This window comes from Desulfocucumis palustris, assembly GCF_002933875.1.
GTDB classification, from domain to species: Bacteria; Bacillota; Desulfotomaculia; order Desulfotomaculales; family Desulfocucumaceae; genus Desulfocucumis; species Desulfocucumis palustris.
Genome location: NZ_BFAV01000045.1, coordinates 1 through 57,671, shown reverse-complemented (window position 1 = coordinate 57,671; position 57,671 = coordinate 1). Strand labels below are relative to the sequence as shown.

Below are 57,671 nucleotides of genomic sequence, written 5' to 3'. Positions count from 1 at the left end.
ATTTGCCAGTTGGGATGCGCCAGAGCCATTTCAACCGTGACCCCGGACAGGTCCTCCGGCTCCCGGCGAAAGGGCCCGCCGGAAGCCGTAAGTATTATATTGCCCACTTCCCGGCTGCAAATACCCGTTAACCCGCCGGCATCGCCGCCGCTTTGCCCGGTGGCGCGGCGGGCCAGGGAAACAGGAATCCTGCCCGACAGGCATTGCCAGATGGCCGAATGCTCGCTGTCCACCGGAAGAATATTAACCCCTTTGTCAAAGGCAAGCTTTGTAACCGGTTCGCCGGCAGCCACCAGTGTTTCTTTATTGGCCAGGGCTATGTCCTTTCCCGCCTTTATAGCCGCCACAGTAGGCAAAAGTCCGGCGGTCCCCGTTACGGCAGTCAGCACCACGCCGGCTCCGGCGCAGGCAGCCACGGCCATCAGCCCTTCCTCTCCCCAGTGTATTTCCGGCTTATATCCTTCAGGCAGGCTATCCTCCAGCAAACGGGCGTCTTTCTCAGCTGCCACCGATACCAGTTCGGGCCTGAAACGGGCTGCCTGCTCCGAAAGCAGCCGCCAATTTTTTCCGGCTGCCAGAGCCGTAACAAAAAACCGTTCCGGGTAACGGGAAACAACGTCCAGCGCCTGGCATCCTATTGAGCCTGTGCTCCCCAAAATAGAAACCCCTTTAATAACTACCACCCCGCCCAAAAAATTATGCACAAATATATGTGAGCCTTGGGTTCGAAAGGGATTATTTCCCTACCGAACATTCGTTGGATAATCAGCTTTTCGGCCATCCCTGGGCTTTTATGGCCGCCTGGACTGCTATTAACAATATCGGGCCACCGATAAGCCCTGCTATTCCGATAAGTTTTAATCCTATGTACATGGCCGCCAGCACCGCCAGTGGATGCAATCCCAGGTTTGCCGCCACCACCCTGGCTTCCAGGGTTTGTCTCACCACCCAGATTAAAAGATAAAGCACCACCAGTTTGACGCCGAAGGCAATATTTCCGCTTATGAAGGCCCACACCGCCCACGGCATAATAATAGTCGCCGGACCCAGAACAGGCATAACGTCAAATAGACCTATCAGCAACCCCATGGTCAGGGCATATTCCGCGCCTATGATATAAAGGCCGATTATAGCCTGCAGTGTGGTAAGGGAAATCAATACCGCCTGGGCCCTTACATAACTTAAGAACGCCCCGGCCACCGCCCTGGAAATCTCAAGAACCCGCCCTCCCCAGGGGGAAGGCATTATTTTCAGCCACAATTTTACCATCAGATGGCGGTCTTTTATAAAAAAGTATGTGGCAATAAACGTAACTATAATCCCCAGCACAGCCCCGGGAACACCGGTGGCAAAACCAAGCAGGAAGTTGGCCACCGCTCCCGCCATGCCGGAAGCCTTTTCAGTGATTGCGCCCAGATTGTCCCTTATATTGCCGGCCAGTTCCGGATACTGAAAAAAGTAAAACTTGCCCTGCTCCACGGCACCGGTTATAAACTCCTGAACCGGTTTTATATAACGGGGCAGCGAAACCGAAAGGTCTATCAGCTCCGCCACCAGCCTGGTGGTTAACAAAGTCAGTAGTAAAATAATGCCTCCAAAAACCATCAGCATACTGGCCCCGGCGGCGGCAGCCCTGCTCATCTTCAGCCTGCCGGCTAACACGCCCACCAGCGGCTCCAGAAAAAGAGCCAAAAGTATGGCCACTATGAAAGGGGACAGCAACCTGATGGTGGCAAAGGTTATGATTATAAACTCCGGAACCAGATATTCAGCCGCCAGGTAAAGAATAAACAGCAAGACGGTAATACCCAGTCCAATGGGTATAAACCTGGACAACTGGTCTCACCTCAACTTATTTTGAATAGTGCCAAATAATAGTATACAAAAGGAGCGGTAAAAAACATGCTGTCGAAACGGTCCAATACTCCGCCGTGACCGGGAATTATGTTTCCGGTATCCTTTATACTGGCGGTTCTCTTCATGACTGATTCCCATAAGTCACCCAGTTGGGCAACAATTCCGAGCATAAACCCCATGGCGACCAGATGCAGCGCCGGCAGGAAAGGATAAATAAAGTAGAAAACAACCCCTGCGCCCAGGCTTGCGGCAACTCCCCCCACAGCTCCGGCAACGGTCTTCCCGGGGCTTAAGAGTGGCGCCAGCTTGCGCCTGCCTATTTTTTTCCCCACAAAATAAGCCGCCGTATCGCAGGCCCAGGTGGCCACCAGCATGAAGAAAAGCCATATCCACCCCTCGGATACCGTTCTCAGCAAATAAAAATATATAAAGAGTCCTGTATAAAGGATCCCCAGCAGGCCCGCAGCACCGTCCAGCAGACTGTACGCAGGAAACCGTATTACCACCATAATCAAAACCACTGCAATTGCCAGGGTGTTGGCCCAGATTAAACCCTTTTCCCCGTATAAACAGGCTCCGGTCAGCAGCATGAGAATTCCTGCCAGCATAGCCGCTACCGGGGGATTGAGCTGCATTTTCCGGATCATGGTTGTGAATTCAAATATACCGGCAAACATTATCGCCCCGGTCATGGCCAGCAGCAACCACCCGCCGAACCAGACGGATAACAATATTAAAGGTATGCCAAACATGGAACTAATAACTCTGTACCGCAGCAATCAATTCACCAGCCTACTTCTTTAATCCGCCAAATCTGCGGTCTCTCTTCTGAAAATCAACCATGGCCTGGAGCATGTGAACCCGCCTGAAATCCGGCCACATTACCGTTGTCAGCCAAAACTCGGTATAAGCCAGCTGCCAGAGCAGAAAGTTACTAACCCTGTAGTCGCCCGCAGGCCGGATAAGTATATCCGGGTCGGGCTGGCCGGCTGTATATAAATTGTCCGAAATAACCTTCTCGTTTATATTCTCCGGGTCCAGCACCCCCCCGGCAACGCTAAAACCAATGGATTTCACGGCCTCCACCAGTTCCGTCCTGCCACCATAGTTTAACGCTATATTAAGGGTCAGGCCTGTATTGTTGTCGCTCTTCCGGGCGGCGATATCAAGAGCTTCCCTGGCCGACCGGGGCAAATCCCCTATTTTTCCGATGGCCCGCACCCTGATGTTGTTGCCGCATAGCTCATCTATTTCTTTATGCAGGTACTCCACCAATAAGTCCATCAGTATATCGACTTCTTCCTGGGGGCGTTTCCAATTTTCCGTGGAAAAGGCATACACCGTGAGAACCTGCAGTCCCAGTTCGGCGGAAACCCTGACCACTTCACGAAGCGACTCCACCCCGGCCCTGTGACCGTAAGCCCTGGGCATACCCCTGCGCAGCGCCCACCTGCCGTTACCGTCCATTATTATGGCCACGTGGCGGGGAAGCCTGGAAAGATCCAACTGCTCCATCAGGGATTTTTCATCCTGATAAACATTTTTATCTCCCCGCCATAAATTTATCAGGTTTCTAATAATTGGACCCCACCCCTTTGCGCATGACACGGAAAGCGCCATACAATCAACTATATATTAAACAACCCCCTCCGGAAACGAGGGGGCGTAAATTACATTATTCCTCAATAATAGCTCCGGTTGGACACGCATCAATGCAGGTTCCGCAGCTTTCACATTTATCGGTGTCAATCTTGTAAATATCACCTTCAGAAATCGCCTCGCTGGGGCAAGACTCCATGCATGTCCCGCAGGCCAGACACTCATCCGTAATGCGGTAAGCCAAAAATCACACCTCCTCTCCTTCAACCTCCCGGGAAACAGTCAATTCGCCTTTTCCCGGGGTCAATAATATGAACCGGACTACCCTGTTCCGCCCCGAAGGGTTCCCTCCGGGCGGCCGGGTATAACGAACTTCAACATCAATTCCGGCTTTCCGGCATATTTCCATGGCTTCATTCATTTCCAGGGCAAGCAGCTGTTTTTGCAAATCATCAGGAGGCATTAAACGTTCATAATCTCCTGTTCTTTGCTTGATACCAGGCCGTCAATCTCTTTAATGTATTTGTCGGTAAGCTTCTGCACGTCATCCTGGACCCTGCGCAGTTCGTCCTCGGATATTTCGGCCTTTTTTTCCTTGGCCTTGACGGCATCGTTTGCATCCCTGCGAAGGTTGCGGACAGCCACCCGGCCCTCCTCGGCCTTCTTTTTAACCACTTTTACCAGTTCCGCCCGCCTTTCCCGGGTTAACTGGGGAATGGCCAGACGGATCACGGTTCCGTCACTGCTGGGGTTAATCCCCAGGTCGGATTTCAAAATGGCTTTCTCAATTTCAGGTATTATTGTTTTTTCCCAGGGCTGAATCACCAATAGCCTGGCTTCCGGAACGGAAATATTGGCCAGCTGATTTAACGGTGTCGGCGTACCGTAATAATTGACACTGATCTTATCCAGCAAGGCGGGCGTGGCCCTGCCCGCCCTCAGGGAAGAAAACTCCTTTTTAACAACTTCCACGGTCTTTTGCATATTGTTTTCTGTTTCAGCAATAATTTCCTTAGCCAACCATATCACCCCCGATATATGTACCGACGGATTCACCCAGTACTGCTTTCATTATATTGCCTTTTTCATTTAAATTGAAAACAACCAGTGGAATGCAATTATCCATGCACAGGGAAGTAGCGGTGGTATCCATCACCGCCAGCCCCCTGTTTATAAGATCTATATAGGTGAGCCGGTCAAATTTCCGGGCATTTTCATTTTTCATGGGATCGGAATCATAAACACCGTTTACCATTTTAGCCATTAATATCACTTCGGCTTCTATTTCAGCCGCCCTGAGGGCCGCCGTGGTGTCGGTTGAAAAATAGGGATTGCCTGTACCTGCGGCGAATATTACCACCCGGCCCTTTTCCAGGTGCCTGATAGCCCTGCGCCTGATGTACGGCTCGGCTACCTCCCTCATCTCAATGGCTGTTTGAACCCGGGAATCCACATCCTGCTTGGCCAAGCCGTCCTGTAAGGCCAGGGAATTAATAATCGTGGCAAGCATACCCATGTAATCCGCAGTGGCACGGTCCATTCCCTTGGTGCTCCCGGCTACGCCCCGCCAGATGTTGCCGCCTCCTACAACCACCGCCACCTGGACGTTATGACTGACTATCTCCTTAATCTGAGCCGATATGGAAGCCACAACCTCCGGGTCAATACCATAACCCTTATTACCCGCCAGCGCCTCTCCGCTGAGTTTTAAAATAACCCTGCGATATTTGGGTAATGCCATCGGGATCAAACCTCCCGTCCAGTATGTAATTCTACAGCTCCCCGGAAATTCCTCTACCCCTTTGATATATTTGGATACTTAACAATTCTTTGTCATTCCGGCCACTTCGGCGGCAAAATCATCCTGCCGCTTCTGCAGGCCCTCGCCCAGTTCATACCTGACAAACCTGCGCACGGAGATATTCTCCCCTATCTTGGCGATTTTCTCGGTAATCAGCTGCTGTACGGTGATATCCGGATCTTTAATAAAGGGCTGTTCCAGCAGGCAAACTTCCTTGTAATATTTCTCTATCCTGCCCTCAACCATTTTCTGTATTATTTTTTCCGGCTTGCCCTCGTTGGCGGCCTGGGCGGCGAGTATTTCCTTTTCCTTGGCGATTATTTCCCCGGGTACTTCCTCACGGCGCACAAATTCAGGCTTTGAGGCAGCCACCTGCATGGCGATATCCCGGGCCAGGGCTTTAAAATCCTCGGTTTTAGCCACAAAGTCGGTTTCACAGTTTATTTCAAGCAAAACACCGATGCGCCCCGCTCCGTGTATGTACGATTCCACCAGACCTTCCGCCGCTATCCTGCCGGCCTTTTTGGCTGCGGCGGCAAGACCCTTTTCCCTCAAGTAATCCACAGCCTTGTCAATGTCACCATTTACTTCAGCAAGGGCTTTTTTGCAGTCCATCATTCCCGCCCCTGTACGCTCCCTGAGTTCCTTAACCAATGCCGCAGAAATTTCCGCCATGATAATCCTCCTTTAATTGATATCCATTATTTACCGATTTATTAACATATTATTTCCCGATGTTTTTTGTTTCAATCTATAATCTTGTTTGGAGCTGAGACAGATTTTGCACAAACCACAAAAAAGGCAGGGCTCACCCGTAAATTCCGTACGGGGTCCCCACCTTTATTAAACGGTTATTGTGCGGCAGCCGCTTCTAACTGCTCACCCTGTTTACCTTCCAGCACGGCATCGGCCATTTTGCCGGTCAAAAGCCGCACTGCCCGGATAGCGTCGTCATTACCCGGAATAACATAATCAATTTCATCGGGATCACAGTTTGTGTCAACAATAGCTACAATGGGGATACCCAGTTTCCGGGCCTCTGCCACGGCAATACGCTCTTTACGCGGATCAATGATAAAAAGAGCTCCAGGCAGCTTTCTCATATCCTTGATGCCGCCCAGGAACTTGTTCAGACGCTCCTTCTCGTGCATCAACTCGGCGATTTCCTTTTTGGGCAACAGGTTTATCCGGCCGTCGGCCTCCATTTTTTCCAGTTCATGCAGGCGGTCAATCCTGCGGCGGATAGTTTGGAAGTTAGTCAGCATTCCCCCCAGCCAGCGCTGGTTAACGAAAAACATGCTGCATTTTTCAGCTTCTTCCCTTACCGATTCCTGCGCCTGTTTTTTGGTGCCGACAAAGAGAATGCTTTCTCCCTCGGCAGCCAGACTTTTTACAAAATTGTAGGCCTCCTCCACCTTGCGAACGGTCTTTTGCAAATCAATGATATAAATTCCGTTCCTATCGGTGAAAATATAAGGGGCCATCTTGGGATTCCACCTGCGGGTCTGGTGGCCGAAATGGACGCCAGCCTCCAGCAGTTGCTTCATTGAAATAACAGCCACTTAAAAAACACACCTCCTCCGGTTTTTTCCTCCGCCGCAATCATTTCCTGCCAAAATCCCTCAACAGGTAACACCGATGCCAGGATCAGGCGGCGTGTGTATTTAACACCAGCATGTATTTTAACATAAAAAGTCATATCATTGCAAGTTATATGAAAAAATTATTGGGGTCAGATTTTACTTGTTACTTTCCATAGAAAGCAACAAGTAAAATCTGACCCCAATTCATAAACGCTTTGGTTAATGTTGTTTCATTCTGTCCAGCTCTTCCAGCAGCCTGTCGTTCAGCACCCTGATGTAGGTGCCCTTCATGCCCAGGGATTTGGATTCTATCACCCCGGCGCTTTCAAACTTTCTCAGGGCGTTTACAATCACCGACCTGGTTATACCCACCCGATCCGCAATTTTGCTGGCCACCAGAAGTCCCTCGTCACCGTCCAGCTGTCTGAATATATGCTGCACGGCATCCAGCTCCGAGTAGGAAAGAGTGCCCAGGGCTATCTGTACGGCTGCCCGTTTTCTGGCTTCCTCTTCCATCCTTCCGGCTCTGGCCCTTAATATTTCCATGCCCACCACTGTGGCCCCATATTCTGCCAAAATCAGGTCTTCATCGGTGAAATGATGATCAAACTTGGCCAAAACCAGGGTTCCCAGGCGGGAACCGGCGCCCACGATGGGAACCACCGTGGTGATCTTGTTATTGAATTTACATTTTTTATCATGGCTAAATACGCAGGAATTCACGGTCTGGCAAAAATTGGCATGGGTTTCGGTCAAACGCAGCAGGCTTTCATTATAATCCGCCGGAAATCCTTCCGGGGACTCAACGATATCCCTCATTATCTCACAGGTAAATCCCTTTAGATAGTTGTATCCCAGGGTCTTGCCCCGCCTGTCGATGACATATACGCTGCCGCCTATATTTTCACTTAGTATGGCCGCGATTTCTTTAAAATCAACCGGATAACCCGCTGATTTCTGTAACAGCTTGTTTATGGCCCGGGTCTTCTCCAGCAAGTTCCTCATCATAATCTAATAATTCACTCCTTTAAAGAATATAACGACTTAAATCTTCGTCCTTTGCTACCTCGTTGAGCTTATTAGATACGTAAGCGCGATCGATATTAATTGTCTGGCCTTTCAAATCCGGACCTTCAAAAGATAAATCTTCCAATAGTTTTTCCATGATTGTGTGCAGGCGCCTTGCCCCAATATTCTCCGTTTGCTCATTAACAGTATAAGCTATTTTAGCTATTTCGACAAGCGAATTTTGTGAAAATAGTATCTCAAGGCCCTCTGTGGCCAATAAAGCGGTATATTGTTTAATTAATGCATTGCGGGGTTCTGTCAATATTTGCAAAAAATCCTGTTCAGTAAGACTGTCCAGTTCCACCCTGATGGGAAACCTGCCCTGCAGTTCGGGTATCAAATCCGACGGTTTGCTCATATGAAAGGCCCCGGCGGCAATAAAAAGTATATGGTCGGTTTTCACAGGACCGTATTTGGTTATTACCGTGGACCCCTCCACTATGGGAAGTATATCCCTCTGCACGCCGCCCCTGGATACATCCGGACCGCTGCCGCCGTCCCGCACCGCGATTTTATCTATTTCATCCAGAAAGACTATTCCATGCTCCTCGGCCCTGGCAACGGCCTGGGTGGTAACTTCATCCATATCAATAAGTTTTTGGGCCTCCTGCTGGGTAAGAATCTTTCTGGCCTCGGACACAGTCAGCCTGCGCTTGCGCTTTTTCTTGGGAAAAATATTTCCCAGCATGTCGCCTATATTTATGCCCATTTCCTCTACGCCGGAACCGGTAAAAACCTCCATCATGGGAGGGGAATTGTCTTCAACCTCTATCTCCAGGTACTCCCTCTCCAGTTCCCCCTTTTTTAACTTCTCCCGCAGGGTCTCTCTCTCAAATTCAATCCGCCGGGCAAGCTGCTGCTGCTCCCTGTCCGCGTCGGGCTCCTGCTTGGTTCCGCCGAAAATCAGCTCAAAGGGGTTTTTGGGTTTTACATCCTGCCTGGGCAGGGGGGCCAGCAGTTCAACTATTCTTTCATCGGCCATGACCCTGGCCTTTTCCTCCACCCCGAACATTTTCTCGCTTTTAACCATCCGAATGGATGTTTCCACCAGTTCCCGGATCATGCTCTCCACGTCCCGGCCCACATACCCTACTTCGGTAAATTTAGTGGCTTCCACTTTTACAAAGGGGGCCTTGACCAGTTTAGCCAGGCGGCGGGCGATTTCGGTCTTGCCCACCCCGGTGGGGCCGATCATTAAAATATTTTTGGGCACCACTTCATCCATTAATTCCCGGGGCAGCATGGTTCTGCGGTAACGGTTTCTCAGGGCTATGGACACAGCTTTTTTAGCCTTTTGCTGGCCCACTATATATTTATCCAACTCCGCCACAATCGCTCTGGGAGTAAGAGCTTCCATAAATATAAACCTCCATAATATATAAGATCATCCTGCCGCGCCGGCAAAGGCCGGCAATAATTTTTACAATTCCTCAACCGTTATCTGATCGTTGGTAAAAACGCAAATTTCCGCCGCTATGGATAACGACTCCCTGGCTACCCGGGCGGGGGGGAAATCGGTGTTCCGGACCAGCGCCCTGGCCGCGGCCAGGGCGTACGATCCCCCGGACCCAATGGCCATCACCCCGTCGTCCGGCTCAATGACCTCGCCGCTGCCCGACACCACCAGCAAGTGCTCCTTGTCGGCAACCACCAGCAGTGCCTCCAGCCGTCTCAGCATCCTGTCGGTGCGCCAGTCCTTGGCCAACTCCACCGCCGCCCTCTGGAGGTTGCCCCGGTAAGCTTCCAATTTACCCTCAAATTTTTCAAACAGGGTGAAAGCGTCGGCCACTGAACCCGCGAACCCTGCCAGCACTTTGTTGTTGTACAGGCGGCGAAGCTTTCTGGCGCTGTGTTTTAAAATGGTATTCTGACCGAAGGTAACCTGCCCGTCGCCGGCCAGAGCCACCTTATCCTCTTTTTTAACCGCAACGATGGTTGTGGCATGAAACATTCCAATACCTCTTTTTCGTTAAATTGGGGACGTTCCCAACCCCAAAGCCAGACTCCGGCAAAGTTGCGTCCCTAACCTATTTATCTTTTAAAATATATTGCTATTAAAAAAATAAATGATAACACAAAATTTAAAAAAAGTGAACCGGCCGATACCGCATTAAAATATATGCCTGCCGCCCGTACTTTATTGACATTCTCTTTTAGGCCCTGGGATGGGCTTTTTGATAAACCTCTTTTAATTTCTGTCTGGTAAGGTGAGTATATATCTGGGTGGTGGACAGCCTTGAATGCCCCAGCAATTCTTGTACGGCGCGCAGATCCGCGCCCCTGTCCAAAAGGTGGGTGGCAAAGGTGTGCCTCAGTGTGTGCGGACTCACGCCTTTTTCCAGGCTCAACAGGGTCACGTATTTATTTAATATTGTCCTTACTCCCCTGTCGGTCAAACGGCCTCCCCGGGCGTTAAGAAAAACCGCTTCACCGGAATTAGCCGCGGCAAGCCGCGGCCTGCCGTTATTCAGATAATCAAGAAGAGCTTTAACGGCGTAAGAGCCCAGGGGCACCACCCTTTCCTTGGAACCCTTGCCGTATACTTTTAAATCACCGTCACGCACATCCATATTGCCCTTGTCCAGTCCCACCAACTCGCTAACTCTCAGCCCCGCGGCGTATAAAACCTCCATCAGGGCTCTGTCCCTCAAACCCAATGGATTGTCCCGGGCCGGCAATTCCAGCAACCTGAAGCAATCGTCCTGGTATAAAAATTTTGGCAGTTTTCTGTCCGGCTTCAAAGGGGAAAGCCCCCTAATGGGGTTTTTCTCTATAATCCCCTCCCTGCCCAGATACCGGAAAAAGGAGCGCCAGGCGGCTATTTTTCTGGAAACCGAGGATTTAGCCAGACCCTTTAACCGCAAATCCGCCAGAAACATTCTTATCAATCCCAGGCTAATATCGGCCGGGGTTATCTCCATATCCTTTTTGCCGGTCTCAACAGAGAAAAAATCCAGCCCCTGCATGATATCCCTGTGATAATTCTCCAGGGTGTGGGCAGAAGCGTTTTTTTCCGTCTCCATGTAAGCCATAAAGCTATCAATGTAGTTATACATAATATTCACCAGTCTTAATAAGGTAAGGGGACACACCTCTAATTTGGGGCCCGGCTTTTTGGGTGAGGAATGTCCCCAACGTATGTAAGGTGACACACCTCTGATTTGGGGCCCGGCTTTCGGGCGAGGAATGTCCCCAACGTATGTATGGGGACACGCCTCTAATTCAGGGTCCGGGTTTAGGAGGAGGAATGTCCCCAAGGTTTGTAAGGGGACATTCCTCCATATTAAAGGCCTGACTATAGGAAGAGGAATATCCCAATCAATGTAAGTTTGCCGTAATAAACCGCTCAAGGGTGTCAAGAGACCTCTGGGCTATCAATGAATTGCGCTTTTTCCTGTCCTTTATCACCTGTTCCAGAGGCGGCAGCAGACCCATTGTTATATTCATGGGCTGAAAGTTTTTGGGGTCGGCGCCCGTGATATAGGCTGCCAGGGCACCGTGGGCCGTTTCCCGGGGAAAAATCAGCAAGGGTTTGCCGCTGTATTTCAGACCGGCGTTAATTCCGGCCATTAAGCCGGCTGCCGCCGACTCCACATATCCCTCGACCCCGGTTATCTGCCCCGCGAAAAACAGCCCGTCCCTGAGACGGCACTCAAAAGTGGGGTTTAAGACCACCGGCGAATTTATGTAAGTATTCCGGTGCATTACGCCGTACCTTACAAACTCGGCGTTTTCCAGCCCGGGTATGAGCCTGAAAACCCTTTGCTGTTCGCTCCACTGCAAATGGGTCTGAAAGCCCACCAGATTGTAGAGGGTTCCCGCGGCATTGTCCTGCCTTAGCTGGATCACCGCATAGGGTCTCCTGCCGGTGTTGGGATCCGTCAGTCCCACCGGCTTTAGCGGGCCGTAGCGCATGGTGTCCGGACCCCGTCCGGCCAATACTTCAATTGGCATACAGCCTTCAAAATTTATTTCCTTTTCAAATTCCTTCCTGGGGGCCCGCCCGGCATTGGCAAGTTCCTCACGAAACCTCAGATACTGGTCTTTGTCCATGGGACAGTTGATGTAGCTGGCCTCCCCCTTGTCGTAACGGGAGGAAATAAACGCCTTTTGCATATTGATGGATTCCCTGGTCACTATGGGAGCCACCGCGTCATAAAAGTAAAGATATTCCTGCCCCGTCAGGGCTTGAATGTTCCCGGCCAGTTCCTCCGAGGTGAGGGGACCGCCGGCCAGCACCACAACTCCGCCGGACGGGATTGTGGTCACTTCCCGCCTGACAATCTCCACATTGGGGTGTTCCGTAAGCCTGGCGGTAACCATACCCGCAAAGGAATCACGGTCCACGGCCAGCGCGCCCCCCGCCGGCACCCTGGTGGCGTCGGCGCACTCCATGATTAATGAATTCAGGCGGCGCATTTCCTCTTTAAGCAGCCCAACGGCATTTTCCATGGCGGCAGCCCTTAATGAGTTGCTGCACACCAGTTCGGCAAACAATCCGGTGTGATGGGCGGGAGTGGACTTTTGGGGCCTCATCTCATAAAGTTTGACCTTATATCCCCTGCCGGCCAGCTGCCAGGCAGCCTCCGAACCGGCCAATCCCGCCCCCACAACAGTTATATATTGCAATAGTTCCGGTCCCAGCCACATCCTGGCACGGACCAAAACCCCCCTTCAATTTTCACAAAGCAACCTTTGCTTTAACAGTCTTTTTTGTTTTGGCGGCTTTACCGGTTCCCGAAGCGGCTTTGGAAGATTTTTTAGCCGCCGGGCCCGCGGCCTTACCGGCGCGTTTCTTCTGCTTGGCCGCCTCTTTATCCCGGGTTTCGCTTTTAGAGGCCGCTGCGGCGGTTTTTTCTCCGGACCCCCGGGCTTTCACTCCGGCGGGACAGTTTGCGTCCACGCACCTGTGCTCTTCCTTGCCGCGCACCTTTTTAACCACTGTAATGCCGCCGCACTGGGGGCATTTTTCGTTGCTGGGCCGGTCCCATACTACAAAATCGCAGTCCGGGTAATTGCTGCAGCCATAAAAAGCTCGACCTTTCTTGCTCCGGCGCAGCACCAGTTCGCCGCTGCAGCGGGGGCAACTCACACCGGTCGGTTCCAGCAGGGGCTTGGTGTTCCTGCAATCCGGAAAACCGGGGCAGGCAAGGAACTTGCCGTAACGCCCCATCTTTATAACCATGTTGCGGCCGCACTGCTCGCATATTTCTTCGGTAACCTGGTCGGCTATGTCCACCCTGCCAATTTCTTCCTCCGCCCTGTTCAGGGTTGTGTCAAAGGGGCGGTAGAAATCATCCAGAAGCCTTACCCAATCCTGCTCCCCATCCTCCACGTCATCAAGCTTTTCTTCCATTTCCGCCGTGAATTCCACGTCAATAATGTCCCGGAAATGGTCTTTAAGCAGTTTGACCACAATCATACCCAGCTCCGTGGGATAGAACTGTTTGCTTTCCCTAACCACGTAGCCGCGCTTTAGTATTGTTTCCACAATGGGCGCATAGGTACTGGGCCTTCCTATACCCTTTTCCTCCAGCGCCTTTACCAGGGTAGCGTCGGTGTAACGCGGGGGCGGCTGGGTAAAGTGTTGTTTGGGCGTCAGTTTTCTGGCTTCCAGAAGATCGCCCTCCGCAAGCTCGGGCAAAATGTTGTCTTTTTCCTTCTCGCCGTCGTCGGTGGATTCGATATATACCTGCATGAAGCCGTTGAATTTCACAATGGAACCCGTGGCCCGGAAAGTATAATCCTTTGCCAGTATATCCACGCTGGTGGTATCGATAACCGCGGGGCTCATCTGGCTGGCTACGAACCTTGACCAGATCAGTTTGTATAATTTGTACTGCTCCGCCGTCAAAAAACCCTTGATGGCCTCGGGTTCCCTGGAAACAGCAGTGGGCCTGATGGCCTCGTGGGCATCCTGGGCCTTTTTCCTGGCCGTCAGCCGCCTGGGGGTGGCCGGCAGGTAGCTATTTCCGAATTTGCCTCCGATGTAATCCCTTACCTCGGCAATGGCCGTTTCCGACACCCTTACGGAGTCGGTGCGTATATATGTCACAAGACCCGCAGGGCCTTCCTTGCCCAGTTCAATGCCCTCGTACAGCTGCTGGGCCACCATCATGGTCTTCCGGGCGGTAAAATTCAATTTACGGTAAGCTTCCTGCTGCAGGCTGCTGGTAATGAAAGGCGGTGACGGCTGGCGGTTCTTTTCCCGCCTGGTTATTTTATCAACCCTGTAGGAAGCACCTTTTAAGTCCGCTATAATGCCGTCCATTTTTTCCTGGCTGGGGACTTCCGCTTTGTTTTTGCCTATCCGGTGCAACTTTGCCTCGAAGGGATTTTGTCCCTTTTTGGTCAGCCTGGCGGTGAGCGTCCAGTACTCCTCGGGGACAAAGGCGTCAATTTCCTCTTCCCGGTCACATATCAACCGTACCGCCACCGACTGGACCCGGCCCGCGCTAAGGCCTTTCCTCACCTTGCGCCAGAGCAGCGGGCTTAGCTTATATCCCACCAGCCGGTCCAGAATACGCCTGGCCTGCTGGGCGTCAACCCGTTTTTCATCAATGGGCCTTGGTCTTTTTACGGCGTTTTGTATGGACTGTTTGGTAATTTCATTAAACTCAATCCTGCAGGGCTCACTTTCATCTATATCAAGCAGCTTAAGCAAATGCCAGGCGATAGCCTCACCCTCCCGATCAGGGTCGGAGGCCAGCAAAACCTTATCCGCCTTTTTTACGGCGGATTTCAGTTCCTTTATGGTGTCTCCCTTGCCCCTGATGGTAATGTATTTGGGTTTATAGCTTTGCTCCACGTCAACTCCCAGCTGACTTTTGGGCAAATCCCTGACATGCCCCATGGAAGCCAGGACCTTATATTTATTTCCCAGAAATTTACCAATACTTCTTGCCTTGGCCGGGGATTCCACTATTACCAGGGTTTTGCTCAAAGTAAACCACCTCTGCTCCTAAAAACGGGTTGTTCTGTTCGGCTTAAAAGGTATTATTAACACAACAATACTTTTTTAAAAAATTTAATCCGGACGGGATTTACAGGCTGCCGGCAAGATAATATTTACCCGGAAGCTGTCTGGCCAGGCCTTTTAATTCCAGAAACACCAGTGCCGCCAATACTTGCTGGGCAGCCAGACCGGACCCTTCCACCAGCTTATCCAGGGCGACCGGCTCAAGGTTTAGCATTTTCAAGACAGCCTCCTCCTCTACAGTCAGACTGGGGAGACTCCTTTTTTGTTCCCGGCTGCCGCCAAAAAGCCGGTTAACCCCCAGTTCTTCCAAAATATCCTCCGGGCCGTCCACAAGCCTGGCCCCCTGCTTTATTAAACGGTTGGCACCCACGCTTAATGGAGACGACACATTTCCGGGCACCGCCATTACATCCCGCCCCTGCTCCAGGGCTATATCCGCGGTTATCAGGGCACCGCTCCGGGCGGCGGCTTCGACAACCACCACGGACCTGGAAAGACCGCTGATAATCCGGTTGCGCACGGGAAAATGCCAGGGCACCGGCTGCGCTCCCAGGGGGAATTCACTGATCACGGCTCCCCTGGCGGCGATTTTATTCTTTAAATCTTTATTCTCCCGGGGATATATCACGTCAATACCGCACCCCAGCACCGCGATGGTGCGGCCGCCGGTTGCCAGGGCGCCCCTGTGGGCCGCCGTGTCCACGCCCCTGGCCAGTCCCGATACCACAGTAACCCCCGCCGGGGCAATCCCCGCGGCCAGCCGCTCCGCCACAGCCAGACCGTAGGGGGTTGCCTTGCGTGAACCCACAATGGCCACGGAAAGCGAATCCGACTTTTCAAAACTTCCCTGAATGAAAATACCCGGAGGTGGGTCAAAAATATTTTTCAGCATTTCCGGGTATACGGGGTCACCAATATCTATAAATCTTATATCTAGCTTCTCCAGTTTGCGAAATTCCAGCAACGGGTTAATTTTCTTGCGCAGCATGACTATCTCCCCGGCCTGCTCCCGGGTAAAACCGCCGGTTGAAACCAGCTGCTCCTCGGTTGCCCGCCAGGCTCCGGCCGCCGACCCGAAGCGTTCCATCAAGTGCCATACCCTTTTGGCCGAGCCGGGAAGCAATATCTGCCAGCCAAGAGCGCATTCCCTTTCGCTCACCCTACCACCCCCGGCAGCTACTTCCACATTTACCCTATACATTTTATGCACATTCGGGAATAAAAGAAAGATTTCCTGCACGGCGGCAAAAAAAATGTTGGCTGGTACAAAACAACGAAACGGCGAAATACAATCGCCGTTTTCAACCTGGCATAAAAACTGCCCCGAGTATATGTTTAACCGGCATCAGGCTTTTGCATATTCATCAGCAGGAAGTGAATGGACTCCATGTCGGTGTGCAGGGATTTTGCCCCGGTCTTCAGGTTGTTCAGGGTTGTGGATACCTTCTCCACAAAATCCTTTGCTGTTCCCAGTTTCCTATCACAATCCGGATCCATGCCCAGAATCAGCAGTATTAGTATGAGAAACAGGGAATAGGGGTTGGCTCCGCCCATTTCTGATAAACCTCCTTCCGCAGGTCTTTATAATTTTCTATATACTATGCCGGGGCTTAATTAACGGTGCTTTGGCTGATTTTCCGCCGGAATTTTGCTGTCCGTGGTACCGGCCGCCCGTGGAATGGCCTCATAAATTAACATTTTTAACCATACATTAAAAAGGGAGCAAAATAATGGCATGGAGATGTGGGTCAATGGATACTTCCTCCTATATACTTGTGGCGTTACTGATAATTGGTATTATAGGACGCTCCAATCTGGTGGCCATGTCCGCCTGTGTGCTGCTGATTATTAAATTTTCCGGCCTGGAACAGCTTCTTCTGCCATTTCTGGAGAACAAGGGACTTAAACTGGGACTGCTGATATTGATGATATATATATTGCTGCCCATGGCCAAGGGGCAGGTTCAGTTAAAGGAACTAAAATATAATTTTACTTCCGTCTCGGGTATCATAGCCCTGGTGGGAGGCGCCCTGGCCACTCATTTAAACAACGAGGGTTTAAAATTAATGAAGCTCATGCCGGAAATAATATTCGGCATGACCCTGGGAACCATACTGGGAACAGTATTTTTGAAGGGTGTGCCCTGCGGCCCGGTGATGACTGCCGCGGTTACCGCCATACTGCTGCAAATCTGCAGCTGGCTGGGAAGCCTTTGAGCCGCTTTACGGATAGCCTGGATATTAAGGGCTATGTGATAGTTTTCCCTTGAAAATATGGTATAATGTTACCCTGATTAATAATTTATCCCACAAATAAATAAGATAGCCCGGGATAATATTAATCACGACAATATATCCGGGGAGTATGGATTTTGAAATATTTAAATTTGCTGCTGCTGTTAATACCCGCCGTTATTGTGATGGAGTTTACCCACGCCAACGAGGCCTATATATTTGCAGCCTCCTTGCTGTCCATTGTGCCGCTGGCGGCTATAATAGGCAAGGCCACCGAGGAACTGTCCATCCACACCGGACCCAGAATAGGCGGTTTGCTTAACGCCACCCTGGGCAACGCGGCGGAACTGATAATAACCATATTTGCTTTAAAGGCAGGTCTGATATCCATAGTTAAAGCCAGCATCGCCGGGAGTATTCTGGGCAACATACTGCTGGTGCTGGGTCTCTCCGCCTTTATCGGCGGCCTGAAATATGAGCGGCTGCAGTTCAATTGTTACGTTTCAAATCTGAATACCTCGCTGCTGCTGATGATCATCATATCCCTCTCGGTGCCGGCCATTTTTTCCATTTCAGGACACATCGAACCGGACAGGCTGCAGACACTGAGCCTATGGACCGCGGTGGGTCTTTTGCTGATCTACGTGGCCAGTATGCTTTTTTCTTTTAAAACCCATAAACACCTGTTTCATGTGGAGCACGAGGGGCAGAATTTTGAGTGGGGATTGAAAAAGAGTGTCACGGTATTGTTTTTCTCCGTGGCGGCGGTGGTGGTAATGAGCGAAATACTGGTGGAAACCATTGAGCCCGCCACCAAGGCGCTGGGACTTTCGGAGCTGTTTGTGGGTTTGATACTCATACCCATAGTGGGCAACGCCGCGGAACACAGCGCAGCCATTATAATGGCGCTTAAAAATAAAATGAACATAGCCCTGGAAATAGCCGTGGGCTCCTCGGTGCAAATCGCCCTTTTCGTGGCCCCGGTGCTGGTATTCCTGGGCTATGCCTTCGGCCACCCCATGAACCTGCTATTCAACCCCCTGGAAATAGCCTGTATAATACTGGCCATCGTGGTGGTCAACAACATTGTCAGGGACAGCGAAACGGATTACCTGGAAGGTCTCATCCTTTTTGTCACCTATATACTTATTTCCATCGGTTTTTTCCTTATATAAAGGATATTTCCACCACATCCCCGTCCTTTAGAGGGTCGGTGTACCCGGCCTGACTGCCGTTCAGCGCCAGTTTAACCCTGCTTCCGGAGCCTATTTGCGCAAGGTCAATGTCAATATGATTAAATATGTCCACAAATAAATAACTGCTCTTTCCCACTAAAACAATATCCCTTCCGTTAACAGACACCCTGATCCCGTCACTTAAGCCGGAGGCCTGAAATCCGTCCCCTTTTGTCACCTCAGAAAGATCTTTTTTTTTAAATTCCAGTCTGTCTCCGTCTTTTAACAGGTATTCAGAGTTGGCCGGCGAGTTGTTAACATATATGTCATGGCTAAAAACATCAATGTTTTTCAACCTGGCCAGTTGTCCCGCCGTTTCAACGGCCTGGATGCTAATTTCGTCGCCATTTTTCAACTCCGTTTCCGGGGTGCCCGGCATACCGTTGATGATTATTTCCGGCTCCAGGGTCTCCACCTGGTCTTCACAATATATTGATATGCTGCCGTGCCCCTCCGTAAACACCCCGGCCCGGGCCGTGGCGTCAACCCCGTTCTCAGCCCTGGTTATTTCAATGCTGTCCCCGTTTTTCAGCACGGTCTTGATACTGGCCTGGCGGCCGTTGACCATTATTTCCGCGGGACGGCGAAGACCGCCGTAAATAACCCTTTTTTCCCCGTTAACAATCACCGTCAAATCACTGCCGTTTTTGCCCACCAGGTCCATGGCGCTGTATTCAATAAGGCCCATGGCGTCGTAAACGGTTATCTCCCTGGAGTATAGCAACCGGTTTTCCCTGCCGTTCACGGTTATGGTGATAAAGTCGTGCCCCACCCTTTCCATGGCCACCCTGGCGATACCTGCCACCGTCACTCCGTCGGGACCGTTTATTTCATCGTTTTCCACCAGCAGCCCGGAAACCGAGTCTCTTCCCCTGAGCCTCACCCTTTGCTTTTCCAGGCCCAGCTTTTCGGCAATTTTATCGGTAAAGCCCGGAACCTGGCCTCCGCCTCCCACGCAAAAAACAGATTTAGGGGAGACGCCGCCGTTCAGCCTGATTATCTCCTGGGCCACTCTGCCGGTAATCTCCTCCAGCACCGGTTCTATCTGCTCCAGGATACTATCCCGGGATACGGAAGTTTCAATACCGACCACGTCTGTATAAACAATATCGCCGCCGGACATCAGCTGTCTTTTAATTTTCTCCGCGGTATTGAAATCCGCCAGGCAGCATTCCGCCACGGCCTCGGTTATTTCATCCCCGGCCAGGGGCACCATACCGTAGGCCACAATGGCTCCATCCCGGGAAATGGCAATATCGGAAGTGCCCGCTCCGGTGTCAATCAGCGCCAGGTTCAACAGCCTGAAGCTGTCCGGAATCACCGCCGCGGCGGCTGCTATGGGCTCCAGGGTGAGGCTGACCGGCTGCAGCCCCGCCCGGGCTAATACGGAATACAGGCTGTTCACCACCGAGACCGGCAGAAAGGTGGCCAGTACTTCCACAGCTATTTTGCTTCCCCGGTGCCCTTCCAAATTAGCCATGGAATATCCGTTAAGAAAGTAGCTCACCACGGAATAGCCAACGCAATAAAAATCTCCCGCCTCTTCCCCCATTTCGTTTTTCAGCTCGCTGTGGGCCTTTTTAATTCCGTCGTTTTCCAGCGCCCGGCAGAGCAGGTGGTCTATCTCCAGGCCGGAGTCTATATCCTGCTCCACTCTCACCATTTTTGTCCTGAGGGAACGCCCGGCGGCAGCTATGGCCACCCCGGTGAGTTTAACCCCCAGCTTGTTTTCCAGGGCTGATTTTACCCTGGACACAGCCTCGACGACTTTACCGATGTGATGTATCTGGCCGTCGTAAACAGCCCTGCTTTCGTGCTCGGTTATATGCTGGGCCAGTACCTCAAGACCATCCCCGTTCTGTTTCGCCAGGATCCCGATAACCGACCTGGTGCCGATATCCAGGGCAAAAACAGTGTCATTATCAATTAGCTCACTTTTTCCCGGTTCCAACAACACTGCCGACAAATTTATCCACTCCCTTGGTCCGTTTAAACCATACGGAATGTATGCTTTAAAGATAAGGGGACACACCTTCCGTGTTGCCTTGAATTCCTTACCTTTTACTAATTATGTAAAGTAATCCTCCCGTTTCATAAAAAATTCGTCAACAAATGTCATTTTACCTTTTCCTCAACATTACAAAATGCGTCCATTATATTGACTTGAACAGTCCACCACCACATTACGGCAACGGTTGATAATAATATTTCAAAAAAATTGCGGCATCAGGAAAAGTTGCGATTTCTCCCAATCCGCCACATCAATTTGCAGGCGCCTGCCCGCCGGAATTTCACCACGACAAAAAAACCATGCCCCCGGGACATGGTTTTTTTGTCGAACCTTTTGTTATTGCTGATAACCCTTGACAACGCTAAGCGCTAATGAATTTTACAGGAACTTTTTGCTGCTTTTTTCTCCGTTATAAGAAAACAAAACCTTTTTATTGTCCAGCACGGTTTCCATATGAACAGTTCGCCCCCATATTTTGTAAACCTGGGGCAGGGTTTTTTCCGCATAATACACATCAAGCTCCAGGCCATCAAACTGATGTTTCAGGTACAATTCGCCGCGCTTGTTGAAATCTCCGTCTTCCACCACAAGGTACGGGAAACCGCTGTTGGTCATGCTGGCCACTATACCGTCCCTTACGGTTTCCCACTCCTTGTCGGTGACCTTCCATTCATATCCAGCCTTTTTGTACAGATAAAGGTCCATGTCCTCAATCAGTTCCTTAGTCAGGTAATTTCGCAAAAAAGATACGTCGCATTCCGTTTCCCTTACCTCAAATATCTTCTTTCTGCCTTCACCGCCCGGCCGGTTATATTTTTTCCTCTCCTCCTCACCGGGATTATCCCATCTTTTTTCTATGTCCTCGAAAATTTTCAGCCCCAGCAGATATGGATTGATTCGCATGGGAGACGACTGGATTACCCCTGCATTCATTTTAGAAAATTCAATAGCCTCGTCTTCGGTCAAATCCATCTCTCTGATTATCCGCAAATGCCAGTAACTGGCCCAGCCCTCGTTCATTATTTTGGTTTGTATCTGGGGCCAGAAATAAAGCATTTCCTGCCTGATGACGGATATTATATCCCTTTGCCAGTCCTTTAGCTCCCTGGCGTTCTCCATCATGAACAACAGCAGGTCTTTAGTGGGCCTCTCCGGAAATTTTACCGGCTTTTCATCATCTTCTTCAACTTTATCTTTTTCGTCCAGGTCCCATAAATCATCGTACGGGGTTGCCTGCTTTTTGTCATGCCGGTGCTTTCCGTCGCAGCTTTGTTTTTTCCCTCCGTCGGCCCCGCAGCAACCTGATCCGCAGCCGGAGCCGCAACCCGATTCGCAACCGGACTTGGCGCCGGAACCACATTGGCAGTCTTGCTCTTTAACGTTTCCCTCCGGCTGTTTGATGCGGCTATGGGGGTCAATGTGCTCCTGGATTGAAATGACGGCGTCAATAAAGCGCTCAACCTTTTGTTTGCCGTATTTGAATTCGTACTCCCTGAACCTGTCCGCCGACGCGGACATAGATTCCACCATTTTCCTGGAGGTGTGCTGGAAATAGGCGTTATTCTTAAAGAAGTCGCAGTGGGCCAGAACGTGGGCGACAACCAGTTTATTCTGAATGAGGGTATTGCCTTCCAGCAAAAAGGCATAGCAGGGATTGCTGTTGATTACCAGTTCGTAAATGCGGCTCAGGTTGTAGTCGTACTGGGTCTTCATTTTCTGGTATGATTTGCCGAACGACCAGTGACTGAAACGGGTAGGCATGCCGTAGGCGCCGAAGGTATAAATGATATCCGCCGGGCATATTTCAAAATACATGTCGTAGAAATCCAGGTCAAATTCCCTGGCTTTGGCAGTTATCTTTTCAATGGCTTCTTCAAGCATTTTCATTTCTTCCTGCGGGTTCATAACAATATCCCTCCCTGTATATACACTATGCCCGGAAGGGATTCAAATTGACAGGTTTTGCTTCAGTAATAATATTTAATAACTGCCGGCCCCAAAGCCGGCGGGTTAAATGTCCTTTAAACCGCCGGGCGGCTCCAGTCCGTATTTCTCAATCTTCCTGTATATGGTGGCCCTGCTGATGCCCAGAGCCCCGGCGGCCCTGCGTTTGCCCTCGTCCGTCCAGCCGTATTTTTTAAGAGAGTTCAACACCGCCTCCCTTTCCAGTGTTTCCAGTGGAACAATGTCCGCTCCGGCGGAAACCTTTATGCCGTTTTGCATATTTTTATCCCGCAATCTGCGGGGCAGGCTGTCAGGGGTTATATAATCACCCTCCTCCAGGTTTACCGAATATTCCACCACGTTGATAAGTTCCCTGATATTGCCCGGCCAATTGTAGTTCCGGCAGAAATGCAGCGCCTCCCCGCTTAAACCCTTGATATCCTTGTTCAGCAGCCCTGAAAAACGTTTTATGTAATGGTCCAGCAAAACAGGTATGTCCCCTTCCCTTTCCCTCAGGGCGGGCAGCACAATGGGAATCACGCTTACCCGATAATACAGGTCTTCCCTGAAAAGTCCCTTTTCCACCATGGACATGAGGTCATTGTTGGTGGCGGCGATTATTCGAACCTCCACGGATATCAACTGGGTTCCACCCACCCGCTCTATCTGTTTTTCCTGCAAAACCCGGAGCAATTTGGCCTGCAGGTATAAAGACATATTCCCAATTTCGTCAAGAAAGATTGTTCCGCCGTTGGCCAGCTCAAATTTGCCCGGCTTTCCTCCCCGCCTGGCTCCTGTAAAAGCTCCCTCGTCGTAGCCGAAAAGTTCGCTCTCCAGCAGGCTCTCCGGTATGGCGCCGCAGTTTAAAGCCACAAAGGGCTTGTCGGCAAAGGGACTGGCGGCATGTATGGCCCGGGCGAAAATTTCCTTGCCGGTGCCGGTCTCACCCAGTATCAGCACGGTGGAATTGCTGGCGGCAACCTTCCGGGCCTGGTTTTTGACCTCCATAATAAGCTTGCTTTCACCGATAATATCGTCAAAGGTTATCTCCCGCTGGGAGCTGATGTACTGGTAGGCAATTTTTTGCGTCTCGCTGAAATCCCTGAAGGAAGCCACCACCCCCAGGGAAGCTCCGCCCTCGCCCTTGATAATCCTGGCGGTGGCCAGAAGATGCAGCCTCTTGCTGCCGCATTTCACAAACACCTCCCGGGAATTGAAAGCCTTATCCCCTTCCAGCACTTCTTCCAGATTAATTCCGGACAGAACGAATTGAATATGCCTGCCTATGGCGCCTTCCTTGGTCAGCCGGAACAACCTCTCCGCCGAACGGTTGAAATGGGTAACCACACCAGCGCGGTCAATGGCCACCAGGGCCTCGTAGGCCGCGTCGACCACCGCCTCCAGGCGGCCGGCCATCAGCATTTTCTCCGAAATAATCTCTCTTTCCAGAGCTTTGCTGCCGATCAGATCCGCCATTCTGCCTATAAACTCCATCAGGGAATTTTCATTGCGCTTTAAATTTTCCTTCTGCTGCGCATCAAAGGCGATCAGGCTGATGGTGCCGATAACGGCGGTTTCCGCGTGAATGGGGTAAACAATGGAGGACCGGTAAAAACAGTTTCCGGTGAGGGGACAGCGGACGCAAATGTCGTGATAGCCAGGCTCATTTATGGAAACCGGCTGCCCCGTGCCCAGCACATGCTTGTTGACAAACCCCCTGCGCAGCCGGAAGCCCACGTCGTTACGGACGCTTCCGGTGCCGGCCACCCTTACCAGCTCGTTGTCTATAATTTCCACTTCCACCTTCAGCACGCTGGCCACAGCCTCCGCAACCTTCTGGCAGATTTCCTGAACACCGGCTAATATCGACATTTAAAGTAACTCCATTTCATAAATATGTATAAATTTATCAAATTAACGGTGAACATTTTAATATTATTTCTTATCACCGATTAATCCACGATATTTTTCATTTCCCCCGAAACATTATTTTTGGTATCACCATTTTTTATTTTTTAATACTGGCTTAAAACTTATTTAAAGCTGCTGCATTATAATGCTTTATGATGGTATCTGTCCCAATAAATACCTTTAAGAAAGCACTTATGTTAGAATTATAACGAAAAGGATAACTAAAATAATGTCCGGCCGGCGGACCCGACAGCGGGAGGTCGAAGCCATTGCGGCTTTGCCCTCCCTTTTATTATTTTCATAAATTAAAATATGCGGAGTGGTGGCAATGATATTGTTGTCTGGCAATATTTTTAAGCGCATTCAATATGCGTTTATTATTTCTGCGCTGTTGCTATTATTATTGCGGCCGGAAACAGTTTCCGGCAGTATTCCAACCCTTTCCCTCAGTCCAATTATCGCCCCCCCGGGAACACCGGTTACCATAACCGGAACAGGATTTCCGGCTAATAAATCCGGAGAAGCCTGGTTTGACACCAACATGGACGGCATACAAAATGCCTCTGAGCCCTATGTGTCTGCCGGCACCGACGGAAACGGCGTGTTAACAGCCACGGGAGAACTGACCGTCCCCGGCGCGCCTCCGGGGTACTACCCTGTCAGGGTTAGACTGTCCGTGGAAAGCGGGCACCTGGAGACTTACAATCTGTTTAATATCAGCCGGCCGAATATTGCCATAGGTCTTAGCAGCGGCCCGCCGGGGACCGCTATAATTATCAGCGGCTCTGACTTTGCTCCCAATGAATCCGGCTGGGCCTGGTTTGACACTAATAAGAATTATACAAAAGACGTGGATGAACCTGCCATGTGGGTAACTCCCGACGAAAATGGTGAATTTAAGGCCACCTTAACCATACCCAATGTGGCGCCGGATTCTTACCCCGTATTGGTTGATCTCCCTAATGACGGCAATAATGACAGTTGGACAACTTTTAATGTTGTTTCGCAATTCATTGTTACCCCGGCTGGCGGTATCCCGGGCACGGTGATATCCGTTGCCGGTCTGGGTCTTGGTTTAGGAACCGCATGGTTTGATTCGGACAATGACGATTTAGTTGATGCTAATGAACCTAGTGTAACGGTTAACGAGGTAAATGGCAGAATAACGGCCTCCCTGGTTATACCCAACGTGCCCCAGGGAACCTACCCTGTAAAATTAAGTATAAATAATACTGTTCAGTGTACGGTAAATTTTACGGTTAAAGGTCCTTCCTTGTACTTAAATACCAGCAAGGGCCTGCCGGGACAGTCCTTGGTCGTCAACGGCAGGCTTTTTCCGCCGAATACCACCGGCAGGATATGGTTCGACTCCAACAGGAACTCCGTCAAGGATGCCGACGAATTGGACAAGAAGGTAAGCACAGGCAATTCAGGGGATTTTACAACAAGCATTTACATACCCGGCGTCCAGGCCGGAGTATATGCCCTAAGGGCTGAAATACCGGAGGGCGCGGCGTCTAAACCGGCGGTTTCGGTTACCGTAATGCCCGCCGCCACCCTGACCCTAAGCCTGAACAGCGCCCCGGCCGGCACCATTGTGGTGGTCAACGGCAAGGATTTTAATGCCCGCACTGCGGGGATTGTATGGTTTGACACCAACGGAAACGGCAAAAAGGACAATAGTGAAACATCGGTAAAAGCGGTGACCGAGGAGCGCGGGAGCTTCAGGGCCGTATTAACGGTGCCCCTTACGGCAAAACCCGGAGCCTACTGTATATATGCGGACATACCGGCCTGGGGCAAACCCGAGGCCTGGACAGACTTCTTCGTTAACGGCGTTAACCCCGCCTACCCTGGTGAATTGGATGTCAGCAGTGTTACACCGTTCGACGGAGCGGTATATGTTCACCGCCTCCCCACCATAAAGCTGATGTTCAACACCATAGCCGTTAAGGGACCGGACTTCGGCTCCATAGGCCTTTCGGACGAAGACGGCAATTCGGTGAAGGTGAACGTTACCATGTCCGGGAAGACCGTAAGCATCCGCCCGGTGGGATTGCTAAAAGGGGGAAAAACCTACGTGCTGCTGGTTCCCGCCCTGTCCGCGCTGGATACCAAGGGTTCAGGCATGGCGGAGGACTTTATAATAACATTTAAAACCAGGCTATAGTTATAGTTTTTAAGCTGGGGACATTACTTCCCGGCAAAGTATACCCCGACCTTAAAAGGAGGAAATAAAGGGTGCAGGAAAAAGAAAATCATTCCAAAATAACCGTAAGCAATGTTTCAACCTGGTATGGGGCGCAAGCCGTGCTGAAAGATATTAACATGAAGATTCGCGAACGTGCCGTAACGGGCTTTATAGGCCCTTCCGGGTGCGGGAAAAGCACTTTTTTGCGCTGCCTGAACAGGCTTAATGATCTGGTGAATTACTTTCGCATTGAGGGTGAAATAACCCTTCATGGCGAGAATATTTACAGCCCCGACACGGACGTGGTTTTGATGCGCCGTAAAATAGGCATGGTATTTCAACAGCCCAACCCTTTTCCCATGTCGATATTTGACAATGTAGCCTTTGGCCCCCGGGAACACAACCGGAGGATTAATAAAAAAGAGCTGGAGGACATAGTGGAAGAAAGCCTCAAAAAGGCCAATCTATGGAATGAGGTATACCTTAAATTAAACGACTCCGCCTTAAACCTTTCCGGCGGGCAGCAGCAACGGCTGTGCATTGCCAGGGTGCTGGCGGTAATGCCTGAAATAATTCTCTTTGACGAACCTTGCTCCAGCCTGGATCCAGCGTCAACCGCAAAAATCGAAGAGCTTATGACGGAGCTTAAAAACTCCTACAGCGTGGTGGTGGTCACCCACAATTTGGGGCAGGCCAAACGGATTTCCGATTATATCGGCTTTTTTTTAAATGGCAGACTGGTTGAATACGGGCCGGCCCCGGAGATAATTAACAGCCCCCGGGAGAAAGTCACCAGCGACTATCTGGAGGGAAATTTTGGTTAGAGGTGGGAATCACAGTTGAAGCGTATTGGTAGTGTTATTGCCATGGCATCGATATTTATTGTGTCGTCCGTATCCCCGGCGGTTGCCGCAACAACGGCGGCGGCAACCAAAACAAGCATGAGCGCATACCTTTCCGCCGGGCCCGTTCAGTTCTCCCAATCCGGTCAGCCGTCGCTCCAGCCGGCCCAATCACAGGCCCCCGGCTCAAGACTTAATACTGTTGAAGTTGCCAAACAAGAAAAAGCCGTGGTCCGGGTTGTCTGCGGAAACGATTTATCAGCTGTACAGGGAAGCGGAGTAATAGTTGATACAACCGGATTGATAGTGACCAACTACCATGTTGTTGCAGGCCAGACCCATGGCAAGGTGGAACTATCCAATGGCAGCAGTTTCCCCATTCTGGGAGTGGTCGGTTATAACGAAGATATCGATCTGGCCGTTCTCAAAATTCAGCCCGGGGAACCCCTTCCCGCGGCCCAAATCAGGGACTCGGAAACTGTGGCGTTGGGAGAAGAGGTTATGGCTATCGGCAGCCCCCTGGGTTTACAAAACACCCTTTCAACGGGCATTGTAAGCGGGAAACGGGTTATCGGCGGAAACAGGAAGCTTCAAATCACTGCCGCAATTGATCACGGAAGCAGCGGCGGCGGGCTTTTTGACAAGGACGGAAAACTGATTGGCATAACTGATTCAGGATATGGCGAGGGTTCACTTAATTTCGCCATTCCCATCAACGAAGTGGCACCCATGCTCCGGGACGGCATGGTAACACCCCTATCCCAATTGAAACACACAGTTATTGATTTAACAAAGGATAAGCCTCTTCCCTCAGCCAATCTTTCTTATGCCAAATACAAAGACTACTTGACTAAAAACCACATGATTCAAGAATTCGGCAATAATAAAATTCAGTTTGGCCAGTGCTTTGTGTATGAGAACAAGGGTACCGCATATGTATTGTTTGAAATGAATACTCTTAATTATAATTTATGGCTAAAAACTCTAAAGGCTGGTGACACATCGGATATCATCAAATTCGTTGAAGCCGTCGGCGTGCTTACCAAAACCCTCTATCCCCAAAAGAACATCGCAGTGGTAATCACTTTGTACGACCATTTTAAAGACAAACCGGACTGGTGCCCGGCTGAATATTTGAACTGGAACTCAAAAATGAAACAATGGGAAATATTTATGACTCTGCTATTGGGAAAAGATAGCGGCGGCAGCTTCACGGTGGAATTTTTTTAATAGTTGCCCAATATCCCGGCAAAGCAAAGGAAAAAAAATAAACCCCGCCAAAGCGGGGTTTTAATATTGCCTTATTGATCTGCCCGTCGCCCGGCGGCGTTCTACGAGCCGGCCGGGATTGCGCTGGCCTGATTGGAATTACCGCTGTCCCCGTTAGCGTTACTGGCCTTTACCACAAAGTAGTAGGCCGTCCCGTTGGCAAGTCCGTCCACCGTATAGCTTGTGCCGGGCACACCCGTGGCAATCTGCGTGTAAGGCCCGCCGGAGGATTGGTATACCTTGTAGCCCGCAGCCCCGTCCGCCGGGTCCCAGTTCAGCGTCACCTGGCCGTTTCCGGCCGATGCCCTCAGCCCGCCGGGAGCCCTTGGCGGCCCCACCGGGGTTGCGCTTACTTGATTGGAATTTCCGCTGTCTCCGTAAGCATTATTGGCCTTTACCACAAAGTAGTAGGTTGTCCCGTTGTCAAGACCGCCCGCCGTGTAACCGGTGCCAACCACACCTGCCGCTATCCGGGTGTACGGCCCGCCGGACACTCCCGCCCGGCATACCTCGTAGTCCGCCGCCCCGTCCACCGGGTTCCAGTTCAGTGTCACCTGACTGTTTCCGGCCGTCGCTATCAGTCCCGCCGGCGCGCCCGGGGGACCCGCCGGGGTTGCTCTCACCTGATTGGAATTCTCACTGCTTCCGTAAACGTTACTGGCCTTTACCACAAAATAATAGGTTATCCCGTTGGTAAGTCCCACCTCCGTATAACTTGTCCCGGTCTCTCCCGAGGCTGCTTGCGTGTACGGCCCGCCGGATTTCTCCCCGCGGAATATTTTGTAGCCCGTCGCCCCGTTTACCTTGTTCCAGGTTAGCGTCACACAGCCATTTCCCGCCGACGCTGTCAGACCTGTGGGCACATTGGGAAGAGACTGCCCCACCGGAGCCGCTTTCACCTCATTTGAATTATTACTGTCACCATAGGCATTAGTGGCCTTTGCCACAAAGTAATATATGGCCCCGTTGGTGAGTCCGTCCGCGGTATAACTTGTCCCGGCCACCCCCGAGGCTATCAGGGTATACGGCCCGCCGGATGATCCCGCGCGGTATACCTTGTAGCCCGTCGCCCCGGTTACCTGGTTCCAGCTTAATGTAACCCGGCCGTTTCCGGCCGTGGCTTTAAGCCCTGTGGGCGCCCTGGTGGTGGGCAGACCAATAGGGTCTTCTTTAACTTTATTTGAATACTCACTGTCTCCATTGGAATTACTGGATTTAACCATAAAGTAGTATGTTTCCCCGTTGGTTAGCCCGTCCACGGTATAACTTGTACCAGCCACCCCTGAAGCCACCTGATTGTAATGTCCGCCCGATGATTCCGAATAAAATATCTTGTAGCCCGTGGCCCCGGCCACCGGGTGCCAGCTCAGTGTCACACAGCAATTTCCGGCCGTGGCTTTAAGCCCCGTGGGCGCATCCGGCCTGGGCGGAGCCTCGGGAGTGGCTTTAACTTGACTGGAATTTTCACTATCTCCATATGAGTTACTGGCCTTTACCACAAAATAATATTTTGTCCCGTTGGCAAGTCCGCCCACTGTGTACGTCGTCCCTTTCACCCCCGCGGCCGCCTGGGTATAAGGCCCGTTGGAGGAGGTGGTGCGGTATACCTTGTAGCCCGTAACCCCGGCCACGGAATTCCAGTTCAGCGTCACCAGGCCATTCCCGGCCGACGCCGTCACCCCCGTGGGCGCGCCCGTGGGTCCCACCGGGATTGCGCTCACCTGGTTCGAATTATTGCTGTCACCATAAGAATTATTGGCCTTAACCACAAAGTAGTAGGTAGTGCGGTTGTTAAGACCGTCCACCGTGTAACTTGTCCCTGCCACCACTGACGATATCCGGTCGTAGGGTCCCCCGGACGACTCCCCGCGGTATACCCTGTAGCCCGTGGCCCCGGTCACCTGGTTCCATTTAAGGGTTACCTTGCTGTTCCCGGCCGACGCTGTCAGCCCCGTTGGCGCGCCGGCGGGGCCCTCCGGAATCGCGCTCACCTGAATTGAATTGGCGCTGTCCCCATAGTTATTGCTGGCCTTTACCACAAAGTTATATTTCACACAGTTGGTAAGTCCTTCCACCGTATATCTCGTATTATCAACCCCTGAGGCTATTTGTGTTCCATTACGGAATACCTTATAGCCGGTCGCCCCGTCCACCGAATCCCAGTCCAGCGACACCCGGCCCTTTCCGGCCGACGCTTCCAACCCCGCCGGCGCCCCCGGCGGACCCTCCGGGGTTTCTTTCTCCCGGCTGGAATAATCGCTGTCACCGTTTACATTGCTGGCCTTTACCGCGAAGTAATAGTTTTTCCAATTGGTAAGCCCGCTCACAGTGTAGCTTGTTCCGGTCACCCGCGAGGCTACCTGGGTGTACTGCCCGTCAGAGGATTCCGCGCGGTATACCTTGTAACCCGTAGCCCCGTTTACAGCCTTCCAGCTCAGTATTACCCGGCCATTTCCGGCCGATGTGGTCAATCCCGCCGGTGCTTTCAGCGGTGGTTTGGAAACTGTATTACTTACACTTCTCGCCCCGAAGGACGCCGGGACGCTGCCGTCCGCGGCTGTCAGCGAGCCCGCGCTATATGCCAGATTTACCGTGCTGCCGTAAGTTACAGGGTTATCCAGGGTCAATATAATATTATTGGCTCCCCCCTGGTCAAGCGCCGCGGCTGTCACCGGATCGTTTCTGCCGTTTACCAGTACCGTAAACTCTCTTTGTTTGCCGGCCGGATTAGCCATGCTCTTGTTAAATGTGAGCAGCAGCTTTTTCCCATCGGTACTTGTCATTGCATTAACCAGGGCCGGGGCTATAGCCGTTATTGGCCCATTTGACGCCTGGTCATTTATTACCGGCGCCGGAGTCGCTGATGTGATGGCCACGGTTTCAGTATTGCCATCCCAGTCAACCCCGGCGCCAAGGGCTTCACTCACAAAGCGAAGAGGCACCAGTGTACGACCGTTTACAACTTTTGCGGGAACGTCCAGAATGACTTCCGTATTATTTTTGTATGCCTTTCCGCCAATGACCAGTGTGATAGCCACCTGGCCCTTTGTCGCGGTAACTGTCTGCGTTGCTCCATCCCAGCCAACATTTGCCCCCAGTGCCTCGAATATGGCCCTGAGGGGAACCAGTGTCCTGCCCTCTTCAATTGTGGGCGGGACATCAAAATTAATTGCATTGCCATCCAAAACAACTTTGGGAGTTCCCGCCATTGCCGGGATACAGAAGGCAATAGTCAACAATACAATAAACAATGATAATGACAGCAGTTTTTTCATTGCTTAACCTCCTAAATGTTGGTGGAAAAAAGTCGCTGTCCCCCAAATAAAAACCCCGCCAGGGCAGGGTTTTAAATCTCCGGCCGTTTATGTTCAGTGGCCTCTGGGGCAAATCAGCGCCCCGCCCTTCCCGCTGCCGCAACTCACTGTAAACTCGTTAACTCCCTTTACACTGTAATTGAACTCCTTCAAACCGTCATCTTTAGATATTTTTTCTTTGGCCAGGGTTTTGCCGTCGGCTATTACTGTAAATTCGGCGGTATCCCCCGATTGACTGTCCGGTACGCCCATACTGAAGGTAACCGTCAGGTAACGCCCGTTCAGTTTCCAGCGCACATCGCCCAATGCGCCCGGAACTAAGGCATAACCCTTTGGATACCCGATTGCGCTTATTTTTACAGGCTGTTTAATTTTTCTGCCGGTAAAAGCGGGCAATTCACCAACCATATCGGTGCCGCTGGGGTGTATCCCTATATATACCGTATTTTCTTCTTCGACCCAATCAACGGGGTAGCCCAGGGACTCGGCCAGAAATCTGACCGGCACGTAAATCCGGCCGCCTTTATTTATCACCGGCACGTCACTGGTGGTTTCGACGTTGTCCACAATCACCGTAAGAGGCCTGCTGGTGGCCTCTTCCGCCACACCCTCTGTTCCTGTTTCAATACCGCTCTCCAGGATATCAGTCTCTCCGGCCGGTTCTTCGGGCAGGGCCGGCGGCACCCAGACAATATAAGGCAGTGCCGCCACCAACAGCACCAGGACTGACAGACCACATATTTTAAGCCTGTATTTTGCAAAAAGCTCCATTATTCTTCACCTCCCATCTCAATAATTTACTTTATATCAAATCCGGGAGGGTATATCCTCAATTATGTTTTCACCATCGCACTCTGCCCCCCGGGCATTGAACAGCCTTGACTTAATCCTGGACAGCCGGCTGACGTAATTGGCAACCGCGTTTAACAGCAGAATCATCAGTATTAATACCAGGGCGGCGCCGTAGGCCCTGTCGGCATTATTCCCCTCACCCACCGGGGATGCGTAGTAAATATAAGAAGACAGGGTGTTGCCGGCACTGCGCAGGGTAGCCGCCCAGTTCTGGGGCTGCCACCAGTTTTCCGGCCCGCTGTATGTTATAGTGGCCCCCAGGCAGAACCAGACGATGGCAACATCCGAGGCGATGCGCCCCACCCCCAGAACCGCCCCTGATACTATCCCCCTGTAAGCGGCGGGCAACACCACCTTTTGAATGGTGCGCCACTTGCTTACCCCCAGGGCATAGGCAGCTTCCCGGTAGGTATGGGAGACGGCCATAATGGCCTCCTCCACAGATTTTGTAACATACGGCAGCACCATCACGGCCATGGTGATGGAGGCCACCAGATAACTGCGGCCGAATGCCTTGCCGTTTTCCACCCCCTCAATCTTAATGCTTAAAAACGACAATTCGGGATAACTGAATATAACCAGCCCGAATAAAGCAATCACTATGGTAGGCACTCCCGCCAGAACGTCGTTGCCTATTCTTAAAATATAAGCCGGCCAGTTGTCACCGGCGTATTCGGCGTAATATACGGCCATGGCCGCCGCCCAAGGCAATGCCAGCAGCATCCCCAGGGTAACGAGTCCCAGGGTCCCCAGCAGAGGACTTAATATTCCCCCGGCCAACCCGTCCCCCAATAACGACATTTCCGGGGATTTGCTGATAAAATCCCAGTTAAGGGCAGGCGCGCCCCTTACAGCTATATATATTAAAATACCCAAACATATGGATGTGGTCAGGATACCCGACAACCAGCAAAACAGCCGTCCGACTCCCATTTCCCTTTTCACCTTGACCTGCCCCCTTTCAAGTTGGGCCTGTTAATCAGCTGGGCCAGCAGGCTGAAAATAATGCAAATGAATAAAATCACCGAAGCGCAGGCAAAGAGGGCCGATTCCATGTTCGCCTTGCCCAATACCTCGGAGTTTATAAAAACATTGGCAGCCAGGGTACGTACGGGCTCCAAAAAGAACAGCAGCCCGTGGGCGGGATTGGGCAGAAAGGCCACCCCCCCGGCAACCATGGCCATGGCTATGAACTCGCCGGCAGCCATGCCGGCCGCCATTATCCCCCCGGCCAAAATACCTCTCCTGGCCACCGGTATCATTATCTTTACAATGGTCCGCCAGTGGGAAACTCCCAGTGCCAGGGAGGCGGCCTTGTAAGCCAGGGGCACCGTCTCCAGGGCGTCGGTGGCCAGTATCACAAAGATAGGGGTTATCATAATCCCCAGCACCATTATTCCGGCCAGCAGGCTTGTACCGTCCAGTACGCAGATCCGCACCATCTCCAGGGCCAGTTGATCACTGATCAGGCTCTGAACCAGCGGCACAACCGTAGTGTAACCCACCACCCCGTATATCACCGGGGGAATACCCGCCAGCAGGCGAACACAGGCCTCCACCGGCCGGCGCAGCCGGGGGGGGCAAAATTCCGCCAAAAACACGGCACAGCCCATTCCCAGCAAGCCTGCCACCAGCAGCGCGCCCCCGGTGGTGAGCAGGGTGCCGGCGATTAGCTCCACGGCGCCAAACCGCCAGATTTCCTGTCCGGGAGCAGCCGTCCAGGCCGAGGTAAATTGCCCGTCCCAGCCGCCGGTTGTAAAAAAAGACAGCCCGCTGGCCTTCAATACAGGCAGGCCGTTGCTGAATATGTAGAATATAACAAAAAAAATTACCAGACTGCCCGCCACAGTAAAAATAAACAGCATTTTTTCAATTAATGTTTCGGCTATAGGTATTTTTCTCATTATTCACCCCTGCCAGGATAAGGCACCTGCCCTGTATATCAAGGCAGGCGCCCATTTAAACCTGTTCAATATTTATTTTCAAATTTATTTCTTGGGCTTTTGCGAAACCGCAATCCATTCCGTGGAAACTATTTTCTGTCCGGCGGCGGAAAGGGCATAATCGATAAAGGATTTGGACAGGCCGATGGCCGGTCCATTGGTTACCATGTTCAGGGGCCTTACGTATTTGTATGTTCCGGCAATTGAGTTTTGCACGGTGGCGGCAACGCCGTCCAGGGCCACAGCCTTCACGGTGGTTTTTACATAGCCCATGGAGCAAAAGCCGATGGCATTGACGTCCTTGGCCACCGCCGCCACCATCAGTGCGTTGGATTCATGCTGCTTGGCGGTGGCTACCATTGTGGCGGTGCCTTGCACCTGTGTGGACGGCTCACCCATGAAGGATTCGTTGAAGAAATCCATGGTGCCCGAGGGAGAGGTGCGGATGTTTACAAATATGGGGGCGTTTTTACCGCCCACCGCGCTCCAGTTGGTGATTTTGCCGGTGAAAATCTGGTTTACCTGCTCCTTGGTCAGAGCTTTTACGGTGTTCTTGGGATTAACAATGACGCAAATGGCGTCATAACCTATGGTATTGGCCACCAGGCCCGCGGGATCGCCAGTCTTTAACGCCCTGGAGGCATTGCCTATATTCACTTTGCCTTCGGAAACGTCTACAATGCCAACGCCGGAGCCGCCGCCGGCAATGGTAATCTGCACACCGGGATTAGCCTTGGTAAATTGCGCCTTCAGTAATTCGGCCACGGGTTGCACAGTGGTGGAGCCGCTCATGGTAATGGTGCCCGACAGGGTTGCCGCGGGAGCCATAGTGGCAAACATTGTCAGGCTGAAAGCCACCAGCATAAAAATAGCAGTTAATTTAGTTAACCTTTTCATTAGTCAAACCACTCCTTTTCAGGTTGGGGGGACACACTTGGCTAAATTCCTTAACCCTGAATCAATTGGGAAAGGAATGTCCCCAATTATCATTTAGCCCTATTCTTTTTAAAAGCGGCGCCCAATGTGCCTTAAGCTCAGGTTTGGCTGCCCCGGGGATTTATCAGCACTCCCCCGGGCCCGTCATGGTATTTAACGGTCAACACCTTTACACCGCTCACATTGAAGGTAAATTTTTTTAAACCGTCTTCCTTGTTAACAATCTCCTGGGCGACGATTTTACCGTCCGCCAGCAGCGTGAACCCCACGGACTGTCCCCTCTGGCCGTCCGGCATGCCGAAGCTGAAAGTGACACTGTCGATTATTCCTTTTAAGCTCCAGCGAACAATGTTTTTTTCATCTATCTTAAAGCCGGCGGCATAACTTTTAGCCTTTACCTTCACGGGGCTGGCCAGGGACTTTCCGGTAAAGGCCGGCAACTCCCCGACCATCTCCACCCCTGCTTGGGGAATCCCCATGCGCACGCTCCTGGTTTTCGGCTCCCATTTGAATGGATAGCCCAGTATATCGGCCACGAACCGATCAGGCAGATAGACCCGGCCGCTCATCATGATGGGGGGAATATCGCCGGCCACTTCTATGCCGTGGACAACCACGGTAACCGGCTGATTTTCCTGTGCCAGACCGCGGCCGGAACCTGGCACAAGGACCGCCAGGGCCAGGACCACAGCTATAACCATGGCCGGCATGAGCGGTCTATTCAGTTTTGGCACGGAAATTCCAACCGGAACCTTCATTGCCGGATTCCCCTTTAAATCATTATTGTTTAAGAGTCTTCAGAGTCAATTTACCGGCCTGGCATTCCCGGCGGCGCCGGGCGGGGGGCAAGAAACCACCCGCCCGGGCTGCCTTGCCGGATATTCGCTTTATTCTTCTTTTATTTTGCACCACCGAAAACTTAGCAGCCTTTCCTGGCGGTGTTCAGCATGTTGCACATTTCAGCCATGGTAACAGGGTATCGTGCCCGGATATAGAGGTTGTAATCACCACCGGCATCCTTGTAACTGCCTCCGGGTTCGTACACTTTGTATCCTTTAAGCAGTTTCTGGTCCACAGCCACAGCCACCAGGTGCAGCAGTCCCGGGGACACGCTCCGGTAATCCTTAAAAATCACCGCTATACCGGCGGGGTCCACCGCTTTCCGGTTAAGACCGGTGGCCCTGACTGTGGCCGCCGCCAGGTCTTCCCTGGTGACCACGGCATTTGGGCGGAAGGAACCGTCGGTATAAACCGCCATATATGGCAGGGCGTTAAGGATTGACTGGTAAGCCCAGTGGGAACTGCTCACATCAGGCATCTCCACTTCTTTCCCCGGGGGCAGATTCAGACCGTTGGCCAGGGCGGAGGCAAGCTCTGCCCTGGTCACCGCTTTATCCGGTCGGATGGTATTGTCAGGATAAGCGCTGATGGCTTTGATGCCCAGCATTTCTTTAATATCTTCTTCAGCCCAGTTGCCGGCTATATCAACAGGTGCTTGATAACCGGGAAGCAAGGTTATGTCAGGAGCCCTCATATTGCCGGGCATTTCCAGGCCGGTGTCCGCCATTGCCGGGGAGGCACAGGCCAGAACGCTTAATAACAAGAGATACGCAATCGTAAGGCTGAAATTTTTCAGCAACTATACTCTCTCCCGATTATTCTTCTTCACCGCCGGCGATTTGGTTGCCCAGACCTACTTTAGCCCTGGCTTTGTCCAGCAGATAGCACATTTCACCCCTGGTCACCAAATCCTTGGCTTTGATATTCATTGTATCCACGTCTTCCGTTACATCATCAACGGTGCCTAATACACCGTCAGGGCCGGGAAGAGTTGTGGTGGTGGTTTCAACGATACCCTTGAGCAGTTTCTGGTCCACGGCTATAGCCACAAGCTTTTTCAAATCAGGGGAAACAGTTTTGGGGTCTTTAAAAACAATATCTATAACGTTGGGATCAATCCTTTTATTGTCCAGTCCGGCGGCTTTCACAATGGCTACAGCCACTTCTTCCCTGGTAATTGGAGCCTCGGGGCGGAAGGAACCGTCCGGGAAGGCGGCCAGATAAGGCATGGCGGTGGCGATGTTTTGAGCGGCCCAGTTGTCGCTGCTTACGTCAGGCAGTTCCACTTCCTCCCCTTTGGGCAGATACATGGCGTTGGCCATGGCGGTGGCAAGCTCGGCTCTGGTCACAGGTTTGTCCGGATAGAAATTCCCGTCGGGATAACCGGTCACAGCCTTAATGTTAACCATATCTGTGATTTCACTTGCCGCCCAGTGGTCTGCGATGTCTAACGGCAGTGTCACTCCAGGTATAAACGTGGGGTCCATTTCGTAAAAACCTTCGGGCATGGAATCATACGCCGCCAGGGCGGGAGCGGCAAAGGCCAGGGTGCCCAGCGTAAAGAGGGATACGGTAGCCATGCTTAATTTTTTCTTCACGGAAGTTTTCATTTTAAATTCTCTCCTTTTTAAAAAAATTTTTAATAGATTTTCATTGGGTCTCCGGGATAATGGGTTTATTGGGATAACAGGTTACTCGGATATGAATGTCAAAAAGATTATTCGGTTTTTGGCTGGCCCGTACAGTACCAGGCCTAATCCCCTTTATGGTCATTCCCACCTCCATATAATTGATTCTAAAAGCAACCCCCGGCAAAAAGCGGGAGGGTGGCCTTACGGCTTTAACCTCCCGCTGTCGGGTTTATCGGCTGGCTCAAAGTTTTCTATTATCTGGCCCCGGGTGACATTACCCTTGTGGATTATAAAAACCAGTTGGCCATATTTTAGGGCGTTTATTTTTTCCTTGTACTTGCCAATCTCAATAATCAATTGGTCAGTTATTCTGCCATGCATCTACTTTCCTCCATGGCCCGGGCATTAGCACCAAACGCAACCACTGTTATCTAAAAAATTAAAGCGGGAGATCAAAGCCGTTTTGGCTTCGACCTCCCGCTGTCGGGTCTATCGGCCGGCTCAAAATTTTCAGTTATCTGCCCCCGGGTCAGAATACCCTTATGCACTACAAAAACCACCTGGCCGAATCTTAAGGCCTCTATTCGCTCCCTGTGTTTTTCGATTTCCGATAATAGCTGCTCGGTTAGTTTACTTTGCGTCTGCGCTCCTCCGGCAATCAAATCGCTGGCCCTCCATTCAATAACCCGAATAAAATACCATGGGTATGCAACTCCGATTAGCCGTTTATTAAGAGCTTAAGAACTGTACTGCATTATAAGGAAAAAAAAATACGAATATAAAGATATAATATCCGTATGGCCGGTTGCACTACTGGCTCCGTACAGTTCAAGTGCCCAGATACAAACTGTACTTCATCACCTCTCATGTAATTTTATTAAACCCGGTATGGATTAATTTTAATTCCTTTCCAGTCTGTAAATTACTGTCATAAATTCAGCTTGGACTTTTATCCCGTCCATGTATACATAATAGCCAGCCCTTGTTAAGTATAAAACATATTTAATATTAAAATGTGGTTAAATATGTAATTTTTTATTGGACATTTACTACAAAATATCGCTATTTTTAGCTAATTTTCGCCCCAGCTCAAGGGCTAATATATTCTTTTCAAGACTGCCTGAAGGCACCCTTTCCTCAACAGCTTTTTGAACATTATCCCGGCCTATAACGCCGGATACCTGGATCAAAGCCCCCAAAGCCACCATATTGGCCATCATTTCCTTACCCAAGCCATCTCTGGCTGTGTCACTGATGGGAATGGAATAGAGCCTGACCCCGTCCGGGCGGGGAAAATCCGCCACGTAAGAACTGTCCAGAATAACCAGGCCGCCCTTTTTTACCCTGTGTAAAAATTTGTCGCTGGCTTGCTGGCTCATGGCCAGCAGTATGTCCGGATTACTGATCTTCGGGTAATCCAGTTCCTCTCCCCCAATAATAACCTCCGCCCGGCTGGCCCCCCCTCTGGCTTCCGGACCGTAGGACTGGCTCTGCACTACGCTTTTGCCTTCCCTGATGGCGGCATCCGCCAGTATAATCCCGGCCAGAATCATACCCTGCCCCCCTGAGCCGCTTAAAATTATCTCCACTCTTTCATTCATTGCCCTTCCCCCTGTTATCATTGTCGCAACCGGCCCGGGAGGACATGCCCAGATACATTTCCATAAAGTCGGGGGCCTGGTTTTTGTATAATACACCTATGGGGAATTTCCCCTTTGCATCTCCGGGAGGCAAATCTATGAACTTTTCCGCCGGCAGGGCCGACTGTTTTTGCCATTGAAGCATGGCCGCGGGGTCGGCCATTTTGTTTTTTCTGCCAAATCCCGTGGGGCACTGGGATATTACTTCAATAAAGCTGAACCCTTTATTGGCTATGCCCTGCTCGATAAGATCGCTGGTAAGCCTGGAGTGGTACGCGGTGGACCTGGCCACAAAAGTTGCCCCCGCCGCCTCCGCAAGCCCTGTGAGGTTTAACTGCCTTTCCATGCTGCCGTAGGGAGAGGTGGCTGTTTTGCTGCCGGCCGGGGTGAGCGGCGAACACTGTCCGCCGGTCATTCCGTAAACACTGTTGTTAATTACCAGCACGTTTAAATCCATATTTCTGCGGGCGGCGTGAATTAAGTGATTTCCCCCGATGGCCGAAGCGTCGCCATCACCCATAAGCACAAAAACCAACAAATCCGGCCTGGCAAGCTTTATTCCCGTGGCAAAGGCCAGCGCCCTGCCGTGGGTGGTGTGGACGGTATTAAAATCAATATAGCTGACCGCCCTGGCCGAACAGCCGATGCCGCCCACAACCACCACTTCATCCCTGGATAAACCCATCCGTTGAACGGTCCTTAAAAAGGATTGCAGCACAATTCCGGTGCCGCAGCCGGGACACCACATGTGGGGCAGACTGCCCGGGCGAAAATAATCCATAATCAATTCAGGCATCAGGAAAACACCTCTTTTATCCGCCGGAATATCTCCAGCGGTGAAATCAATTCACCGCTGACCTTGCCCAGGGAAACAACCGGGCATCCGCCGGCATGCCGCTCAACCTCTCCGGCCAGCTGTCCGGCGTTCATTTCAGCCACGATTATACAGCGGACCCTGCGGGAAAGCTCCCGTATTTCCCCTGCGGGAAAAGGCCAGAGGGAAACCGGGCGCCACATCCCCGCCGGGATACCCTCCGCCCTGGCTTCCTTCACAGCCCTGCGGGCCGAGCGCGCCACGGAACCGTAAGCTACCACGACAATCTCCGCATCCTCCAGCATATAACCATCGGAGGTGTATATTTCACCGGCGTTATTATTAACCTTGCCCAGCAGCCGGGAAATCAAATCAGCGGCCACCCCCGGGTCGTTTGAGGGGATACCTCTTTGATCATGCACCAGCCCGGTTACATTAAAACGAAACCCCCTGCCAATGTCGGGAATGGCCGGCACTCCGCCGGCTTCCGGCCTGTAAGGCAAAAAGGAGCCGTTTTCTTCAGGGATTTTTTTTCTCTCAACGATCTCCATATTCTCCCGGGACGGGATTACGATTCTCTCCCTCAGGTGAGCCACAACCTCGTCCAGCAGGAGAATTACCGGAGTTCTGAATTTTTCGGCCAAATTTACAGCTTTTACAGTAAGATCGTGGGCCTCCGTCACGGAAGAGGGACACAGGGCAATCACAGGGTGATCGCCGTGTGTGCCCCACCTGGCCTGCATCACGTCTCCCTGGCCGGGGGCCGTGGGCATTCCGGTGCTCGGACCAAGCCTCATAACATTTACAATTACACAGGGCACCTCTGCCATAACGGCGTAGCCTATGTTTTCCTGCATCAGTGAAAAACCGGGGCCGCTGGTGGCGGTAATGGCTTTCATACCGCCCAGTGAAGCCCCGATAACCGCCGCGATGCTGGAGATTTCATCCTCCATCTGGATGAAAATCCCTCCCAGCGGAGGCAGTCTTTTGGCCATGTGTTCCGCTATCTCCGTGGAAGGAGTAATGGGATAACCGGCGTAGAACATCACGCCGGCTGACACAGCGGCCTCAGCCACAGCCTCGTTGCCCTGCATCAGCCGAGCCATGGGCACAACCCTGGCCATAATATCAGTCCTCCAGGTTAATGGCAAAGTCGGGGCAAAGCAGTTCACATTTACCGCACCCGGCACAGGCCAAGGGGTTGGCCGCCACGGCTTTTTTGCGGCTATCCACCACCAGAACCCTTTTGGGGCACATGGCCGCGCATATGCCGCACCCCTTGCAAAGCGCCTTGTTTATATAAACCGACGGTAAAGATTTAAACTTTTTCGCTTTCATTATTATCACCCCGCAATATCAGCTTATAACCAATAGTTAAGCAATTTACATACCAAGCCAAAAAAAACAAAACCCCCCGGGGGTTTTTGCCCGCAAACCGCGATATGGCTGCTTTTTTATTCTTTTTCATTATTGTCCGCCACCAAAGCATCTCATCATGAGACCGGGAAAGATTTTTTTTCTTTTATTTACCTGCTTATGCTATCTAAAAGCAATATCTCACATCGAGACAAAATCTCAAGGTGAGATATTAGAGAATGTTATAACAAGTTCATGCCCTCCGGACAAAAAGCTCCATCAATTTAATGATTTAAAAATTAAACCGCATTGGATATGTGACCCAGGGGAGCAACCTTGAAAAGTGAGGCGTGCCCCCTCCCCCTGCCCAGGGAAACCGGATTGTAACGACTCCAGAATCTGAAAGAAATCGGGCTGTTAACTTCCAAAACCAGCGGCATTTCAGGAAAACTGCCCCTTATATAATCCACCAGTTTTTTGGCGTACCCCTGGCAACGGTATTTATGCAGCGTCTCCAGAGTGGCCACACCCACCACGCCTTTCTCCTGGCACCAGTGTGGGTCCATTTCCCAGGCCATTCTGCAGACCAGCACCCCGTTTTCCACTATGCCTGTGAAATTACAGCCGGAAAAATCAGAAATCCAGGCAAAACTTAACAAGTCGTCGTTTTCGAAATCCAGGCAGTAAGGCGAATGGGGAGTTATGCTGATAATTTCCATATCTGACCGCCCTCAGTACAGTCTACTACCATTTACATTTACTTTTACTCAAAATGGCGGATACGTCAAGTGGAAATATTAAAAGGGGGTAGAAATACCCCCTAAAAATGACAGCAATAAATTTTTAGGCTCTGATTGTCTCCGGGCCGGGGCTGAAGAATTTTTTAAGGGCCGGATAAACACCTGTCTTATCCTTGATGGTTACAACGGTAAATTTCTGGTCGTTGACTTTTTTAAAGGCGGAGCGAAGGGTGCTGGTATAGTAATAAGGCCCTTCTATTTCCCCATAGCCCACCAGATTGCAAACCTGGAGCAATTCGCCAATATATTTGACACAATTATCGTTGTCAGAGGCCAGATTATCACCGTCGGAAAAATGGAAGGCGTAAATATTGTAATCCTGCGGGTTGTAGCTCTTTTCAATTATCTCCAGCGCCAGTTTGTAAACAGAGGAGCACCGGGTGCCCCCGCTGGCCCCCTTGGTAAAAAACTCCTCTTCCGAAGTCTCCTTGGCCTCAACGTGGTGAGCCAGGAAAACTATTTTTACATTCTGATATTTTGTTCTCAGGAATCTCACCATCCAGAAGAAGAAACTCCTGGCAATATATTTCTCGAACGGGCCCATGGATCCCGAGGTATCCATCATGGCCAGAACCACGGCGTTCGACTCATATTTATACGAAATATCCCAGGTTTTATAGCGCAAATCATCCTTGGTTATTTTACCCTCATAAGGCTCCCCTTTAAGGGCGGCCCGTTTAATGGATTCATAAAGGGTCCTTTTCCTGTCAATGTTGCTGCTTATGCCTTTCTTTCTGACATCTTTAAATTCAGGAGACTCCGAGGCCAATTCGGGTTTTTTCTTGTGCTCCAGGTTGGGCAGGCCCAGGTCTTCGAAAATAAGTTCCGCCAGTTCCTCCATGGTAATATCCGCTTCGTAATAGTCAACTCCCGGCTCCTCCCCGGCCCCTTTGCCCTTGCCGCTCCCCTGCTGGGGTTCGGAGTGCAGCACATCTCCCACCTTGCTTTTGCCATTGCCCTGACCGGCGTGTTTATTCTTTCCCTGATCAAAGCGAAAGTGAAATTCATCCAGCGACCTTATTGGGACTTTTACTATTTTTTGTCCGTCGCTCATGATAATGCTCTCTTCAGAAACAATGTCAGCCAGGTTTTTTTTGATTGCTTCCTTAACCTTCTCCTGGTGACGCTGCCTGTCGATTTCACCTTTGCGGTGCAGAGACCAATCGTCCCGGGAAATCGAGTAACTGGACATTTATCTATTCCCCCTGAAGGATTGATTGCAGGTTTAAAAGCTTCCCTCTTTTAGAGTCATGGTAAATTCTACCTGTTTAACAGGCTCCCCACATATTTCAGTAATTCATTGGCACAGATGGGACAGTAGCCATACTCATCCATGAGCTTGGCACTGACCTCGTTCATTCGTTTTAACTGTTCCGCGTCGGGAGTCTTGGTGGAAGTGGTTATCTTGACCACATCCTTTAGGTCGGTGAAAAGCTTCTTTTCCACCGCTTCTTTCAGCCGTTCATGGGATTTGTAGTCAAATTTCTTATTTTTGCGCGCGTAGGAAGACAGGCGGATTAAAATTTCTTCCCGGAAACTCTTTTTGGCGTTTTCCGAAATACCTATCTGCTCTTCGATGGATCTCATCAGTTTCTCATCCGGCTCCATCTCCTCGTCGGTGATGGGGTCTTTTAGCTTGACGCCATTGCAGTATGCCTCGACATTATCCAGATAATTGTCAAAGAGAACCTTGGCCGACTCCTCATACGAATAAACGAAGGCCTTCTGAACCTCTTTTTTGGCCAGTTCATCATATTCCCCGAGCGCAATACTGGCGATAAAAATTTTTGCTTCCGGCGTTATTCACTCCATCCACTGTTATCAGCGGGAATATGCGCATGTCGCCGTTCAACGTTACCTCAACCCTGGGAATAAGGGCTTGAATCAGCCTTCTTTGCTGCAGCCTGGACATTTCCCCGTCCAAATTGACCAGAGCCGCCAAATAGTCCGCAACGGTTCCGGTATCCAATTTGACACCGGCCAGAAGGTTTAACCGGCTCTGTACATTTTCAATCTCGTTAAAAATGTTTTTCATTTCGGACTCGATAGCCTTCTTTTTTTTGTTTAACATATCCCTGTCCCAATCATCTTCCAGAAAAAGCTTTAATAATTTTTCCTTCTTCAGGGCCAGCTGTTTTTCGGATTTATTAAGCCTCTCCAGCCGGGATAACAGGCCTTTTCTTTCTTTACCGGTATTTTTAAATCCTATCAATTTTCCGGCCACAGCCGGGCTGGAGCCGATTATCTTTATTGCTTCAATTATTCCGGCATCCACCGGTTCAACCCGGTGAACGGCTACGCAGCCCGGCTTTGACATGGTTGTGTTTCTTCCTCTGACCCTGTGCCGGTAGTAATAATAGCCGTAACGCTTGTTACCGTACCTGCTGCTTATTGGGACCACCTGCAATTTTTTACCGCACCCGGCGCACACCAGCACACCGGCGGCAAGTCCGGTCACTACATTTAACCTCTGCCACGTCCTTCCATTTTTTCGCCTCATCAATATTTTCTGGCAGCGGTCAAACAACTCCACGGGAACCGTAGGCTCAAATGCCGACTTGATATGGATGTCCCTGCCGTTTTCACAACGACGCAAATCACCCCTGTGAACAGGATGGCTGATAACTCTTATTACCGCGCAGGTATCCCAGAAGCTTCCTTCCGGGGAAGGTACACCCAGCCTGTTTAGTTCCTTTGCAATAATTCCGGAGCCATTTCCTTCCGCGTACATTGCAAATATCTGCTGCACCACCGGGCCGGTTTCAGGATCCACCGCCACCAGGGCCTTACCCCTGCTGTTTTTTATCTTTTTTCTGCCGTAAGGCGCTTTTCCGAACCAGCTACCGTTGGCCACCGCCTCCGCCCTGCCCCGCATCATGGCCTTTTTCAACTTCCGCCTTTGATGCCTGGCAAATAAATTAAAAACATCACTAACCAGTTCGTTATCTTCATCGGAGAAATCTATTGTTTGCACGGGGGTAACCAGTTTTACCCGAAATTCACGAATTTCACTTTTCAGCAGTTCCCAGTCAATGGGTTCCATTCTGGACAGCCTGTCTTGATCCACAACAAGTATTACACTGAATTTTCCGGCGGACATGTGGTCGCGGAGCTGATCCAGCCCTGGGCGCGCGGATTTGGAGCCGCTTATGGCATCCCTGTATATTTTATATATTTTATAACCATGACGCGCCGCCAGCTCCACCAGTTCCTTTTCCTGTCCTCCCAGGCTCCACTTTTGCAGATCCTCATCCGTACTTATACGTATATAAGCCGCCGCCACATCCGGCTCAGTCAGCTTTCTTTTTTCTTTTTTCATCTGACGGCTTTACCCCCTCCATGACACATTTATCCTGCGCCATGGGGCTTATTTCCTCCCAGATGTCGTCTATGCTGCTTTTTCCTGTGCCCCAGGCTATCAGGGCCTCCAGGGCCTCCTCCCGGTAACCGGCCATTGCCGCTGCCGCCAGTAACCTGGGAAGATTAACCCGTTTAAACACTTGTTTGTGTAAAATATCCGCGGCAATCTCAAGCCCGTATTCATCCTGTTCTTCACCGGCACTGGTTATCACTGTCTCAGGCACGCCCGCATCCTCCCTCCGGTCTTTTTGTTAGTTACTCTATGAAATAATCGGTTTGTCCAATAACCAAAAATTAAAGCCGGAATAAATATAAGTGAGCATTGGGTTCGGATGGGGTTGTTCCCCTGCCGAACATGCGTTGGGGACATTACTTATGTGTTTTAATGTAAGAAATTAAAACATCACGCATGAATTCCACGTGCATGTGGCCCATGCTGTTAATCACATTTAACAATTGGGTCATTTCAGAAAAAAGGCCTTTGGATGGTGAATCCACTAATAACATATACGGCTCAACCTCAAGAACAAACGCTATTCTTTCAACAAGTTCAAGAGAAGGGTTTTTCTGGCCTCTTTCAAGGTATCCCCAGTAGGATGAGGTAAAACCTGCGCGTACAGCCAGTTCACCCCGGGAAAAACCCTTTAGCTTTCTGATTGTACGGATATTATCCCCCACAATTTTATTTAACATTGTTTAACACCAACTGACATAAAGTTTGTATATTCGACAAAATAAATATACTGTTAGTTTATTTTTTGTTGAATTTTATACACTAATAGTTTTATAATATTTGATGTATAAATAAGTCTGTTTCACAAAGGCAAACTACCATCGAAAGAGTAGGGCGCAAAGCCATGGGTCTAAAACGGTACTGTGTTATACGCATTCGGTTGCCGTTATGATTGCCAGGTTGCGGTAGAAACAGTGATTTTTCACTGTCAATATACCCCCTTCATTCGATGAACGCCTGCCTGAAAAGTGGGGGTAACATTAAAATGGATATTGAGATGGCAAAATATATTGTGGATATTTTCCCCTCCGACCTGCGTCTACATTCGTATAACGTATGTTACCTGTCCGCAAGACTGGCCGAATACATGGGATACAGCAGGAAAAGCATACAGGAATTGGCAATAGGAGCATTGCTACATGACATAGGCAAGACCAGGATAGAAAAAGAACTGCTAAATAAGCCCGGCAGGTTAACAGAAGAAGAATTTTCCATAATTAAAAAACACACGGTCATCGGTTCGGAGCTGATAAAGAGCATTAAGGGCTACCAGAACATATTGCCAATAATTCTCTATCACCACGAACGGTGGGACGGTAATGGCTACGAGCGCCTGAAAGGAAATGAAATACCGGAAACCGCCCAGATCGTGACAATAGCCGACGCCTTTGACGCCATGACCACCAAAAGGCCCTATCAAAAAGTAAAAACGCTTATTGAAACCCTGCATGATTTGAATAGGAATAAAGGTTCGCAGTTCTCACCGGAAATAGTTGAAAAATTTCAGGCGTGTATCCTTGAGCATTCCAAAAAAGCCACCGGCTATTTGCAATATATTAGCCCTTTTACATAATGTCACAATCAGCTAGCGAGGTAGATATATTATGGAGGACAGCAGCAAAAAGGATCTGAGTAAAAGAAAGGCTGAAATGAGTATTCGCTTTTCTGAATTTGAACTTCCGCCAATGCAAGACATCCTGGTCATAGGCCGGCGCGCGCCCATTGGTCCGGAAGCAGTGAGGAGAATGGTGGATGCTCTTGCCCCCGAGCAATACGAATTAATAACTTTTGAAAATGGCCCGGTTGAGGCAGTGGCAGTCAGGACCGCTCTATTCAATTGGATCTCGAGAAACGTATTATTGGACAACATACTGGAAGAAGCGCTGAAAATTAATATTGAAAAAACTTTGCTCAAAGTAAAAATGGATTTAACCATTTCCATTTTTAAAGAAGTTGATATTTAAACGCGGAGGCTGGCTACATGTTATGTTACAAATAAAAGACTTCATGGTGAACCCGGTTTTAACCATTGGCCCGGGTAAAAGCGTTCTGTACGCGGCGGAATTCATGCAGGAAAAAAACATAGGCGGCCTGCCGGTTGTCGAAGGGAACCAGTTATTGGGCATAATCACTTCCAGAGACATACGCCTTAACCACCCCAACAGAATTGTGGCCGACGCCATGACTAAAAAAGTGATCTGCTGCTCTCCCCTGGATACAACCTGGGATGTGGCCGAATTAATGAAAATACACAGAATAGAACGCCTGCCCGTTGCGGAAAAAGACAGAATCGTGGGCATAATAACAAAAAAACAGATTATTAAATATATAAGCCAGTTAAACGACCACTTGACCGGTTTGTATAATTCCTCTTTTATATACATGCTGGCAAGCAAAATTCTGGAGACGGGAAACGAAATAAGCGTAATTCTGTTTGATATTAATAATTTTGGTGAAATTAATAAATCCTATGGTCACGTCCAGGGTGACAACTGCCTCAAAACCATAGCGGGCATACTTCAAGACCGTGTGGATAATAACTATGATTACGTGTGCAGATATGGAGGCGACGAATTCGTCATCGTAACCTCAAAAAAAATCAAGCAAGCTGAAGAATTAGCAAACGGCATCATCGATAATATCGCCGAAGAAACCCCTAAAACGGGAATTCCGGTTACGGTTTCCGCAGGTATAAGCGGGGGAAAACGTAAATACTCCAGAAATACGGTAAAGCAAAAAAATGTTATTGAAAACCTTATAAATAAAGCCAGCCTGGCGTCAACAAAGGCAAAGACCATGGGATTCAAGTATCTCATAGTATAGAGTCAACCATAAGTGTTATCACCATTAAGGTCAGAGGGAACGAGAACCTTCAGGCCGGGTTTTTATTTCCAAACACTTCAATAAACTTATCAACCAAAAAAGGATCGAACTGTATACCGGCACACCTCTTTAATTCTTCCATAGCCTTTTCCCCGGTTAATGCCCCGCGGTATGGCCGGTCGCTGACCATCGCGTCATAGGCGTCGGCAATGCTCAATATTCTGCACTCCAGAGGAATTTCCCCGCCTGAGATACCAAGTGGATATCCCCTGCCATCCCACCACTCGTGATGTTTCAAAATCCAATCGGCTATGGGGGCCAGATCCGGGGAAGAAAGCGCTATTCTGTGACCTATTTCGCAATGGTGCTTCATTTCCAGAAATTCCTCGGCTGTAAGAAGCCCCGGCTTAAAGAGTATACGGTCGGGAATGCCTACTTTTCCGATATCGTGAAATTGGGCCAGCAGCCGAAGATCGGATATCTTTTGTTCACCAAGTCCCAATACTGTTGCTATGCGGGCTACAATATCCTGAAGCCTGTCGGCGTGACCCTCGGTTATAAAGTCTCTTGCCTCAAGGGCCTTCATCAGGGTGTGTACGATGGCGCTGCGGGCGCTGTGGCTGCTGTGCAGCTTTTCCCTGTACATACTGTTATCCGCGGCTTTAAATAAATCATTTAAGTCCGGAATATTCCTGTCCGCATGGGCGTACCCCACGGAAATACTCAGCTGCATATCCGTATTGGTCATGTTATAATTCATAATACTCTTTTTCAATCTGCATATTGCGTTTTCCACCGCATGCTTCGAGCTGTCAGGAAGCAGTACGGCAAATTCGTCACCGCCTATTCGGGCCACTATATCATCTTTTCTGAAGGAATCCCTAATAGCACCTGCAGCGATAACCAGCAACCTGTCTCCGGCGTCATGGCCCAGAGTATCATTAACAACCTTTAAGCCGTCCACATCACATATTATGATACCCATTGAAGAAAAACGGACTTCTTGCAAGCGGTTCATTTCCTTTTCGAAATATGCTCGATTATTAAGGTTGGTTAGTGAATCATGGTAGCTTAAATATTTTAACCGCTCCTCCGCCTTCTTGCGTTCCATAATGTCTTCCACAATACACACCCCGCCAATGACAGAGTTATGGCCAATTATTATGGGAGCAAATTCCGCCTTAATTAATACATTTTTTTGGGAGATATAAGTAATGTATTCTCCCTCGTAGTGGCTCTGTTCCCCGGCAAGGGCCTTCTTTATGGATTCCACCATTTTATTGCCGGGCAGGTTTAATGTATGAAACCCAACCACCCTGTCCCTTGTTGAACCGATTATTTCAAGAAATTTATCGTTACAATCCGTGACGACTCCCTCTTTATCGAAATGATAAATACCCATGGGGTTGTTTTCAAATAGAAGCCTGAATTTCTCTTCACTCTCCCTGAGCTTCTCTTCAATTTCTTTACGCTCGGTTATATCCCTGGCAATTCCCCTGAAGCCCGCTTTCTCCCCGCTTTTATCCCATATCAGGGAAATATAGGCTTCCAGGTATCTCTTTGCGCCATCCTTTCTTACAATCTGCCAGTCAAACAGCCTGGACGGCTTGCCGGAAACGTACACACCGTTAAATACTTCGAATACTTTAGGCACAATTTCCGGCACGGTATATTTTTTATAATTGCTATGGATTAGCTCGTCTCTGTCAAAACCTGATATGCGGCAGGCTGATTCATTGACAAAAACTATGTTCCCGGTAATATCCACCTCAATGTATCCATCCTCTATGCTATCCAGTATGTTGCGATACCTCTCCTCGCTTCTACGCAGCGCCTTCCGGGCATTTTTAATCTCACTGACATCCACCGCTGAACCTCTTATACCCGTAATTCTGCCGTCGGCCATAATCGGCGCGGTCTGTATAAAAACCGAAATACTCCCGCCGTCCTTGCGCCGGGCCAGGTAATCCCTGCCGCCCAGCACTTCCCCCCTTAAAACCCTGCTAATATTATTTTCAGCCCTCAACCTGTCCCCGGGAGCTATTATGTTGACACCGGCAAATCCACTTTGCAGTTCTTCCCGGGTGTAGCCCAGCAATTTAGATGTATACTTATTTACAAAGGTAATATACCCGCGGCTATCCATCTCGAAAATAGTTATGGGCAAAGTATCCACCAGCTCTTTATACCTGGTCTCGCTTTTCATTAACGCCCGCAGCATTTTATTAATTGAATCCGCGAGAGCGGATAATTCATCCTTGCCGCTGATTTTTACAGGTTCGGAAATGTCACTATAGTTACCTATATCACCTATACGGCGGCTTAAAAAAGTAAGCCTTGATAACACAAGTTTTTCCAGTATCAATATAATTACTGTTCCCAGCACTAAAGCTGTAATCAGTGTGATTGCTATTATGTAGTTGAAAGTGGACAGTCCCCGCTGATATATGTCCCTGTGCAGTTCAGCCCGCAGAATCAAGCCCGGCTTTCCATAAACATCATTTATCAGGGCATATCCATAAACGTTTTCTTCGTTTTGAGGTTTAATATAAAATGGATTTGCGGCGGACAAATGCCTGCCGGCCTCGCTAAAATCGGAAGCACTGCTTATATTTACAAACTCACCTAAGGTTACAGGGGTTTTTGTAATATCCACAATCTTGTCAATAAGGGCGGCATCCAGATAACGGCCCATTATAAGGGTTCCGCATATAGGCCCTTTATACTCGCTTGATACTATCGGCCGCGCAGACATCAGCAGGGGGCCTTCGGGAAGAACAATAATCCCGGTAATGCTGCTGTTAGGGTTTGGGTGCGTCAATAAAATACTACCCTTTGAAAGGTGGTTATTAATTAAGCTTGTGGGCAAGGCCAACTCCCTGTTATTGGCTAAATCGTAGCTTTTCCCATATACCAAATGGCCGGTGGAATCAATAAAAATTATCATATTCAGTTTATTAACCGTATAAGTGGATTCCACCAGATTTGTCTGTATATAACCGGGGTTGCCGTCTTTTATAAACCGGCAGGTATCATCCCAGGCCGCCCAGTCGCCTGTGGTTGCATTTAACGCTGTAAGCTCGTTAGACAAAACATTCCGGACCTGTTCCACGGCATGCCGGGTATCCTGCTCTTCCAATTTCCCGTAACTTTTAAGCAATATGTTATAAGTGGCTATATGAAGGACGGCAATTACGACAACAAATGTCGCACTGATAATAATCAAAGCTTTTTTCCGTAACGGCACTGGTTAATCCTCCATATAGGTGATTTAATTGCCTAATTCAATGGCTTTATATCAGTACGACAAATTTTTAATTTTCCCTTTTTTAAGAAAAGGATGGAATTTTAATAAACAACCCCGGCTTTTGGGACCGGGGTTGTTTATATTCGCATATTCCGTGGATTGTCTTCAGCAGTCTTAACCCGCCTGGGCAAACACGGAAGCTTTGGGGACAACTTTTAGCCTATCTTATGATACCGAAATACCTGGCGGCAATTTCCGCGGTGCAATTGTCGCCACAAAGGGCGCAAGAAATATCGCCGGACTTTTGCGCTTCAAGGGCGGCGGCCGCCCTGGCCGGATCAATGGACATTTTTATCTGTCCCTCTGTATTGCCTGCGGTTCTGGAACAGGCCATTTGAAAATCCTTTTGCCGTGACTGCTCATGGCCCCTGGCTATATTCGCCGCATGGGCGGCGATTCTTGCCGCTATAACCCCTTCCCTGACATCTTCCTCACCGGGCAGGCCAAGGTGTTCCGCAGGCGTTACGTAACAGATGAAGTCGGCCCCGGCGGCGCCGGCTATGGCCCCGCCTATGGCCGATGTTATGTGATCATACCCCGGCGCGATGTCAGTTGCCAGGGTGCCCAGTATAAAATAAGGAGCATTGTCGCACAGCCGCTTCTGCAACAGCATGGTGGTTTCCACATGATGCATGGGCACATGTCCCGGGCCCTCCACCATGACCTGCACTCCGGCAGCTTTAGCCCTGGCCACCAGTTCACCTGCCACTATCATACCCTGCAGCTGGGCGCCGTCAAGGGAATCGGCAGTTGAGCCGGGGCGGATGGCGTCACCAAGGCTCAGTGTCACGTCATATTCTTTTAATATGCCGAGCACCCGGTCAAATTGCTCGTACAAAGGGTTTTCCTTCCGGTTGTGCAGCATCCAGCCCGTCAGGAAGGCCCCGCCCCGGCTGACCACGTCTGTGACTCTCTTTCCGGCCTGAAGACGTTTAATAACATCAAAGTTTAAAGCGCAATGAATTGCCATAAAGTCCACGCCCTCGGCCGCCTGCATTTCAATGGCCCGGAACATGTCTTCGGCAGTCATGGCCACCACTGCGCCTCTTTTATCTATGGCTTCTATCGCAGCCTGATAAATTGGAACACTTCCCACCGGAACCCCGGCCGACTCCAGGGTCTGCTTTCTCATGGCGGCAATATTCCCGCCGGTGCTTAAATCCATTACCGCATCACAGCCCGCGCCTTCAGCAATAGCCAGCTTCCTTTTTTCCATCTCAATGGAGTCCCGGTCACTGGAGGTTCCGATGAGAGCATTCACCTTTACCCTCAAGCCCCGGCCAATTCCGCAAACCTTAATATGTTTTCTTTTAATATTTTTAGGAATTACTATTTCCCCGGAGGCAACCCCGTTCCTGATAATATCAACAGCCACGCTTTCCGCCGCTGCCACCGCTTCCATTTCAACAGTTATTTTTCCCGATTGGGCGGCCTGGATCTGTGTCATATATTTCCCTCCTAATCTAACAATTTTGCCTGGGACTACCCAGATATTCCGACACAACTTTCATTGCGCAATATTTTCCGCACATGGCACAGCCTTCGGAATTACCGTCGCTTCTCTCTTCTCTCAAATAGCGGGCTCTTTCAGGATCGACGGCCAGCCGGATTTGTTTTTCCCAGTCCAGCAGCTTCCTGGCCCTGGATATTTCCAGGTCCCACTCCGCCGCCCCAGGCAAGCCCTTCGCCAGATCTCCGGCGTGTGCCGCAATACGGGCGGCGACAACCCCTTCTCTCACCTGGTTAATGTCAGGAAGGCCAATATGTTCGGAGGCGGTGACATAACATAAAAATTCCGCGCCCGCCCAGGCGGAGACGGCGCCACCGATGGATGCGCTGATATGGTCGTAGCCTGCTGCTATATCGGTAACAACCGGCCCGAAAACAAAGTATGGTGCCCCCTTGCAAAGACTTTTTTGCAGCACAACCGTTGCCTTCAGCTGGTGCAAAGGCACATGGCCCGGTCCTTTAACCATTACCTGCACCCCTGCCTCCCTGGCCCGCCTCACCAGTTCACCCAGAAGCACCAACTCCTGTACCTGGGCGCCGTCAAGGGAGTCGGCGAGACAACCGGGCCTCATGCCGTCAGCCAGGCTAATGGTGACGTCATATTTGCCGGCAATTTCCAGAATTCTGTCAAAACCTGTGTAAAGCGGGTTTTCCATCTGGTTATACAGCATCCAGCCGATCAGGTGCGAGCCTCCGTAGCTAACCAGCGGATCGACCCTGCCGTCCTTCTTGGCCCTTTTTACTATTTCCATGGTTGTGCCGCAATGCAAGGCCAGGAAATCAACCCCGTCAGCGGCGTGGCGTTCAATAACCCCGAATAATTCATCAACTTTCATTTTGGCCGGCGTATTGTATTTTTCTTTCGCCTCGGCCAGCGCCTGGTACAACGGAAGCGTTCCCACCGGCTTTGACGCAGCGGCCAGCACCTGTCGCCGCAATCCATTTATATCGCCGCTGACACTTAAATCCATTATCGCGTTGGTACCGGCATCCAGAGCCGCTTGCACCTTCATCAACTCAGTGGGCACGGAAGCCTGGCTGCCATACAAACCCACACTGGCGCTTACTTTTGTTCTTAAACCCTTGCCGATCCCTTCCACGATGTCACTTTTCCGGTTTGAATTCCTGAGTATAACAATGCTGCCGTCGGCTACTCCTTTACCTACCAGTTCGGGAGCCACTCCCTCCATGGAAGCCACCCGCACCATCCCGGGTGTCAATTCTCCCTTTAAAGCTCTGGTTAACCGTGTCAAGGCCGTCCCCCCCTAAAAAAAATAATCCTCAACCCATAAAGGTTGAGGATTTTTCCATCATCCCCAAGCTAAGTAAAAAGGCAGGTCTCCTGGCTAACGGATCATCGCCTGAGCTCAAACCTTCCCGGGGCAAAACCCCAGTGGCATAAATTGAGCAGGCTCTCCGACTACAGTGGTGGGTCCGCGCCGTTTTAGAACCACACAGCGGGGTTCCCTCCGGCTTCCCTATTCTCCCTGTTCGGGCACCTTAATACTCTACACTTGGCTTTATTCAATTTTCCTAAATATAGTATACTACATCTTTTTATTTTGCCCTTCTTTACAAAAACATTTTTTGAAAATTTTTCTTGCGCCGGCCAGGCCTCATCCGGAATGAATTTTTATCTCCACTATGGCGTTCATTTCCTTGCGGGCAACAGAAATGAAATTCAGCAACCGGTCTTTTTCCTCCTTGTTAACGGAAGCGTGCTGGTCCAGCCCGTCCTTCAAGGCCCTTAAAACGTCCAGCGGGTTGATGCATTTGGTTGTGGTCCGGATCAGGGCGGAGGATAGCCGGTTAATCACATAACGGGGATCGACGCCGCTCATTCCCTCATCCCCGAATTCATTATGCAGTTCGGCCAGATCCTTCTGCTTAAACCCTTCTACATCCTCGCCGTCATAAAGTTTCATTTTTTTGACCACGTCCATGCCCTGCTTCTTACTCTCCTTCAGGCGGGAAAGCACGGAGAATATGCTGGCCACCTTCAGGGCATGCGGGGCTATGTGTATGTCCTTTAAATCACCCTGTTTTATAAGTTTTTCATATATTTTGACTTCTTCAGAGACCTTCAAATTGTAGGGTATTTTCAGAACAATAATCCTTGACTGCAAGGCCTCATTCTTTTTGTTGCTGATAAAGGCCTTGTATTCATTCTCGTTGGTGTGGGCGATGATCATTTCATTGCATGTTTATTCATTATACCAATACATTTGATGCCCTTTGCACCAGCAGGAACAGACTTTACGGCAAGGCATTTAGCCAACGTAATATATAACCTGTCTTCATCCGCAACCGACGGTTTTGTGGTCGGCGGATGTATGGTTATGATACCGAATTTGCCTTTGATTATCAATTGGAATCACCTCAAAACAATATATGAAACAATAGCCTGTCCTGCTGCTTGGGATAACGTGCCAAATACAAAACCCCCAAGAAAACCCTGGAGGCCAAATAAACGCCTAATTCTTTTTACTAAGCTGTTCACGACAAATTTTCTTATTATGTTCAGATATTTTTTCTATATCTGACCTATCGGCTTTTAACCAGCCGCTTTTTGGGGTATATATGGAAACCGTACCCAACAAAATTATATTGTCGATTTCCGAAGGATCAAGAGGCTTCACATCTTTCCACACTTTTTTATATTGCACCAGATTATCTGAAATTTTTCTGGCACGCCCTTTTTTTACTGCGTATTCTGCTGTTTTAGGATCAAGTAGGGCTTTGATTTTTCCTGTCCCATCGGCAGCAAAAACCACTTTTATTACGGGTGGAAAAGACACAGAAATCCCTCCCAAATAATCCCCACATAGTGAGGCCGGTTGTCCGGGCCGGTTCCGGTAAAATTCCTTTATGTCAAATTTATGTATATATTGTCTTAATGTCATATTAATTTAGATTAGGCATAATGTCAATACATATGATATATTGACATTGAGGAATTTTTTAGACAAGGAGTTATATAATATGTCTGAACATCCTAAACAACCGTGTGATTTTGGGATTATTCTGAAGAGTATACGGGAAAGCCGAATGATGACTCAAAAGGACCTTGCTGAACAGGCCGGGATAGCTCAGTCCCATCTAAATAAAATAGAAAAAGGAAACCGAATGCCATCAGATCAGGTTTTGTACAAGCTTGCTGAAGCATTAATGGCACCGGATTTATTTATATCAGCTGGACGTATGATACCAACTAAATTTGAAGAAATGTATCCAAAACCAAAAGGCATAGAACCGGTTGAATACCCAACTTTTTTTAATAATCTAGCTAATTTTTATCATACGACCTATAAAAGTGCTTTTTACAATGAAATGGAAATAGAAGACAAGATTAAGGACCATGAGAGATTAATCGACTCCTTAGAAAAAATACTATTATCATCTAGCGAACATGATACTGAGATTAAAATTTCCACAATGCAAAATATTATAAACAATTATTGTGAAATTGTAAAATATTTTTGGAATTTGAAAGTTGCGGCAATAGATTTAGGCAAGGCACTTGGAAAAAAACAATCAATTGACGAGATTATAAATGAATTCAACAAATATCTAAACACTAACTTAGTTGATTTTTTAGTTCAATTTACAAATCTAAATCCTACTGATGCTGATATTATCGCTGATATAATTCAAACCAGAAAAAACAGACAGAAGGAACCCTCTTAATCTTTTGAGGGTTCCTTAATTTTAGAAGTGATAAAAAATGAATTAAAATCAGTTTCTGAAATACGATAGGTAGACCCAAACTTATAAGCAGGTAAAGTACCCGATGTCACCCATCTATAGACCGTTCTATACGGAACGTTTAATATTTCTGATATTTCTTTAATACCAAGAAATTTTTGATTATTCGGCAATACTTTAGACTGCATACAAAAGTCCATTTAATCACCCTGTAGCGGTTTGCGCTCCCTGGCGGTAAACTAATACCCGCCAATGACGTTTAGCAATGGCCTTGGAATTAACGTCAATGGCGATAGGCCTTCAT

Annotated in this window: 54 protein-coding genes, 2 pseudogenes and 3 riboswitches (1 of these 59 running past the window's edge); of the genes and pseudogenes, 9 read left to right on the top strand and 47 right to left on the bottom strand. The window is 49.9% G+C overall.

Annotation, left to right across the window (positions count from 1 at the left end):
• The 18 genes from DCCM_RS03975 to DCCM_RS03890 form a co-directional block, all read right to left on the bottom strand.
• Window positions 1–674, bottom strand: partial view of a 1-deoxy-D-xylulose-5-phosphate reductoisomerase gene (locus DCCM_RS03975; RefSeq protein WP_104371258.1) — the 5' portion only. It extends 550 nt beyond the left edge of the window; the window shows 674 of its 1,224 coding nt (coding positions 1–674); its start codon is at window positions 672–674; the stop codon falls past the left edge of the window.
• Between the two features lie 91 nt (window positions 675–765).
• On the bottom strand, window positions 766–1,836 hold the full coding sequence (gene ytvI / locus DCCM_RS03970) for a sporulation integral membrane protein YtvI (protein ID WP_104371160.1): 1,071 nt from the start codon (window positions 1,834–1,836) through the stop codon (window positions 766–768).
• An 11-nt stretch (window positions 1,837–1,847) separates the two neighbouring features.
• On the bottom strand, window positions 1,848–2,636 hold the full coding sequence (locus tag DCCM_RS03965) for a phosphatidate cytidylyltransferase (RefSeq protein ID WP_231702642.1): 789 nt from the start codon (window positions 2,634–2,636) through the stop codon (window positions 1,848–1,850).
• Between the two features lie 13 nt (window positions 2,637–2,649).
• Window positions 2,650–3,372, bottom strand: a complete 723-nt coding sequence (gene uppS / locus DCCM_RS03960; protein ID WP_373855393.1) for an undecaprenyl pyrophosphate synthase — start codon at window positions 3,370–3,372, stop codon at window positions 2,650–2,652.
• A 160-nt stretch (window positions 3,373–3,532) separates the two neighbouring features.
• Window positions 3,533–3,700 carry a 4Fe-4S ferredoxin gene (gene fdxA / locus DCCM_RS03955; RefSeq protein WP_104371158.1) on the bottom strand — a complete coding sequence of 56 codons (168 nt, stop codon included), beginning with the start codon at window positions 3,698–3,700 and terminating at the stop codon, window positions 3,533–3,535.
• Between the two features lie 3 nt (window positions 3,701–3,703).
• On the bottom strand, window positions 3,704–3,919 hold the full coding sequence (locus DCCM_RS03950) for a hypothetical protein (protein ID WP_104371157.1): 216 nt from the start codon (window positions 3,917–3,919) through the stop codon (window positions 3,704–3,706).
• Entirely contained in the window at window positions 3,919–4,476 is a 558-nt protein-coding gene (gene frr, locus DCCM_RS03945) for a ribosome recycling factor (RefSeq protein ID WP_104371156.1), read from the bottom strand. The genes DCCM_RS03950 and frr overlap by 1 nt, the downstream gene beginning before the upstream one ends.
• Entirely contained in the window at window positions 4,469–5,197 is a 729-nt protein-coding gene (pyrH, locus tag DCCM_RS03940) for a UMP kinase (protein ID WP_104371155.1), read from the bottom strand. Before pyrH ends, frr begins: the two co-directional genes overlap by 8 nt.
• A 78-nt stretch (window positions 5,198–5,275) precedes the next feature.
• Complete coding sequence (tsf, locus tag DCCM_RS03935; RefSeq protein ID WP_104371154.1) at window positions 5,276–5,932, bottom strand: translation elongation factor Ts; 657 nt, start codon at window positions 5,930–5,932, stop codon at window positions 5,276–5,278.
• A 176-nt stretch (window positions 5,933–6,108) separates the two neighbouring features.
• Window positions 6,109–6,819, bottom strand: coding sequence for a 30S ribosomal protein S2 (gene rpsB, locus DCCM_RS03930; protein WP_104371153.1), 711 nt, complete (start codon window positions 6,817–6,819; stop codon window positions 6,109–6,111).
• Between the two features lie 240 nt (window positions 6,820–7,059).
• Window positions 7,060–7,845 (bottom strand): GTP-sensing pleiotropic transcriptional regulator CodY, encoded by a 786-nt coding sequence (gene codY / locus DCCM_RS03925; protein ID WP_104371256.1) that lies wholly within the window; start codon window positions 7,843–7,845, stop codon window positions 7,060–7,062.
• A 22-nt stretch (window positions 7,846–7,867) separates the two neighbouring features.
• Window positions 7,868–9,265, bottom strand: a complete 1,398-nt coding sequence (hslU, locus tag DCCM_RS03920; RefSeq protein WP_104371152.1) for an ATP-dependent protease ATPase subunit HslU — start codon at window positions 9,263–9,265, stop codon at window positions 7,868–7,870.
• A gap of 63 nt (window positions 9,266–9,328) precedes the next feature.
• Window positions 9,329–9,859, bottom strand: a complete 531-nt coding sequence (gene hslV / locus DCCM_RS03915) for an ATP-dependent protease subunit HslV (RefSeq protein ID WP_104371151.1) — start codon at window positions 9,857–9,859, stop codon at window positions 9,329–9,331.
• Window positions 9,860–10,061: 202 nt separating this feature from the next.
• Window positions 10,062–10,964, bottom strand: a complete 903-nt coding sequence (xerC, locus tag DCCM_RS03910) for a tyrosine recombinase XerC (protein WP_104371150.1) — start codon at window positions 10,962–10,964, stop codon at window positions 10,062–10,064.
• A gap of 262 nt (window positions 10,965–11,226) precedes the next feature.
• A complete protein-coding gene (trmFO, locus tag DCCM_RS03905) occupies window positions 11,227–12,558 on the bottom strand; it encodes a methylenetetrahydrofolate--tRNA-(uracil(54)-C(5))-methyltransferase (FADH(2)-oxidizing) TrmFO (protein WP_104371149.1) in 1,332 nt (443 codons plus the stop codon).
• Window positions 12,559–12,589: 31 nt separating this feature from the next.
• On the bottom strand, window positions 12,590–14,851 hold the full coding sequence (topA, locus tag DCCM_RS03900) for a type I DNA topoisomerase (protein ID WP_104371148.1): 2,262 nt from the start codon (window positions 14,849–14,851) through the stop codon (window positions 12,590–12,592).
• 100 nt (window positions 14,852–14,951) lie between these two features.
• A complete protein-coding gene (gene dprA / locus DCCM_RS03895; protein WP_231702641.1) occupies window positions 14,952–16,046 on the bottom strand; it encodes a DNA-processing protein DprA in 1,095 nt (364 codons plus the stop codon).
• Window positions 16,047–16,222: 176 nt separating this feature from the next.
• Entirely contained in the window at window positions 16,223–16,441 is a 219-nt protein-coding gene (locus DCCM_RS03890) for a hypothetical protein (protein WP_104371146.1), read from the bottom strand.
• A 176-nt stretch (window positions 16,442–16,617) separates the two neighbouring features.
• Between DCCM_RS03890 and DCCM_RS03885 the strand changes: the two genes are divergently transcribed.
• Window positions 16,618–17,103, top strand: coding sequence for a DUF441 domain-containing protein (locus tag DCCM_RS03885; RefSeq protein ID WP_104371145.1), 486 nt, complete (start codon window positions 16,618–16,620; stop codon window positions 17,101–17,103).
• 155 nt (window positions 17,104–17,258) lie between these two features.
• Window positions 17,259–18,296 (top strand): calcium/proton exchanger, encoded by a 1,038-nt coding sequence (gene cax / locus DCCM_RS03880; RefSeq protein ID WP_104371144.1) that lies wholly within the window; start codon window positions 17,259–17,261, stop codon window positions 18,294–18,296.
• Here the strand turns inward: cax and DCCM_RS03875 are convergent.
• From DCCM_RS03875 to DCCM_RS03865, 3 genes are all read right to left on the bottom strand, one after another.
• A complete protein-coding gene (locus tag DCCM_RS03875) occupies window positions 18,289–20,313 on the bottom strand; it encodes a cell division protein FtsA (protein WP_231702651.1) in 2,025 nt (674 codons plus the stop codon). The genes cax and DCCM_RS03875 overlap by 8 nt on opposite strands.
• 432 nt (window positions 20,314–20,745) lie before the next feature.
• Window positions 20,746–22,272, bottom strand: coding sequence for a SpoVR family protein (locus tag DCCM_RS03870; RefSeq protein ID WP_104371143.1), 1,527 nt, complete (start codon window positions 22,270–22,272; stop codon window positions 20,746–20,748).
• Window positions 22,273–22,377: 105 nt separating this feature from the next.
• A complete protein-coding gene (locus tag DCCM_RS03865; protein WP_104371142.1) occupies window positions 22,378–24,183 on the bottom strand; it encodes a sigma-54-dependent Fis family transcriptional regulator in 1,806 nt (601 codons plus the stop codon).
• Between the two features lie 367 nt (window positions 24,184–24,550).
• Here DCCM_RS03865 and DCCM_RS03860 point away from each other — a divergent pair, with 367 nt between their 5' ends.
• The 3 genes from DCCM_RS03860 to DCCM_RS03850 all read left to right on the top strand — a co-directional run bounded on the left by DCCM_RS03860 (window position 24,551) and on the right by DCCM_RS03850 (window position 28,485).
• Window positions 24,551–26,392, top strand: a complete 1,842-nt coding sequence (locus DCCM_RS03860; protein ID WP_104371141.1) for an Ig-like domain-containing domain — start codon at window positions 24,551–24,553, stop codon at window positions 26,390–26,392.
• A gap of 71 nt (window positions 26,393–26,463) precedes the next feature.
• Entirely contained in the window at window positions 26,464–27,237 is a 774-nt protein-coding gene (gene pstB, locus DCCM_RS03855; RefSeq protein ID WP_104371140.1) for a phosphate ABC transporter ATP-binding protein PstB, read from the top strand.
• Between the two features lie 15 nt (window positions 27,238–27,252).
• The gene (locus DCCM_RS03850; protein ID WP_104371139.1) at window positions 27,253–28,485 is read left to right on the top strand and encodes a S1C family serine protease; all 1,233 of its coding nucleotides are present in this window, start codon (window positions 27,253–27,255) and stop codon (window positions 28,483–28,485) included.
• 101 nt (window positions 28,486–28,586) lie between these two features.
• Here the strand turns inward: DCCM_RS03850 and DCCM_RS03845 are convergent, their stop codons facing one another.
• From DCCM_RS03845 to DCCM_RS03750, 20 genes and pseudogenes are all read right to left on the bottom strand, one after another.
• Window positions 28,587–31,799 (bottom strand): fibronectin type III domain-containing protein, encoded by a 3,213-nt coding sequence (locus DCCM_RS03845; RefSeq protein ID WP_104371138.1) that lies wholly within the window; start codon window positions 31,797–31,799, stop codon window positions 28,587–28,589.
• 93 nt (window positions 31,800–31,892) lie between these two features.
• Complete coding sequence (locus DCCM_RS03840) at window positions 31,893–32,609, bottom strand: stalk domain-containing protein (RefSeq protein ID WP_104371137.1); 717 nt, start codon at window positions 32,607–32,609, stop codon at window positions 31,893–31,895.
• Window positions 32,610–32,645: 36 nt separating this feature from the next.
• A complete protein-coding gene (gene pstA / locus DCCM_RS03835; protein WP_104371136.1) occupies window positions 32,646–33,635 on the bottom strand; it encodes a phosphate ABC transporter permease PstA in 990 nt (329 codons plus the stop codon).
• Entirely contained in the window at window positions 33,632–34,594 is a 963-nt protein-coding gene (pstC, locus tag DCCM_RS03830; protein WP_104371135.1) for a phosphate ABC transporter permease subunit PstC, read from the bottom strand. The genes pstA and pstC overlap by 4 nt, the downstream gene beginning before the upstream one ends.
• An 84-nt stretch (window positions 34,595–34,678) precedes the next feature.
• The gene (locus tag DCCM_RS03825) at window positions 34,679–35,530 is read right to left on the bottom strand and encodes a phosphate ABC transporter substrate-binding protein (RefSeq protein WP_104371134.1); all 852 of its coding nucleotides are present in this window, start codon (window positions 35,528–35,530) and stop codon (window positions 34,679–34,681) included.
• Between the two features lie 137 nt (window positions 35,531–35,667).
• Window positions 35,668–36,327, bottom strand: a complete 660-nt coding sequence (locus DCCM_RS03820) for a stalk domain-containing protein (RefSeq protein WP_104371133.1) — start codon at window positions 36,325–36,327, stop codon at window positions 35,668–35,670.
• A 161-nt stretch (window positions 36,328–36,488) separates the two neighbouring features.
• Window positions 36,489–37,208 carry an S-layer homology domain-containing protein gene (locus DCCM_RS03815; RefSeq protein ID WP_104371132.1) on the bottom strand — a complete coding sequence of 240 codons (720 nt, stop codon included), beginning with the start codon at window positions 37,206–37,208 and terminating at the stop codon, window positions 36,489–36,491.
• Window positions 37,209–37,224: 16 nt separating this feature from the next.
• Window positions 37,225–38,019, bottom strand: a complete 795-nt coding sequence (locus DCCM_RS03810) for an S-layer homology domain-containing protein (protein ID WP_104371131.1) — start codon at window positions 38,017–38,019, stop codon at window positions 37,225–37,227.
• A gap of 222 nt (window positions 38,020–38,241) precedes the next feature.
• A complete protein-coding gene (locus DCCM_RS03805) occupies window positions 38,242–38,421 on the bottom strand; it encodes a hypothetical protein (RefSeq protein ID WP_104371130.1) in 180 nt (59 codons plus the stop codon).
• A 71-nt stretch (window positions 38,422–38,492) separates the two neighbouring features.
• Window positions 38,493–38,702 carry a hypothetical protein gene (locus DCCM_RS03800; RefSeq protein ID WP_104371129.1) on the bottom strand — a complete coding sequence of 70 codons (210 nt, stop codon included), beginning with the start codon at window positions 38,700–38,702 and terminating at the stop codon, window positions 38,493–38,495.
• 129 nt (window positions 38,703–38,831) lie between these two features.
• A riboswitch (cyclic di-GMP riboswitch) is annotated at window positions 38,832–38,914 on the bottom strand.
• 175 nt (window positions 38,915–39,089) lie between these two features.
• Window positions 39,090–39,641 carry a 2-oxoacid:acceptor oxidoreductase family protein gene (locus DCCM_RS03795; RefSeq protein WP_104371128.1) on the bottom strand — a complete coding sequence of 184 codons (552 nt, stop codon included), beginning with the start codon at window positions 39,639–39,641 and terminating at the stop codon, window positions 39,090–39,092.
• Window positions 39,634–40,476, bottom strand: a complete 843-nt coding sequence (locus DCCM_RS03790; RefSeq protein ID WP_174705134.1) for a thiamine pyrophosphate-dependent enzyme — start codon at window positions 40,474–40,476, stop codon at window positions 39,634–39,636. The genes DCCM_RS03795 and DCCM_RS03790 overlap by 8 nt, the downstream gene beginning before the upstream one ends.
• Window positions 40,476–41,618: a 2-oxoacid:acceptor oxidoreductase subunit alpha gene (locus DCCM_RS03785; protein ID WP_104371126.1), complete on the bottom strand. Its 1,143-nt coding sequence runs from the start codon at window positions 41,616–41,618 to the stop codon at window positions 40,476–40,478. The genes DCCM_RS03790 and DCCM_RS03785 overlap by 1 nt, the downstream gene beginning before the upstream one ends.
• A 4-nt stretch (window positions 41,619–41,622) precedes the next feature.
• On the bottom strand, window positions 41,623–41,832 hold the full coding sequence (locus DCCM_RS03780; RefSeq protein WP_104371125.1) for a 4Fe-4S dicluster domain-containing protein: 210 nt from the start codon (window positions 41,830–41,832) through the stop codon (window positions 41,623–41,625).
• Window positions 41,833–42,149: 317 nt separating this feature from the next.
• Window positions 42,150–42,569: a GNAT family protein gene (locus DCCM_RS03775; protein WP_104371124.1), complete on the bottom strand. Its 420-nt coding sequence runs from the start codon at window positions 42,567–42,569 to the stop codon at window positions 42,150–42,152.
• Window positions 42,570–42,693: 124 nt separating this feature from the next.
• Complete coding sequence (gene yhbH, locus DCCM_RS03770) at window positions 42,694–43,842, bottom strand: sporulation protein YhbH (RefSeq protein ID WP_104371123.1); 1,149 nt, start codon at window positions 43,840–43,842, stop codon at window positions 42,694–42,696.
• A 68-nt stretch (window positions 43,843–43,910) separates the two neighbouring features.
• Window positions 43,911–44,417: pseudogene (gene prkA, locus DCCM_RS03765) on the bottom strand (ATP-dependent protease PrkA); the annotation flags it as partial.
• Window positions 44,401–45,969: a recombinase family protein gene (locus tag DCCM_RS03760; protein ID WP_104371122.1), complete on the bottom strand. Its 1,569-nt coding sequence runs from the start codon at window positions 45,967–45,969 to the stop codon at window positions 44,401–44,403. The gene DCCM_RS03760 and the pseudogene prkA, both read right to left, overlap by 17 nt.
• Window positions 45,941–46,234 carry a hypothetical protein gene (locus tag DCCM_RS03755; protein ID WP_104371121.1) on the bottom strand — a complete coding sequence of 98 codons (294 nt, stop codon included), beginning with the start codon at window positions 46,232–46,234 and terminating at the stop codon, window positions 45,941–45,943. The genes DCCM_RS03760 and DCCM_RS03755 overlap by 29 nt, the downstream gene beginning before the upstream one ends.
• A gap of 145 nt (window positions 46,235–46,379) precedes the next feature.
• Window positions 46,380–46,703: a helix-turn-helix domain-containing protein gene (locus DCCM_RS03750; RefSeq protein ID WP_104371120.1), complete on the bottom strand. Its 324-nt coding sequence runs from the start codon at window positions 46,701–46,703 to the stop codon at window positions 46,380–46,382.
• 119 nt (window positions 46,704–46,822) lie between these two features.
• Window positions 46,823–46,931: riboswitch (cyclic di-GMP riboswitch) on the top strand.
• A gap of 77 nt (window positions 46,932–47,008) precedes the next feature.
• Here DCCM_RS03750 and DCCM_RS03745 point away from each other — a divergent pair.
• The 3 genes from DCCM_RS03745 to DCCM_RS03735 are packed head-to-tail and all read left to right on the top strand — an operon-like array spanning window position 47,009 to window position 48,846.
• A complete protein-coding gene (locus DCCM_RS03745; protein WP_165792008.1) occupies window positions 47,009–47,596 on the top strand; it encodes an HD-GYP domain-containing protein in 588 nt (195 codons plus the stop codon).
• A gap of 31 nt (window positions 47,597–47,627) precedes the next feature.
• On the top strand, window positions 47,628–47,987 hold the full coding sequence (locus DCCM_RS03740) for a hypothetical protein (protein ID WP_104371119.1): 360 nt from the start codon (window positions 47,628–47,630) through the stop codon (window positions 47,985–47,987).
• Window positions 47,988–48,009: 22 nt separating this feature from the next.
• A complete protein-coding gene (locus tag DCCM_RS03735; protein WP_104371118.1) occupies window positions 48,010–48,846 on the top strand; it encodes a GGDEF domain-containing protein in 837 nt (278 codons plus the stop codon).
• Between the two features lie 49 nt (window positions 48,847–48,895).
• Here the strand turns inward: DCCM_RS03735 and DCCM_RS03730 are convergent, their stop codons facing one another.
• The 5 genes and pseudogenes from DCCM_RS03730 to DCCM_RS03705 all read right to left on the bottom strand — a co-directional run bounded on the left by DCCM_RS03730 (window position 48,896) and on the right by DCCM_RS03705 (window position 56,460).
• Window positions 48,896–52,093, bottom strand: a complete 3,198-nt coding sequence (locus tag DCCM_RS03730) for a PAS domain S-box protein (protein WP_104371117.1) — start codon at window positions 52,091–52,093, stop codon at window positions 48,896–48,898.
• A 220-nt stretch (window positions 52,094–52,313) separates the two neighbouring features.
• On the bottom strand, window positions 52,314–53,600 hold the full coding sequence (gene bzaB, locus DCCM_RS03725; protein WP_104371116.1) for a B12 lower ligand biosynthesis ThiC-like protein BzaB: 1,287 nt from the start codon (window positions 53,598–53,600) through the stop codon (window positions 52,314–52,316).
• 16 nt (window positions 53,601–53,616) lie between these two features.
• Entirely contained in the window at window positions 53,617–54,915 is a 1,299-nt protein-coding gene (thiC, locus tag DCCM_RS03720; RefSeq protein WP_104371115.1) for a phosphomethylpyrimidine synthase ThiC, read from the bottom strand.
• Between the two features lie 62 nt (window positions 54,916–54,977).
• A riboswitch (cobalamin riboswitch) is annotated at window positions 54,978–55,180 on the bottom strand.
• 110 nt (window positions 55,181–55,290) lie between these two features.
• A pseudogene (locus tag DCCM_RS03715) lies at window positions 55,291–55,860 on the bottom strand (protein prkA); the annotation flags it as partial.
• A 276-nt stretch (window positions 55,861–56,136) separates the two neighbouring features.
• The gene (locus tag DCCM_RS03705; protein WP_104371113.1) at window positions 56,137–56,460 is read right to left on the bottom strand and encodes a hypothetical protein; all 324 of its coding nucleotides are present in this window, start codon (window positions 56,458–56,460) and stop codon (window positions 56,137–56,139) included.
• 184 nt (window positions 56,461–56,644) lie between these two features.
• On the opposite strand from DCCM_RS03705, the gene DCCM_RS03700 reads away from it, so the two are divergent.
• Window positions 56,645–57,349, top strand: a complete 705-nt coding sequence (locus tag DCCM_RS03700) for a helix-turn-helix domain-containing protein (protein ID WP_104371112.1) — start codon at window positions 56,645–56,647, stop codon at window positions 57,347–57,349.
• Here DCCM_RS03700 and DCCM_RS19685 read toward each other — a convergent pair.
• Window positions 57,346–57,555, bottom strand: a complete 210-nt coding sequence (locus DCCM_RS19685) for a helix-turn-helix domain-containing protein (protein WP_112787732.1) — start codon at window positions 57,553–57,555, stop codon at window positions 57,346–57,348. The two genes, DCCM_RS03700 and DCCM_RS19685, sit on opposite strands and share 4 nt — an antisense overlap.
• Window positions 57,556–57,671 lie beyond the last annotated feature (116 nt).

Excerpts from the sequence above, each read along its gene's own strand:
- DCCM_RS03865 (WP_104371142.1), bottom strand. The coding sequence starts at position 24,183 with ATGTCGATATTAGCCGGTGTTCAGGAAATCTGCCAGAAGGTTGCGGAG.
- DCCM_RS03890 (WP_104371146.1), bottom strand. The coding sequence starts at position 16,441 with ATGGGCGGAGCCAACCCCTATTCCCTGTTTCTCATACTAATACTGCTG.
- DCCM_RS03950 (WP_104371157.1), bottom strand. The coding sequence starts at position 3,919 with ATGCCTCCTGATGATTTGCAAAAACAGCTGCTTGCCCTGGAAATGAAT.
- DCCM_RS03840 (WP_104371137.1), bottom strand. The coding sequence starts at position 32,609 with ATGGAGCTTTTTGCAAAATACAGGCTTAAAATATGTGGTCTGTCAGTC.
- trmFO (WP_104371149.1), bottom strand. The coding sequence starts at position 12,558 with ATGTGGCTGGGACCGGAACTATTGCAATATATAACTGTTGTGGGGGCG.
- tsf (WP_104371154.1), bottom strand. The coding sequence starts at position 5,932 with ATGGCGGAAATTTCTGCGGCATTGGTTAAGGAACTCAGGGAGCGTACA.
- DCCM_RS03790 (WP_174705134.1), bottom strand. The coding sequence starts at position 40,476 with ATGCCTGAATTGATTATGGATTATTTTCGCCCGGGCAGTCTGCCCCAC.
- DCCM_RS03750 (WP_104371120.1), bottom strand. The coding sequence starts at position 46,703 with ATGTTAAATAAAATTGTGGGGGATAATATCCGTACAATCAGAAAGCTA.
- uppS (WP_373855393.1), bottom strand. The coding sequence starts at position 3,372 with ATGGAGCAGTTGGATCTTTCCAGGCTTCCCCGCCACGTGGCCATAATA.
- hslU (WP_104371152.1), bottom strand. The coding sequence starts at position 9,265 with ATGGAAGCTCTTACTCCCAGAGCGATTGTGGCGGAGTTGGATAAATAT.
- DCCM_RS03780 (WP_104371125.1), bottom strand. The coding sequence starts at position 41,832 with ATGAAAGCGAAAAAGTTTAAATCTTTACCGTCGGTTTATATAAACAAG.
- DCCM_RS03885 (WP_104371145.1), top strand. The coding sequence starts at position 16,618 with ATGGCATGGAGATGTGGGTCAATGGATACTTCCTCCTATATACTTGTG.
- hslV (WP_104371151.1), bottom strand. The coding sequence starts at position 9,859 with ATGTTTCATGCCACAACCATCGTTGCGGTTAAAAAAGAGGATAAGGTG.
- DCCM_RS03700 (WP_104371112.1), top strand. The coding sequence starts at position 56,645 with ATGTCTGAACATCCTAAACAACCGTGTGATTTTGGGATTATTCTGAAG.
- DCCM_RS03820 (WP_104371133.1), bottom strand. The coding sequence starts at position 36,327 with ATGAAGGTTCCGGTTGGAATTTCCGTGCCAAAACTGAATAGACCGCTC.
- pyrH (WP_104371155.1), bottom strand. The coding sequence starts at position 5,197 with ATGGCATTACCCAAATATCGCAGGGTTATTTTAAAACTCAGCGGAGAG.
- DCCM_RS03740 (WP_104371119.1), top strand. The coding sequence starts at position 47,628 with ATGGAGGACAGCAGCAAAAAGGATCTGAGTAAAAGAAAGGCTGAAATG.
- bzaB (WP_104371116.1), bottom strand. The coding sequence starts at position 53,600 with ATGACACAGATCCAGGCCGCCCAATCGGGAAAAATAACTGTTGAAATG.
- DCCM_RS03795 (WP_104371128.1), bottom strand. The coding sequence starts at position 39,641 with ATGAATGAAAGAGTGGAGATAATTTTAAGCGGCTCAGGGGGGCAGGGT.
- DCCM_RS03785 (WP_104371126.1), bottom strand. The coding sequence starts at position 41,618 with ATGGCCAGGGTTGTGCCCATGGCTCGGCTGATGCAGGGCAACGAGGCT.
- DCCM_RS03825 (WP_104371134.1), bottom strand. The coding sequence starts at position 35,530 with ATGAAAAGGTTAACTAAATTAACTGCTATTTTTATGCTGGTGGCTTTC.
- DCCM_RS03810 (WP_104371131.1), bottom strand. The coding sequence starts at position 38,019 with ATGAAAACTTCCGTGAAGAAAAAATTAAGCATGGCTACCGTATCCCTC.
- DCCM_RS03735 (WP_104371118.1), top strand. The coding sequence starts at position 48,010 with ATGTTACAAATAAAAGACTTCATGGTGAACCCGGTTTTAACCATTGGC.
- xerC (WP_104371150.1), bottom strand. The coding sequence starts at position 10,964 with ATGTATAACTACATTGATAGCTTTATGGCTTACATGGAGACGGAAAAA.
- DCCM_RS03760 (WP_104371122.1), bottom strand. The coding sequence starts at position 45,969 with ATGAAAAAAGAAAAAAGAAAGCTGACTGAGCCGGATGTGGCGGCGGCT.
- DCCM_RS03775 (WP_104371124.1), bottom strand. The coding sequence starts at position 42,569 with ATGGAAATTATCAGCATAACTCCCCATTCGCCTTACTGCCTGGATTTC.
- pstC (WP_104371135.1), bottom strand. The coding sequence starts at position 34,594 with ATGAGAAAAATACCTATAGCCGAAACATTAATTGAAAAAATGCTGTTT.
- DCCM_RS03870 (WP_104371143.1), bottom strand. The coding sequence starts at position 22,272 with ATGAACCCGCAGGAAGAAATGAAAATGCTTGAAGAAGCCATTGAAAAG.
- DCCM_RS03860 (WP_104371141.1), top strand. The coding sequence starts at position 24,551 with ATGATATTGTTGTCTGGCAATATTTTTAAGCGCATTCAATATGCGTTT.
- codY (WP_104371256.1), bottom strand. The coding sequence starts at position 7,845 with ATGAGGAACTTGCTGGAGAAGACCCGGGCCATAAACAAGCTGTTACAG.
- DCCM_RS19685 (WP_112787732.1), bottom strand. The coding sequence starts at position 57,555 with ATGCAGTCTAAAGTATTGCCGAATAATCAAAAATTTCTTGGTATTAAA.
- DCCM_RS03805 (WP_104371130.1), bottom strand. The coding sequence starts at position 38,421 with ATGCATGGCAGAATAACTGACCAATTGATTATTGAGATTGGCAAGTAC.
- yhbH (WP_104371123.1), bottom strand. The coding sequence starts at position 43,842 with ATGTCCAGTTACTCGATTTCCCGGGACGATTGGTCTCTGCACCGCAAA.
- DCCM_RS03745 (WP_165792008.1), top strand. The coding sequence starts at position 47,009 with ATGGATATTGAGATGGCAAAATATATTGTGGATATTTTCCCCTCCGAC.
- DCCM_RS03845 (WP_104371138.1), bottom strand. The coding sequence starts at position 31,799 with ATGAAAAAACTGCTGTCATTATCATTGTTTATTGTATTGTTGACTATT.